Here is a 53,766-nt window from a genome sequence, read left to right on the forward strand (position 1 = left end):
GCTACGGTTTCGGCCTCGACTTCGCCCGCCACGCGATGGGCTGGACCTGCCTTGGCATCGACCCCTCGCCGATGGCCCGCGTCGGTGCCGCCGATCTTGGGCTCGACATCATCGACGGCTATTTCCCCGACGCCCTGCCCGATGCTGAACCCGACGCCAAACCTTGGGACGTCATCGCCGCGACCGAGGTGATCGAGCACGTCCAGCGGCCCGCAGCCTTGATCGCCGAACTGCGCGCCCGCCTGGCGCCGGATGGCATTCTCCTGCTCACCACGCCCGACGGCGCGGCGATCGACCGCGCAACGCCGGAAAGCGACCTCGCCCAGCTCCTCGCCCCGGCATCCACATGGTCTTCCAGACCGAGGCGAGTCTGCGCCGCCTGCTCGAATCCGCCGGCTTCGCCAATGTCCGCGTTGCCCACGAGGGCTCACTCTGGTCGCCTATGCCGGCGCCACCCGCGGCGCGTTGGCCGAGGATGACGCCGCCAGCGCCCGCGCTTCCGCACCTGGCTCGCCGAACGGGCCCGCGCCTCGATCCGGTCTCCGATCCCGGCCTCGGCTTCGCCGCCCGCGCCCTGTTCGAGGCGGCGATCGATCTCGACTGGCCGGCCGCTGCCGCCGCACGATCCGGCCTCTGGCCCGCCATCCGCGCCCGCTACGGCTTTGAGCCCGACGCGCTGCAGACCATCCCGGCGGACTGGATGACCATGCCCCTTGCCCGGCTGAACGAGGTCATGCCGCTAAATCTCGGCATGATCCTGCACGCCGAGGCCAGCCGCCTGCGCGCCGCCCCGCCACGCGGCCGCGCGCCAGCGCCGTCTTCGCCCTCGCCGGCGATGCCGCCGCCGCCCTGCACGAAGCCCTTGCCCGCCTCACCCTGAACGACGCGCTGGCCACCCAGCTCGCCTTCCGCGCCGCCGCCGAAGCCGCGCTCGAGGCCGCCCGCCTCGCCGCCCCCGAAACCCTCGGCCGCTTCGCACACCTCGCCACCCGCGAGGCGCCCGAGGCCGAACGGCGCGACGTGCTCTGGCGCGGCGTGATCGAGCTGGTGAATGCCGGCGCGGAGGACCTCGCTCACGCGCTGATGCAGGCGGAAGGCCTCGCCGAACCCGGCCCCGACCTGCCGCCCGTCACCCGGCGGGACGCGCTGATCGTGCTCGGCCAGCTCGCCCTCGGCCCGGCGGCGATCCGCGCCACGCCCTCGCGATCGCCGATCGCCTCGGCGCCGACGCCCCCTCAAGCCCCGGCACGCCCTCCTGCTTGGTGCCCTCGTCCGCCTGTCGAATGACGGCGAGGAGACCGCCCTCGTCCCGCTGCTTCACCGTGCCGCGCCGCTCTGCGCCGGCCGCACCGACGCGCTCGGCACCGACGCTTCCAATGCCCTCGCCGGCGCCATCGAGCGCCATGCCGACCCGGCTGAAATTCCGCTCCTGCTCCGCCCGCTGGGGATCGACCCGCGGCGCCGGATCGAGGCGGTGCTCACCGCCTTCACCCGCCTCGTCGCTGACGGCCGCCACGACGAGGCGGTAGCGATGGCCGATGCCGAGAACATCGTCAGCCACGCCGTTGCCCGCGAAGACGCGATCGGACGCGACACCCGCCGCGCCCTCGCCTTGCTTGATCTTGCGACCGGCGATCCTGCTGATATTCCATCCCGCCTGTCCGGCCTTGCGCTTGATGATGCCACGCGACGGGAAATGGTCATCGATGGGTTTTGCCGGCTGGTGAACAACGGCCGCTACGCCGACGCCGCCCGCTATGCCGAAGCGGCCGACCTGGAGGCGCTCGCCGTCACCGGCAAGTCGGCCGATCCCCGCGCATCGCAGCGGTCAGCGGCCTTGCCATTCTCGACCTCGTCATTGGCGATCCGGCCCACGCCCCCGCCCGCATCGCCTCGGTGGAGGTTTCACCCGAGCGACGCCGGCAGATCACGCTCGGTGCCTTCGTCACCTTGGTCAACCGCGCCCGCTACGACGAGGCCGTTACCCTCGCCGAATCCGCCCCGATCGTCGACTGGGCCGCGACAGACGATGCCGACGGGCACGACGCCGCGATCGCCCTGATCGCCCTCACCCTGGTCGCCGGCGATCCCGCCGTACTGCCCACCCTGCTCGACGGTCTGCCACATCTCGATCACGCCGCAAGCAGTGATGCTCTGGTTCAGGGCGCGCTCCGCCTGCTCCACCTCAACCGGCCCGACGAAGCCATCCGCCTGATCGCCCAGTGAACGAGACCGCCCTCGCCCCGCCTGCGCGGATCGAATTGCTCGCCGCCAGGGCGGGCTGCGCCGCCGCCACGGGCGACATTGTCAATTTTACTCTTCTTCTGGACCGGCTTGAATCCGAGGGCGCGTCGGCCGAGCGCATAGCCAGCCTTGCGCTGGTCAGCTTCACCCAGGCGGTGAGTGCAGGAGATTTCGCGGTGGCATCGCTGCTGCGCCGGCGCATCGAACCTGCCTTCGCCGGCTTTGCCCCGGCGGCAAACGCGACGCTGCGCGGCGCCGGCTTCGCCCTCGGCCTGCTCGAACTTCAGGAGCCCGCCCGCCCGCACCGCGCCGAACTTGCCTTCGCGGCCGTTCGCCGCGGTTTCACCGCCGATCTCGCGGGGGGCGACGCCGCGCCGCCGCTATTCTGGGAAGCGCTGCGCGGCGAGATGATCGCCTTGCACCGCACAGGCCGTGCTGCCGAAGCCACCGCTCTGGGCCGCGCCATGCTCTCGCGCTATGACGGCGCTCCCGACAGCCTCAGGACCGAACTGGCCCCGCCCGCGCCATGAACACCGCCCAGCTTCTCCGCGCCGCCTGGCGCATCCTTAGCGACGCCTGCAATCTTGCCACGATGAGCGTTGCCGCCGTGCTTGGCCGGCTGCGCAACCCGCACCAGGTCATCGTCCGCAAGCCGGACCAGGGCATCGCCCTCGGCCCGCGCGTCGTTCTTTTCCTGCACTGGGACCGCGGTGGACGGGTGCGCGAGGCGCTGTTCGACTATATCGGCCAGCTCGCCGCCTCCGGCCGCTCGGTCGTCTTCGTCACCAATGCCGGCGAACTCGACCCCATCGCCGAGGTCCGGCTGCTCGCCCTCTGCGCCGGCATTCTCGTCCGCCGCAACATCGGCTACGATTTCGGCGGCTGGCGCGACGCAATCGAAACGCTCGATCTCCCGCAGGCCGGAACTGAGGAGATCATCATCGCCAATGACAGCATTTTCGGTCCGGTCCGCCCGATCGATTCGATGCTGCTCCGGCTCGACTACGACGAAGCCGATGTCTGGGGCCTGACCGAGAGCTGGCAGCGCCGCTATCACCTGCAGTCCTATTTCGTTGCCTTCGGCCCGCGCGCGATCCGCAGCCCCGCCTTCCGCAGCTTCTGGTCCGGCGTGATTCCGGCGCCGTCGAAAGCCTATGTAATCGGCAAATACGAGGTCGGGCTGACCCAGGCGATGATCCGCGGCGGTCTGCGCGTCGCCGCACTCTGGTCCTACGAGGCGCTGACCCGGCAGATCACCCGCGACCAGCTCGCCCCCTATCTCGACATCGAGCCCGGCGGGCGCGCCGACCCGCACGACCTCACCCGGTGGCTGCACATCCTGCGTCTGCGCGACGCCATTGCCCGCCGCCGCCCGCTGAACCCCACCTCCGATCTCTGGCGCCACCTGCTTCTGTCGGGCTATCCGTTCATCAAACGCGAACTGCTGCGCGACAACCCCACGAAAGTCGAGGATATCGGTGACTGGGCCGACCTGCTGCGCGACGAACTTGGCGCCGACCCTGCCCCTATCCTCGCCGATCTGCGCATGATGCTGCGCGGCGCCGCGCCATGAACGGGTGCGCCAGATGCGATGTCATCGCGCCACACGCCGCGGCGGCGCGCCACGGCGGCGTCCCATGGTGAAAAAAATCTTCGGCGCGCGCATGTATGTCCGGCTCGCGGCCGTGCTGGCCTGGACAATGGCGCTGCTGCCGGTCCAGCTCGTGCTGATCCGCCGGCACGGCCGCGCCAAGCGGGCGCTGCCGCTGCGCTACTGGGGCGGCGTAGCACGCATCCTCGGCCTTCAGATCCAGGTCATCGGCCGGCTGGCCGAAACCGAGACTCGTCCTGTCCTATTCGTCTCCAACCACACCTCCTGGCTCGACATCGTCGCCCTCGGCGCGGTGCTGCCGGGCTGCTTCATCGCCAAGGCGGATGTCGGGCGCTGGCCGGGCATCAGCGCCGTCGCCCGTGCCGGGCGCACCATCTTCGTCAGCCGTGCGCGCACCGGCGCCGGGCGCGAGCGCGCCGAACTCGCCGAGCGCCTCGCCGCCGGCGACAGCCTGATCCTCTTTCCCGAGGGCACCACGTCGGACGGCGCGCGGGTGCTGCCCTTCCGCTCCAGCTTCCTCGCGCTGGCCGAAACCGACCCGCCGCCGCTGATCCAGCCCGTCACCATCGTCTACGACCGAATGGATTCGCTGCCTGTCTGCCGCCGCAACCGCCCCCGCATCGCCTGGTATGGCGACATGGACATCGCCTCGCACTATGCCGAACTTGGTCGGCACGACTGGCGCGCCACCATCGTGCTCGACGACCCGATCGAGATCGACGGCGGTCGCAAGGCACTGACCGCGAGCCTCGAACGGCAGATCGCCGCCCGCGCCGCCGCAATCCGCCAGGGTCGCTTTCCCGGCCCCTTCACGAAAGCATAACCGGAATCCGCTTGACAGTGCCGCCCCACGATCTGCGATAGTTATGATCATGGAATCGGGAGCAATCTCATTCTCACGCGCTTGACCCGCCCGGCGTCCCGGCACATCCACAGGGCAAACCCTTGCCCGGATGTACTGGAATGACCGAGACCGCCTCCCGCCGCACGCTGCACATCACCACTTGGGGCTGCCAGATGAACGTCTACGACAGTGGACGCATGGCGGACGTCCTCCGCCCGCTCGGCTACCAACAGGTCGCCACCCAGGACGCGGACATGGTGATCCTCAACACCTGCCACATCCGCGAGCGCGCCTCGGAAAAACTGTTCTCCGAGCTCGGCCGCCTGCGCGCGCTGAAGGAATCCCGCGGCGGCGCGATGATGATCGCCGTCGCCGGCTGCGTCGCCCAGGCCGAGGGCGCGGAAATCCTCGCCCGCGCCCCGCATGTGGATCTCGTGGTCGGCTCGCAGGCCTATCACCGCCTGCCCGAGCTGATCGCCGAGATCGAGCAGAAGCGCCGCGCCGTGATCGACACCGATTTCCCCGCGGCGCAGAAATTCGACCTGCTGCCCGAGGACCAGGCCAGCCAGGGCCCGATCGCCTTCCTCGCCATTCAGGAAGGCTGCGACAAGTTCTGCACCTTCTGCGTCGTCCCCTACACGCGCGGCGCCGAGGCCAGCCGCCCGGCCGCCGCCATCCTCGCCGAGGCCCGTCGCCTCGTCGCCGGCGGGGCGCGCGAAATCGCCTTGCTCGGCCAGAACGTCAACGCCTGGCATGGCGAAGCGCCGGACGGCAGCACCTGGCCCCTCGCCCGCCTGCTCGCCGAACTCGCCGACATCGACGGCCTTGCCCGGCTGCGCTACACCACCTCCCACCCGCGCGACATGGATGCCGCCCTGATCGCCGCCCATCGCGACAATCCGAAACTCATGCCCTTCCTGCACCTGCCGGTGCAGTCTGGCTCGGATGCGGTCCTCGCCCGCATGAACCGCCGCCACGGGGCGGACCTGTTCCGCCGCATCGCCGGCGAGCTGCGCGCGGCCCGGCCGGACATCGCGCTGTCGTCGGATTTCATCGTCGGCTTCCCCGGCGAGACCGACGCCGATTTTGCCGCGACCATGCGGCTCGTCCGCGAAACCGGCTTTGCCCTGGCTTACAGCTTCAAATATTCCCGCCGCCCCGGCACCCCCGCCGCCGACGCCGCCGACCAGATCGACGAGGCGGTGAAGGATGCCCGCCTGCAGGAACTCCAGGCCGTGCTGCGCGACCAGCAGCACGAATTCAACCGCGCCCAGGTCGGCCGCAGCTTCGAGGTCCTCTTCACCGGCTCCGGCCGCCATCCCGGCCAGTCCGCCGGCCGCTCGCCCTACCTGCAACCCGTCGTCGTCGACGATGCCGACATAGCGCCCGGGACTCTCCGCACGGTGAAAATCGTGCAGTCCAACCCCAATTCTCTCATGGCCAGTCTCACACAGGAGCAGATCGCCGCTTGAGCCAGATCGTCACATCCCAGCCGCCCAGGCTGTCCCGCACCCTCACCTTCAACGACAACGGGTTGCTCTCCATCCTGCTCGGCGATCACGACCGCAACCTCGCCCGCCTTGAAAAGCGCCTGCATGTCCGGCTCGCCTGCCGCGGCAACCGGGTGTCGATCTCGGGCGAGCCCGACCAGGTCGTCGCCGCCGAAACCGCCCTGTCGTCGCTCTACGACCGTCTCGCCCGCGGCGAACAGATCTCCGGCGCCGAGGTCGATGCCGCCGCCCGCCTGGTCGATCCCGCCGCCGAGCCCCGCCTGCCGCTGTCCGACCTGCCGGCGATCCGCACCCGCAAGGGCGTGGTCGGCCCGCGCAGCCCCGGCCAGGCCGCCTATATCGAGGAGCTCTCCCGCCACGAAATGGTCTTCGGCATCGGCCCCGCCGGCACCGGCAAGACCTATCTCGCCGTCGCCCAGGCCGTCGCCATGCTCACCTCCGGCCGGGTCGACCGCATCGTCCTCTCCCGCCCCGCGGTCGAGGCCGGCGAGCGCCTCGGCTTCCTGCCCGGCGACATGAAGGAAAAGGTCGACCCCTATCTCCGCCCGCTCTACGACGCGCTGCAGGACATGATGCCCGGCGAGGTCATGGCCCGCCGCATGGCCGCCGGCGAGATCGAGATCGCCCCGCTCGCCTTCATGCGCGGCCGCACCCTCGCCCATGCCTTCGTCATCCTCGACGAGGCGCAGAACACCACCCCGGCGCAGATGAAGATGTTCCTCACCCGCATGGGCGAGGGCACCCGCATGGTCATCACCGGCGACCTCTCGCAGATCGACCTGCCGCCCGGCAGCCGCTCGGGCCTGGCCGACGCGCTGGAGACGCTGGAAGGCGTATCGGGCATCGGCGTCACCCGCTTCAATGCCGGCGACGTGGTGCGCCACCCGCTGGTCGCCCGCATCGTCGAGGCCTACGACCATCGCTCGGAGGCGCAGCGCGAGCGCGCGCGGGATCTGTGAACGAGCCTCCAAGTAGCCTCCCCCGCGGCGCCGCGCTGCGGGGGCTCATCCACATTTCTGAGCCCCGCTGGCGCCGCTTCGTGCCGGACGCCGAGCGCGTGGTCGCCCGCGCGCTCGAAGCCGCCGGCGCCGCCTGCCCCGTCATCCTGGCCGACAACCGCACGGTGAAGGCGCTGAACGCGCGCGACCGCGGCCGCAACAAGCCCACCAACGTCCTCACCTACGAGATGCCGCCGGAGATCATCCTCGCCCTCGGCGTCGTCCTGCGCGAGGCCCGCGCCGCTCGCCGCCGCCCCGCGCACCACCTCGCCCATCTCGTTGTCCACGGCGCGCTCCACCTCGCCGGCGAGGACCACCACGAAGCCGGCGAGGCCCGCCGCATGGAACGCCTCGAAACCCGCCTGCTGCACCGCCTCCGCGTGCCCAACCCGTGGAAATACGCGTCATGACCGCGCGCAGGGCTGGTGTGGCGGCTGCGCGCCAAAATATGACCGCGCGCAGGGCTGGCGTGGCGGCTGCGCGCCGAAGCGAAAAAATTCATCGGCGAAGCCGGAGGATGCGCCGATGAGCGGCAGCTGGTTCTCCCGCCTGCTCAGCAAGATGCGCGAGCAGCCCGACCTGCGCCGGCAGATCGGCGAGCTGATGGAGGAAGCCGCCGAGGAAGCCGGCGGCGATGAGGGCGGCACCGGGCTCGACCGCCAGGAACGCGCACTGATCGCCAACGTGCTCCGCCTGCGCGGCATCACCGCCGACGACGTGATGATCCCCCGCGCCGACATCGTCGCCATGCGCGCCGACGTCACGCTGGACCAGGCGATCGACCAGATCCGCCGCGAGGGCCATTCCCGCATGCCCGTCTTCGGCGAGCATCTCGACGACATTCTCGGCATGGTCCACATCAAGGACGTGGTCGGCTACACCGGCCGTCCCGAATCCTTCTCGCTCCGCGCCATCCTCCGCCGCCCGCTGATGGTCGCGCCCCAGATCCCGGTGCTCGACCTGCTGCTGCAGATGCGCCAGCGCCGCACCCATCTCGCCCTCGTCATCGACGAATATGGCGGCGTTGACGGCCTCGTCACCATCGAGGACCTCGTCGAGACCATCGTCGGCGACATCGACGACGAGCACGACGAGATCGAGGGCCCGCTGATGATCGACCGTGACGACGGCGCGGTCGATCTCAACGCCCGCCTCCCGGTCGAGGATTTCACCGCCCGGTTCGGCGACTTCCTGACCGACGAGGAAAAGGAAGCCGATCTCGACACGGTGGGCGGCCTCGTCTTCACCCTCGCCGGCCGCGTGCCCACCCGCGGCGAGATCATCTCCCACCCCGCCGGCATCGAGTTCCTGGTCCTCGACGCCGATGCCCGCCGCATCCGCCGCCTGCGCGCCCGCCGCATCGCCCCCGAATCTTCCTGATCCCAGCCCGCCGGATGTGCGCATCCGTGCCGTCCCGGCAAGGGTCTTTTGCAGCCCCCGCGCCTACCGCGCCGCCGCGCGCGGGCGCACATCGGGGGCAGACCACCACGCAAGGACCAAGACCATGACTCGCAAGATCCTGCTTTCGCTCATCCTCGCCCTCGCCGCACCGGCGGCCCATGCGGCGGCGACGCACGACGTCCCCTGGTTCGCCGGCCACGCCGCCGCCCGCCAGGCCGCGCTCGCCGCCTGCGCCGCCAATCCAGGCGATCTCGCGGCCAGCCCCGACTGCGTCAACGCCACCGCCGCCGCCCGCGCCGCCCTCGCCCGCGAGCTCTGACCCGGCGCCTCAAGCCACGCGCGGCACGCGGATCACGGCAATGCTGCGCTGCAACAAAAACAACTCACAAATCCCGCTGCCGTGCTAGAAAAATCTCAGGACGTTTCCTCCCTAAACTTGGCGGTGCTTAGGCACCGCCTTTTTCTTTTTCGAGGTGCAGCGCCCCGATCCACCCGGCAATCACCGTCTCGACCCGCCCCTCGATCCCGAGATACCCGTGCGGGCCGAGCGAACCGCAAGGCCAGTCTCCCGCCGTCCCGCCCGCGACCATTCGTACCGTCACCGACGATGCCCCATCCAGCGCCCGCGCGATCGCCGGCGGCTGTCCAGGCGGCGCGACCGGGCAGCGGTCGTCCCGGTTGGCGACGATCAGCACCGGCGGCCGCACCGCGGCCGGATCGGCGTCGAACACCGTCATCCGGCTGAGCCGGCCCGGCACCGACGCCGTCTCGCCCGTGTTCGCGGTCATGAGGCACATTTGGCTGTGTGTGGCTTGGGCAAGTGGTTGAATTGGTTGGATTGAATGATCGTGGAGTGGGCGGAATCTGCGCCAACACATAGACACACGACTCTCGGCCTTGTGTCTTTTATAACCTGACGAGATACGCTATTCGATAGGCATGTATCTGCGTGTCACCCAGCGCCGGAACCGCGACGGCTCCACGGTCCGCTACTATGGGCTCGCGGAGAACGTCTGGAACACCGACAGCAAGCGGTCGGAGACCCAGGTGATCCACAGTTTCGGCCGTGCGGATCAACTCGATCGCGCCGCTCTCGAGCGGCTGGTGCGCAGCATCAACCGTGTGCTGGGCGATGACGAGCAGGTCGGTGATGGCGCGCCGGCAGGCACCGCGCCGCCCGATATCGAGATCGACGCCGCCTTCGAGTTCGGCATTCCGCTGACAGCGCGGCATCTGTGGGAGGAACTCGGCATCGGCCCGGCGGTCAGGGATTGCCTGAGCAAGGCGGAGCTCACCGCTCCGCATGAGGCGGCGTTGTTCGCGATGGCGGCGAACCGGCTCGATGATCCAGGCTCGAAGCGTGCCTGCGCGGAGCGGTGGCTCACCGACACTGCCTGGCTGCCGGAGGCGACTGATTTGACGGTCGACCACCTCTACCGCGCCCTCGATGTTCTGGCGGTCTGGGCCGACGCGATCGAGCGGGCGGTGTTCCTGCGGGCCGCCGACCTGTTCCGCCTCGATGTCGATCTGATCTTCTATGACACCACGACGGCCTATTTCGAGATCGACGAGGCCGACGAGACCGAGCAAGTCTGGGCCGGGCGGCTGTTCGCCCCGCTGCGCCGGCGCGGCCACAGCAAGGAAGGACGCGACAATCAGCCGCAGGTGATCATCGCCATGGCGGTGACACGGGACGGCATGCCGGTTCGCTCCTGGGTGCTGCCGGGCGACACCGCCGATGTCGCGACGGTGGCGAGGATCAAGGAGGATCTGCGCGCCTGGAACCTTGGGCGCTGCCTGTTCGTCGGCGACGCTGGCATGTATTCGGCGGACAATCTGATGGCGCTGAGCAAGGGGCTCGGCCACTACATCCTGGCGGTGCCGATGCGCCGGCTGCGCGATGTGGATGAGGCGGTTCTGACCCGACCGGGGCGCTATCGGAAGGTTGCCGACAATCTTCAGGCCAAGGAGGTCGTGGTCGGCGACGGTGAGCGGCGCAAGCGTTACGTTCTTTGCCTGAACCCTGAGGAAGCCGAGCGGCAGCGCCAGCATCGCGACGAGGTTCTGGCCGGCCTGCGCGCCGAACTGGCGTTGCTCGCCGCACGTGATGCCGAGCATCCCAAGGCCGCCTGCGCACTGCTCACCTCGCGCCGCTACGGCCGCTACCTGAGAGCCGGACCGAAAAAGATAGTTGAGCGATTTCAGTAAGTTGTGATTCAGTTCGTTTGCGAAGACGGACGGAGACACGATGACCTGGACTGAAATCGCTCGGCGACGATATTGCCGGGCCGGATTGCGCTACGCAAGCGACCTCACCGACGCTGAATGGGCCATGATCGAGCCGTTCATGCCCGCTCCGCAGCATCGAGGCCGACCCCGAAGGGTGGCGCTTCGAAGGATTGTGGAGGCCATCTTCTACATGCTGGCAACCGGCTGTCAGTGGCGCCAGATCCCGAAGGAATTCGCTCCGTTCACCACCGTGCAGGGGTATTTCTACCGCTTCTGTCGTGACGGCACGTTCGATCGCATCAATCACGTCCTAGTCATGCAGGCGCGGGAAATGGCCGGACGCGAGGCTTCGCCCACAGCCGGTGTGATCGACAGTCAGTCGGTCAAGACCACCGAAGCCGGCGGGCCGCGCGGGTTCGATGCCGGAAAGAAGATCAAGGGCCGCAAGCGCCACATCATCACAGATACAATCGGCCACCTCGTCGGTGCCGTCGTTCATCATGCCGGTATTCAGGACCGCGACGGGGCGCCCGACGTGCTCAAATCCGTCAAATCCCTGTATCCCTGGTTGCGGCACATATTCGCTGACGGCGGTTATGCCGGTCCTAAACTCAATGGACGCCTCGCCAAAATCGGCAAATGGACCATACAGATCGTAAAGCGCTCCGACGCCGCGAGCGGGTTTGAACTCCTGCCGCGGCGCTGGGTGGTAGAAAGAACCTTCGCCTGGCTCGGCAGATGCCGACGTCTCGCAAGGGATTTCGAGGCCACCGTTACCAGCGCCACCGCATGGCTCTTCCTCGCCCATATCCGCCTGCTCACACGAAAAATCGCCCGTCACCGATAGTCGCACTACCATTCAGATTCGGGCTCTGAGCACGGATGCGGCCGGCAGGCCGCATCTGGATTCCGGAAAGATCGCCCATGCCGCCCGCTTCGACGGCAAGTTCGTCGTGATCACCAACGACGACACGCTGTCCACCGAGGACGTCGCCCTCGGCTACAAAGGCGGGACCATCATCGAAGCCTGCTTCCGGCGGATGAAGCAGACCGGGCTCGAGGTCCGGCCGATGTATCACTGGAGCCCGCGCCGGATCGAGGCGCATGTCCGGCTCTGCGTCCTTGCCCTGCAGATACAGCGCTCGGCGGAGTTGCGCTGCGGCCTTCCCTGGGCGCGGATCGCCCACATCCTGGCCGGCCTCAAGGCGGTCCGCTATCAGATCGCCGGCCGGACTATTGTTCAGCGCACGAAAATCAGCCCCGAAGCTGCCGAGATCCTGAAAAATCTTGGAATATCAAAGCCAAAGAAGCTGCTCACAGTCATCGAGCCGCCGCAGGCCAAGGCCGCCTCATAGATACACGCTCCGATTCCGCATCGAAAATCCATCGGAAAATAGACAGACTTTCCTCACGTCTGCCTCATGACCGCGAACCCGGGTCTCGGTGAGCACCACCCCGGCGAGGCTCCCCGCCGCCGCACGAGCCGCACCAGCCCGGCGACAATCGCGGCGAAGCCCGGCCCATGCCGGTGGCCGCGCAGGTCCCGCCCGGCAGTATCACCAGCGTCGCGCGCGGATGCGCCGGGCGCAGCACCAGCACACGCTCCGGCCCGAGCGCCGTGTCCAGCCGCACCACCCGCGCCCGCGCCGCCGCCAGCGGCAGCCAGGCCAGCGCCAGCGCGGCAAGCGGGGCGCGCATCCGCCCGCGCTCAGGCCGCGCCGGGCTGCGCCCCGTCATACCCCTCGACCACCACCACATCGGCGACCGACGCCCCGTCGCGCAGCGCCTTCGCCCTCGCGTATTCGGGCGAGTGATAGCAGGCCAGCGCCGCCGCGTGGTCGGGGAATTCCAGCACCACGATCCGCGACCGCATCCCGCCCTCGACCGCCTGCGCCGCCCCGCCGCGCACCAGGAACCGCGCGCCATATTTCGCGAACGCCACCGCGTTCTCCCGCACATAGGCCGCATAGGCCTCGGCGTCGCTGACATCGACGCTCGCGATCCAGTATCCCTTCGCCATTCTTCCGCTCCATCCGACTCCGGCCCGGCCACCCGCGCAACGCGCCAACCCTCGCACACCGAAGCCGTTACGCAAAAATTAAGCGCAGGGTGATACCCTGGGCGCATGTCGAACCACACCGCCAGCCCGTTCCTGTTCCTCGAAGGCGGGATCGGCGATTTCCTGCAATGCCTGCCGGTTCTCCTCCAACCGGCGGCAAGGGGGGCGCGCCTCATCGTCGCCACCCACCAGCGCGGCGCCGAAGCGCTGTTCTCGGGCCTCGGCATCGAGGTCGAGACCATCTTCCATTTCAACGATGAAGCGTCCCGCCGCCGCATCATCGAGCATCTCGACGTGCTCGGTCCGCACATGATCTGCCCGCGCGCGCACTATTTCGCCGCCAATCCCTTTCCCCCCGCGCCGGCGCGCTTAGACGGCACGCGCCGCACCATCGGCATCCATCTCGGCGGCTCGGCCTATGCCGTCGCCCTGCAGCGCCAGTGGGGCATCCCGCCGAAAACCCTGCCGCCCGCGATCCTCGACGCGCTTCTCCCGCTCGACGCCGATCTGCTTCTCTTCGGCACCGCGGCGGAAATCGAGAGTTACGGCCTTGCGCCACGCGACAATCTCACCGCCGTCTGCTGCGCCGAGATCAGCGACTCCCTCGCCCATGTCGCACAATGCGACCTGATGATCGGCAGCGACAGCGCCTTCAAGACCGCATCCGCCATGCTCTCGATCCCCACCTTCGTCTGGCTCGGCGACTATGCCGACCCGCCGCGCGATACGATGTTCATCGACCCCTATGTGGCCGCCGGCATCATGCAGGTTTTCCGCTATACCGATCTCGCGCACCCGGCCCAGCGCGGCGCCGGCATCGCCGCCACCTACCGCTTCATCGCCACCACCCCCTCGCACCCGCGCGCGAGCGCCGCCTGACGACACCGCCGCCCTTGCCCACCCCCCGGCCGCCGTGGTCCTTTGGGGCACAGCCAGCGCCGTCCCCCTCCCCAGCCCCGGCAGCCGCTTCCACGCGATCCTCGCGACGCTGTACGACCGCGTGGCCGCGGAGGGTCACCGACGCAGCATCGCCGGCCCCTTGGTGATCCTGATCTGGACGCGCCTGCGCCACCTCGCCGACCGTCTCGCCGCGGCGCTGGACGGCCCGCAGCGCCCCGCGCGCGCGCCATCCCGCACCCGCCCGCCATCCGTCCCCGTCGCACCCGCATCCGCTGCCGCGCCGCCTCGGCTGGCTCGGCACCCTCATCCCCGCCGCCGCCGGCCAGATCCGCCACTTGCTGAACGACCCCGAAATCCTCGCCCTGGCCGCCGCCTCACCGGCCGCCGGGCGCGCCCTGCGCCCGCTCTGCCACATCCTCGGCCTGCGCCCGCCGCCGGCGCTGCGCCGCCCCAAACGCCCCGATCCCGCGCCTGATCCCGCGCCCGATCCCGTACCGGCACGAGCCGCCGTGCCGTCACCATACGCCGCACAACCCGTTCCCGCCTCCGGTCCCGATGCCGCCGCGCGGCTCGCGCATCCGCCCCCCGCCCGCCGGAACCGCCGAAACGGCGCCTGACGCGCGCCGCACCATCGCGCCCTTTTCGTTACGATTTCGAAATAAAACAATCACGACAAGCGCGCGGCCAGATAATCCGTCACCGCCTCCCAGATTGACGCAAGCAAAATATCTGTTGGACCTTAAATCAGGCAGATCATGATGCCAACCCCAAAAGCCTCCGCCAATCACCACGACCTCATCCCCTCGCCTTGTCCAGATTCATTCAAAAATTTGATTTTACGAATTTCCCATTATTTTTCATGAGTATTTTCATGATCGCGGCAGCCCTCTCGGCAAAATCTGCCCAAAGCGGGTTTCATTACCAGATTTGAATCACTACTCTTTACCACCCGCAAACACGTGGCGGACCCGGATTGATTGTTCGAGAGCGAGAGGAAGAGGAGGGAAACATGACATTTTCAACAACGCGGCGCGGCGCGCTCACCCTGTTCGGCGCCGGCATGACCGCCGCAACCCTCGGCGGCGAGGCCGAGGCGGCAACCGTGCTCGAGGGCATCCGCCGCCGCGGCTTCATCCGCATCGCCATCGCCAACGAGGTGCCTTACGGCTTCATGAACGCCGACGGCCAGGCCCACGGCATCGCCCCCGACGTCGCGAAACACGTCCTCGGTGAAATCGGCATCCACCGCCAGCAATGGGTCGTCACCCCCTTCGGCTCGCTGATCCCCGGCCTCAAGGCCCGCCGGTTCGACATGGTCGCCGCCAGCCAGAACGTCCTGCCGGCGCGCTGCACCCAGGTCGCCTTCTCGGCGATCAATTCGAGCTATGGCGAGGGCCTGCTGGTCAAGGCCGGCAATCCGCACGGCATTCACGGCTATGACTGGTTCCTCAAGCACCGCGACAAGAAACTGGCACTTGTCAGCGGCGCCGACGAACTCCGCTTCGCCCATGCCGTCGGCATCCATGACAGCCAGATCGTCAATCTCAGCGCCAATGCCGACGCGCTCTCCGCCGTGGCCGATGGCCGCGTCGCCGCCTACGCCGCGACCGGCCTCACCGTCGCCCGCCTCGCCCGCCACAGCAAGGCCGTCGAGCCCGCCGCCCCCTTCACCCAGCCGATGGTCGACGGCCACTCGGTCCGCAGCTACGGCGCCTTCAGCTTCCGCAAGAACGAGACCTCCCTCCTTACCGCCTTCGACAAGGCGCTCGACGCCTACAAGAAAACCGACGCCTGGGCCCACACGCTGATGAAATACGGCCTGACGAAGCAGGACGTCGAAGCCGCCCGCCAGATGACCACGGCGGATCGCTGCAAGGCGTGACGACCGGCGCGGCGGAGCGGACCTGATGCACTGGACCGGCTTCATCGCCCCGCTCGCGCGCGGCGCGTGGATCACGGCCGAGATCACGGCGTATTCGACGGTGCTGGGCGCGGCCCTGTCCTTCGTCGCCGGTCTCGGCCGCGTCTCGCGCAGCCGCGCCGTCCGCGTCACCGCCGCCGTCTATATCGAGATCTTCCGCGGCACCTCGCTGCTGGTGCAGATGTTCTGGCTCTACTACGCGTTGCCCCTGCTCGGCCCCTCGCTGCCGCCGATGGCCAGCGGCGTGCTCGCCCTCTCGCTGAATATCGGCGCCTATGGCGCCGAGGTCGTGCGCGGCGCGATCAACGCCGTCCCGCGCGAGCAGTGGGAAGCCTCGACCGCGCTCAACTTCACCCGCCGCCAGGCGCTCTGGCGGATCATCATGCCCCAGGCCCTCGCCGAGATGATGCCGCCCTTCGGCAATCTCGCGATCCAGAACCTGAAGGACACCTCGCTGGTCTCGCTGATCACCATCAGCGACCTCACCTTCCATGCCGACGCGCTGCGCAACCTCACCCTCGCCAGCACGCCGATCTACACGCTGACCCTGCTGATGTATTTCGGCATGGCGCTGGTGCTGACGGCGCTGAGCCGCCTGATCGAGCGCTGGAGCCGCCGCCATCTCGCCCCGTCACGGGGGGCGCACGCATGATCTACGGCATCCACTGGGATCTCCACAGCCCGCTCGCCTTCGCGATCTCGATCCTGCCGATCCTGCTGATCGGCATGAAGATTACGGTGGAGGCGACCATCCTCGGCTTCCTGGTCGCCCTGCTGCTCGGCCTCGTCCTCGCCCTGCTGCGGCGGGTGCCGCTGCGGATCATCGCCTGGCCCACCGCGGTGGCCATCGAATTCCTCCGCGACACGCCGCTGCTCGTGCAGCTCTTTTTCCTCTATTACGTGCTGCCGAAATACGGCGTTACCCTGCCCGCCCTGTTCACCGGCGTGCTCGCCCTCGGCGTGCAGTACAGCGCCTACACGTCCGAGGTCTACCGCGCCGGGCTCGAAGCGGTCGATCGCGGCCAGATCGAGGCGGCGACGGCGCTGAACCTCTCCCGCGCGCGGCTCTACCGCACCATCATCCTGCCGCAGGCGATCCCGCGCATCATCCCGGCACTCGGCAACTACCTCGTCTCGATGATCAAGGACACGCCAGTACTCTCGACCGTGACGGTGATGGAAATGCTCAACCTCGCCCAGATCATCGGCGACCGCACCTATCGCTACCTCATCCCGCTGACCATCGTCGGCGCCCTGTTCCTGCTGCTGACGGTGATCGCCAGCACCGCCGTCAACCGGCTCGACCGGGTGCTGCCCAAGGAAGGAGTTCCATTGCGATGAGCCCGCCCGCCGAACCCGGCACGGCCCCGGACGAGATCATCCGTTTCGAGAAGGTGACGAAGCGATTCGGCCCTCTGACCGTGCTCGACGATTTCGACTTCCACGTCGCCCCCGGCGAGAAGGTGACGCTGATCGGCCCATCCGGCTCCGGCAAGTCCACCGTGCTGCGCATCCTGATGACGCTGGAGCCGTTCCAGCAAGGTCGGGTCGAGCTTGACGGGATTTCCTATCATGAACCCGGCGGCAAGGGGCCGTTCAAGGCCTCGCCACGGCATCTGCGCGAGATCCGCACCCGGGTCGGCATGGTGTTCCAAGGCTTCAACCTGTTCCCGCACATGACGGTGCTGCGCAACATCATCGAGGCGCCAGTCGCCGTGCTGAAAATCCCGAAGGAGGAAGCGATCGAACGGGCGACCGGCCTGCTCGACCTCGTCGGCCTCGCCGACAAGAAGGACGCCTATCCACGCCAGCTCTCCGGCGGCCAGAAACAGCGCGTCGCGATCGCCCGCGCCCTCGCCATGCGCCCGCGGGTGATCCTGTTCGACGAACCGACCTCGGCGCTCGATCCGCAGCTCGTCGGCGAGGTGCTGAACGTCATCCGCGACCTCGCGCATGAGCACGACCTGACCATGCTGATGGTCACCCACGAAATGCGCTTCGCCCGCGAAATCTCCGACCGCGTCTGTTTCTTCGACCAGGGCCGCATCGCCGAGCAGGGCGCGCCGGAGGAAATTTTCGGCGAACCGCGGGAAGAGCGCACCCGGGAATTCCTGCAATCCGTGCTCGGGTAATCCTTCTCTGGCGTTCCCCGCATACCGGCCCCTCGGCGACGGCATCCAGAAAAGAGCCACGCGGAGGGAACAGGTATGGCCCCAACTCCATGCGCGCTATATCGAATGGATGTCGCTGCGTTTCCGATCCGCCCGATCGTTCCACGAACCATCATCTGGCCCTGCGTCTGAAATGATCCGTGCGGCGGACCGCGGACGTTGAAACCCATATCCGCCATTGCCGAAGGAACCGAGGACCGATGACCACCGATACCCCCCGCAAGCCAGGCCGTCTGTTCTTCGCGAATCCCGGCCCGACCAACATTCCCGATCCCGTGCTGCGGGCCATGGACCGGCCGACGACCGATTTCATGAGCGCCGATTTCATCGAGATCTATGACCGCGCGGTGGCAGGGCTGAAACGGTTGCTGTTCACGACCGGCGAGGTGTTCATCTACACCTCCAGCGGTCACGGCGCCTGGGAGGCAACGCTACAGAACCTGTTCTCCCCGGGCGATCGGATTCTGATGCCGGAGGCCGGGTATTTCTCCCGTGTGTGGGGAGCCATGGCGCGCACGCTCGGCCTTGAGGTCGAGATGCCGGAAGCCGACTGGCGGCGCGGCCCCGATATTGGCGCCATCGCCGACCGACTCGCTGCCGATTCGGCGCACGAAATTAAGGCAATCTGTATCGTCCATAACGAAACCTCGACCGGCGTGGCGCTGCCGCTACACGAGATCCGCGCCGCGCTGGACGCGGCGAGCCATCCGGCGCTGCTTCTTGTCGACACCATCTCCTCCTTCGGCTCGTTCGAATTCCGCTTGGCCGACTGGGGAATCGACGCTGTGGTGGGCGGCAGCCAGAAGGGGCTGATGCTGCCAGCGGGCCTCGCCTTCACCGCGGTGAGCGACAAGGCGCTTGCCGCCCATGCCGGGGCACGGCTGACGCGGTTCTATTTCGACTGGACCAGGATGATGGCGCGCCGGCACCGCAGCTTCACCGGGACCGTGCCCATCGCCCCAATTTGCGGACTTCTGGAATCCGTCCGGCTCATCGAGGCTGAAGGGATCGAGGCGGTGTGGCGCCGCCATCGTCGCCTCGCGGAAGCGACGCGGCGAGCGGTTTCGGTCTGGAGCGGCAACCAGGGTGTGGCCTTCTTCTGCACCGAACAGGCAAGGCGGTCGGATTCTGTAACGGCGATCCACATGCCCGAGGGCCACGACGCCGAGGCCGTGCGCAGGATCGCCTATGACCGGTTCAACGTTTCGCTTGGCGCTGGCCTCGATCCGCTTGGCGGCAAGGTGTTCCGCATCGGCCATATGGGCGATCTGAATGAACCCATGCTTCTGGGCACGCTCGGCGTGGTCGAGATGGCGCTACGCCTCGCCCGCGTGCCGCATGCCCGCGGCGGCGTCGACGCGGCGATCGACTATCTCGGCGGGAGCTGAACAATCAACGCTTCCCACTGGATCAGCGGCGCCGCATGTTGAGTCTGGCAGCCGGGCAGGGTAATCAGACGGTACCGTGCCGGGTTAGCACAGCGGTAGTGCAGCGGTTTTGTAAACCGAAGGTCGGGGGTTCAAATCCCTCACCCGGCACCAGCCTGCCACAGAGTTTGATTGCCAGCGCTTTCGGCGACGGGTACGGCGGATGCACGATCTGTTGGCATCAAATTTCATACCGTCGCAATCGGCGTCACCGGCGAGCCGACCGCACCTGGCAGCCGCAGAGGTGGCGCGGTCAGCAGGAACCTCGAGCGCCTGTTCGAGCGCAGCCAATCCGCGAGAGGTGTCAGATGCCATAGCTCGCCGAGATGAATGCCGTTCTTGAACAGACAATGTTCATGGATCGGCAAAACCGAACAGCATTCATCGGCTCCAGGCTGCGCCGGGAAGGCTTCGACGGCGTAATTATCGGCAATCAGGACGGCGAGGCCACTTGCCGTGATCCAGTTCAGCAACCGGGCATCACGGCCATTCAGAACCGCACAGGCTCCATGAAGGATCGACCCATCCGGCTTGCGGTCCATCTCGAGGAGATGCTGGGCGAAGCCTGTATGCAGGCAGACCATGTCTCCGGTTTCGACTTCGACACGATCGGCCTCGATCACCCGCATGAGTTCATCGTAGCCGACCAGTGTGCGGGCATCGCCGTAATGCGCCCGCAAGTCGATCATAACGCCGCGCCCCTGCACCCCACGACTGGCCATGCGCTCGATTCCGAGCGCCCCGGCATTCGATGTGCTTTGCCGCCTCATCGTGGGCTGAATGCCAGCATCCCTGCCATCCTCAGGTCCGATAATGTGCTCCCCGGCGCGAAAGCCGTTGTAGAAAACCTTCTCCAGAATCCCGTCTCCATCGACGTCGAAGAGGCCGCCGACATGAGACAGGGCATCCCACTGCGTCGAGTATTGCAGATGGATGATCGCCAGATCGTCATTGAACACATCGGTTCGCATACGTTCCGGACCCGTCAGCGTGCAATTGAAATTCGGCCGATCTCCCCGCAAGGTTGGCCGCAGAACCGGCGGGTGGCGCCGTTCGTTGAGCAGGCTACCCCCCGGATAATCGAGCGGTAGGCTGAGGCAGAAAACAAGCCCCTCATGCGCCTCCGCAAGCCCCTGCCTTACCTTTTCCGCCGTAATGAGGTTGAGACGGCCATTCTGGTCATCCGGCCCGAAATCTCCCCAGTTCGACCCCTCGGGACGATGACGCCAGCGCGGGTTGGGCATTTCGTTTCCTTTCCATTCTTGCGTTTGCATCATGTTGTTGAACACTACCAAGCGCGTGTCGGGACAATCGTCAAACTGCGAGCCTGCCGAATTGCGTCTACGCAACCCGCCTTGCAATTATGCTATCATATGATATTTCGATATTTATGGAAAAATCGGAACAAAGCCGGGCTGGCCGCGATATCGCCTGGATGGTGACCGCCCTCTCCGCCCTTGCACATGAACATCGGCTTGCCACCTATCGTCTGTTGGTTGAAGCAGGACCGGGCGGGCTAGCCGCAGGCGAAATCGCCGAGCGCCTCGATCTTATGCCGTCCTCCCTGACATTTCATGTCCAGGCCCTGGCCCGAGCTGACCTGATCACGCAACGGCGCGTAAGCCGCAACGTGATCTACGCAGCCGATTTTTCCGCCATGAACGACCTTGTGTCTTATCTCGCGAAAAACTGCTGTGGTCGGGGTTCCACCATCTATCCTGCATTGTGCGATCCCAGCCCCATGGCGGCGCGACAAGGCCCATGACGGGCCGATGAACAGCCCATGGCTCATTCCCGCTTGGGGATCGGCCACAAATCTCAACCTGCCCGTAGACCGACAAGGATCAGTATTGTGAGTGTTACGATTTATCATAATCCCGCCTGCGGCACGTCACGCAACGTCCTCGGCTTCATCCGCAATGCGGGAATCGAGCCGAACGTGATCGAATACCTGCAAACGCCGCCAAGCCGCGAAGAATTGCGTGACTTGATCGCGCGCATGGGTGTCTCCGTGCGCGCCGTGCTGCGCGAAAAGGGTACGCCCTATGCTGAACTCGGCCTCGATGACGATACGCTGACTGACGAGGCACTGCTGGATGCGATGATGGCGCATCCGATCCTGATCAACCGGCCGATCGTGGTGACCGACCGCGGCGTGCGTCTCTGCCGCCCGTCGGAAACCGTGCTCGATATTCTGCCCGCCCCCCAACGGGGCGCCTTCGCCAAGGAAGGCGACCGGCACCAGCCTTGACCCTCCCGTCCTTCAGCCGGAAGCAACATCATGCTCGCCTTCGCGATCTTCATCGCCACACTCGTGCTCGTCATCTGGCAACCCCGCGGTCTCGGCATCGGCTGGAGCGCCATGGCTGGCGCAGCGGTCGATCTCGCGCTCGGCATCGTCCACTGGCGGAACATCCCTACCGTCTGGCACATCGTCTGGAACGCGACCTTCACCTTTGTCGCGCTGATCGTGATTTCATTGCTTCTCGACGAGGCTGGATTCTTTCGCTGGGCGGCGCTGCATGTCGCCCGCTGGGGACGGGGACGCGGGCGATTGCTCCTGCCTCTGGTCGTGCTGCTCGGTTTCGTGATCTCGGCGATCTTTGCCAATGACGGCGCCGCCCTGCTGCTGACGCCGATCGTCATGGCGGTTCTCGCCAGCCTCGAATTCCCTCCCGCGGCGGCGCTCGCCTTCATCATCGCAACCGGCTTCGTCGCCGATACGACAAGCCTGCCGCTCGTCATATCCAACCTCGTCAACATCGTCAGTGCCAATTTCTTCGGAATTGGCTTTACCCGCTACGCATTGGTGATGGTCCCGGTCGATCTCGTCGCCCTCGCGACGACCCTCGCTGTGCTGATGCTGCGCTACGGCGCCGCCGCGAACCGGCGCTATGATCTTGCCGAGCTCGAAACCCCGGCGCACGCGATCCACGACCACGTTGTTTTCCGCGCCGCGTGGCCGGTGTTGGTTGTGTTGCTTGCGGCCTATTTCATCACCGCCCCGCTCGGCGTCCCTGTCTCCTACGTCACGATCGCCGGCGCGCTCGCGCTGCTCGCACTCGCCGCGCGCTGGCCCGTCGGCGGACGCCGCGTGATCGACATCAGGCGCGTATTGCATGGCGCGCCCTGGCAGGTCGTGATTTTCAGTCTTGGCATGTATATGGTCGTCTACGGGCTGCGTAATGCCGGGCTGACCGGCCATCTCGCCGCTTTGCTACGGATCTTCGCCGCGAACGGAATCTGGGCCGCCTCGCTCGGCACCGGCATTCTCGCAGCCTTGCTCTCCTCGGTAATGAACAATATGCCGAGCGTGCTGGTGGGCGCGCTGGCCATCGCGCATGTCCATGCCCCCGCCGCGATTCGCGACGCGATGATCTATGCCAATGTCATCGGTTGCGATCTCGGCCCCAAGCTCACTCCGATCGGCAGCCTTGCGACACTGCTCTGGCTGCACGTCCTTGCCGGCAAGGGGGTGCGGATCGGCTGGGGAGACTACATGCGCGTCGGCATCCTGATTACCCCGCCGGTTCTGCTGGCGACATTGGCAGCCTTGGCATTCTGGCTACCGATGGCCTTTTCTACCGGGCACGGTTAGAACATCATCCGATCAGGTGGAGTCATCTGATCGGGTAAAGATGCTATAATTATCAATATCATAGAGCACTGCATCTGGAAGACTTGCCAAACTATCCCGCCATTGACGCGGCAGCTTCGGGTTGCCCGGCGGCGGGGCGGGTTTCGTCTTTCTGCGCAAGGACAAGACGGGCCCGCAACCCGGGCTGATTGTCTTCCAGCAACAAGGTGCCGCCGTGCAACTGAGCGATCGCCGAGACGAGTGCGAGGCCCAGCCCCGATCCCGGCGTGGAGCGTGCCGATTCCGCGCGATAAAAACGCTCCGTGGCACGGGATAGATCAGCCTCGGGAATGCCAGGCCCGTGATCGGCGACAATGATTTCAACACGTCCACCGCCGGCGTGAGCGGAAATCGTTACCTTGTCTGCCTGGCTGGAAAACTTGATCGCGTTGTCGAGCAAATTGGCGACTGCTTGCTGCAGCATGTCACGATCGCCGAAAAGCGGGATTGATTTCGGCCAGTTTCGAAGAATCGAGATGCCGCGTTCATCCGCCAGAGCGTCAAAGAATTCGGCGAGATCCTCAAGAACAGGAGCAAGATCGATGTCCCTGAACGCGGATCGTCTGGCGCCCGCCTCGATTTCGGCAATGCGCAACAATGCCTGAAAGACGTTGACGATCCCGTCGAGATCGAGCGTTGCCCGCTCGACCGCGTTTCTCAGTTCCTCACTGGTCCGGGCATGCGATGCTGCGTCCTCAAGGCGCGTGCGCGCCCGGGTAATCGGCGTACGAAGGTCGTGCGCAATTGCATTGGAAACCTCGCGCACGCCGTCCATCAGCTTCGCGATCCGGTCGAGCATGTCGTTGATCGTTTCCGCGAGTTCGTCGAACTCGTCGCCGTTTCCCGAGCGGCGCACCCGCCGGGTAAGATCCCCACGTGCAATCGCACGGGTGATGCCGGATATGTCCGCAAGCGAGCGCTTGAACAGGCCGCGAATAACGATGGCGCCGAGAACCCCCAGAAACGCCATGGCCGCCAGCGCCCAGAGAAGACCGTCCCGCAAAATCCGGCGCAACTGCGCCCGCGTGCTGACATCCCGGCCGACAAGCAGCTGAAAGCCGCCTGGAAGTTCGTAATATCGAATCAATGCCGTCGATTTTCGTCCGCCCCGTTCAAGCGGCACCTGATACCAGACATGCGCGGTAGTGATGCCCTGCGGCCACCGGCTCATGTTGCCGGCAATCCGATTGCCAAGGGGATCCACCAGCAGATAGATGGCGTGATCGTTTATGTCCTCGCTGATCCGGCTATCCAATGTAATGACCAGAGCCGTCAGGCCACCGGCCTCGAAATGTGTGGCAAGGCTGCGGGCATCCACACGAATAGCCTCATGCGTCTGCCGCCCCAGCAAACCGATCGTCGAATAATAGAGTGAGCCCGCCAGCACGATGGCTGATATGCCGAAGACGAGAGCATAAAATACAGCAAAACGGACTCCCGCCGACCGCAGGAGTCGGTTCTGCACGACCCGCGGGCGAGGCGGATCCTGCCCCTCTGCCGTATCGGATAGAGACCTTCCCACAGACGGGCCTCAGGGTTCCTCGACGCGAAGCATGTAGCCGGCGTTACGCACCGTGTGGAGCAACGGCAGATCGAACGGTTTGTCGATCTTCTGGCGCAGCCGGGAAATATGCACGTCGATCACGTTGGTCTGCGGATCGAAGTGATAATCCCAAACGCCCTCGAGAAGCATGGTTCGCGTGACGACCTGGCCGGCATGGCGCATCAGGTATTCGAGCAGGCGGAACTCACGCGGCTGAAGATCTATCTTCTGGCCAGCTCGTTTCACGCCACGGGACAGCAGATCCATTTCGAGATCTCCCACCGTCAGACGGGTCGACGGTCCCTCGCCTTTGCCGCGCCGCGCCATTGCCTCGACACGCGCCAGCAATTCCGCAAACGCGAATGGCTTGGTGAGATAATCGTCGCCCCCCGCCTTGAGACCCTTCACGCGGTCGTCCACCTCACCCAGCGCCGACAGAAACAGGACGGGCGTTGCATTGTCCTGCGCGCGAAGCGTTTCGAGCAGACGTAGTCCGTCGATCCCTCCAGGGAGCATTCGGTCCAGAATAATGGCATCAAAATTCTCGGACGCAGCCATGAACAAGCCGTCACGGCCATTATCAGCATGCTCAACAGTATGCCCGGCCTCTCGGAGACCTTTTACCACAAAACCGCCAACGTCCTTATCATCTTCAACAACCAATATTCTCATCTATGATCCCCGAGTTTAGTAGGCCTGAAACCGCCCGTTACAAATTGTATCCACATCTTGCGATCCTTCTGCTCCCGAAAAGCGACACCTGTGGATTTGGGCGTTGCGACGCCAAGATACCGTTACATGCATTTGACACGTAAAATGGTCATCCCCTTGATGGCAAGGATATTGGAGCGATTGTGGCGCCCTGCAAACAGCGAAGATCGACCTACCAGAACAGGCAAATTTTCCTGTATTTGTCCCGCCAATTTTATCTCGGAGTGAATAAAAACAAATTATGATTCATGACCCTACCAAAGAAACACCACCAAAATCATATCAAAAAAACAAATAATTAATATATTATTTTTCAATATTTAAATTATAATAATAATTATTATTAAATGATTTAAAATTCATTCGATCGTTTAGATAAAAATCTAGCGGACTCAAGAAATAAGTAGTGAGCGCTTGAGGCGCCCTGTCACTATGACAGCAATCTTGGAAACCAACCGACATGGCAATTCCTGTTTTCGTCCAGCATGGTCTTATCGCCATACGATTAGAAAGCATAATCGCCTAGATCCGCTTTCTGAAGCGTTTCACCAACGTTACGGCTTATGCATATTTATAGGCAACGCCTCGGGTGAGGCCGCAACCGACCATGTTGATTCGATACATATTATATTTTACAAAAATTTTATATTTATCAATATGTTAAATAAAATATGGGTAACATTTTTACAAATGTGCATATCGAGCGTATTTCTGATCGGAAGCTACCGATAGCAAAACAAACAACCATTGGTTGTTTTTTCATCGAAATACGTGCCCTTGCGTCACGTCAAAAGGCTCCCTTTCGCTTTTGCCGAAAACTTGTCACACTTGATTCAAGATGATTTTATATGGATCGTGTGCGGCGTTGAATGATGACGGCGTATTGTTGCTGGGCCCCTCGGGGTCTGGCAAATCCGACTTGCTGCTGAGACTTCTTAATCGGGGATTTCTGCTCGTTGCCGACGATCAGGTTCACATAGACGGTGAATTTGCATCGGCGCCACCCACCCTTGCGGGTATGATAGAATTATGGGGCGTAGGGATCTTCAAGGTGCCCGCAATCAGAACGGCCCGCCTACGTTTGGCTGTGCGGCTCGGGACCGGACAAGAGCGGTTGCCATATCCCAAAAACAACACCGAGCTTAACATTCCAGAAATTTTCATCGATCCGCATCTGGATTCGGCGCCTATCAAGGTTCAATGGGCGCTCGACGCTCTCGTTGGGCGTCGTGAACAGATTTGTGGATGCTTTGTATCATGAGAGATCAACCCAACCGGTTGATCATTGTAACCGGACTGTCCGGCGCAGGCCGTAATTCAGGGTTACGAGCGCTGGAAGATATCGGCTATGAGGCGGTAGACAATCCGCCTCTGGCAATGGTGGAAACCCTCGCGCGCGGAGACAGGCCTCTCGCTGTTGGGATCGACAGCCGCACGAGAGATTTTTCCGTCGAGGATGTTCTATCCACGATCAATCGCCTGCGCTCGAACGACTCTATCCACCCGGAATTGCTGTTCCTCACCGCCAGCCCTGAAGCCTTACAACGCCGGTTCAGTGAAACCAGAAGACGCCATCCTCTGGCGCTGACCGGCAGGGTGACGGAAGGAATCGACGCAGAACAGGCTCTGACACTGCCTCTTCGGAACCAAGCTGACTGGGTCATAGATACATCACAATTATCATTGACCGGTCTGCGTCAGATCATCGAGCAGAGGTTTGGCCTTGGCGGGCCGGGGATGACCATCACCCTGGTGTCATTTGGCTTTCCCTCCGGGCTGCCTCAGGAAGCCGACCTTGTGATTGACGTACGATTCCTCAGGAATCCGCATTACATACCCGACCTGCGGGAAAAGACCGGGCTTGACCCCGCCGTGAGAACCTATATCTCCGAAGATCCTGATTTCCCCGAGTTCTACGAGCGGGTCGGCGGCCTGATTGAATTCCTGTTGCCGCGTTTTGTTCGCGAGGGCAAGAAATACGTTATGATTGCAATTGGTTGTACGGGCGGAAAGCATCGCTCCGTTTCGTTTGTCGAGATGCTTGGAACAAGGCTGAGCGACCGGGGATGGGGCGTGCTCATCGAGCATCGAAATCTGGATATCAGAGCCGTTCATGCCCGCCGCCAGAACGCCAGTGGCAATGTTGCCATCCCGCCGATTCCCGGAGTTGAACAATGATCGGCATGGTTTTGGTGAGTCACGGCAATCTTGGAGTCGCGTTGCGGGACGCCCTGGAACATGTCGTTGGCCCTCAGCGCAATATCGCGACAGTTTCGGTTGAGGCCGATGCTGATATAGAGACGCAACGGAAGGAAATTGCAGAACGGGTTTCTGAGGTCGATGCCGGCGACGGTGTCGTCGTGCTGACGGATATGTTTGGCGGCACGCCATGCAACCTTGCCATGAGTATGCTTGAGCGTGATGACGTCGAAGTCATCGCTGGCGTAAATCTTCCGATGCTCGTAAAGCTTGCAAAAATACGCGGCTCATACAATCTGTCTGACGCAGTTCACTGTGCTGAAGAAGCCGGCCGGAAATATATTGCCTGCGGATCAGACATTCTCCACCCATCTACTCCGAAACGCGCCTGCGGATGAATACAGATCAACTGCCTATCCGGCTGACTCAAACTGTCACCATACCCAATACCCGCGGGCTTCATGCCCGAGCGGCTGCGAAACTCGTGACTCTCGCAGAAAAATTCAGTGCCGCACTGGAAGTGTCGCGGGATGGACAAACCGTATCCGCGCAGTCGATCATGGGATTGATGATGCTGGGCGCCGGGCTTGGTTCAACCGTCGAGATTGCGGCGGAAGGGTGGGACGCGAAAGAAGCCCTCGCTGCGGTTGTTGAGTTGATCGAAGCGGGCTTTTACGAGAACGGCTGAGGAGAAATAGAGGACTGCACGATCCTCCGGGACCGGATACAGTGCACCTTATCATTGAAAAATCTGAGCATTTTTATCCGATCCGGTAAATTCATCTGATCGGATGATACTCTGATATTTCGTACCAATAGAAACAGGCTTTGGAGTTTGCCCAAAGCCTGTTTACGTGTTGCTGAATATGTAATTCAGTTTTTGCGATTACCCATGAACTGCAAGAGAAACAGGAACAGGTTGATAAAATTCAAATATAGCTGAAGTGCATCATATACACTGCGTTTCGCCGCTACGCCTTCACCGAAGCGATAACCGTACTGGATGTAATCTGCCTTGATTCTCTGCGTATCGTACGCGGCAAGGCCAGTGAATATAAGAACGCCGATCGCACTGATCGCGAACTGCACAACTGGCGAATGCAGGAAAATATTGACGATCATGGCGACCAGCAATCCAATGACCCCCATTACCAGAAAACTACCAAATTTGGTCAGATCATTACGTGTCGTGTAGCCGTAAAGGCTCATGCTGCCAAAGGTCACCGCTGTAACGAAGAACGTCGTCAGGATTGACTGGCCGGTATAGACAAGAAAGATGTTGGTCAAACTCGCACCCATCACGGCGCAGAATGCCCAAAACAATCCCTGGGCCTGCACGGTGCTGAGCTTGTTCACGCCAAACGACATTATGAGCATGAACCCAAGCGGCGCGAAAATGCTGATATAGGCCAGAACGCCAGGCTGTCGCACCATTGCACCGCCAGGTGCCGCGACAAGGGGGTAAAAGGCGTTGACAAGGCCGGTATTTGCGATTGCGTAGGAGACGATCGCCGTGAGCAGAAGGCCAGACGCCATCCAATTATAGACCCGCAGCATATACGCCCGCAGACCTTCGTCCAGAACGCCTGTACCTGCCGCAACCGATGCGCTGCGATAGGAACGCATGTCAGGACCCATAGCCATGATTGCTTGCTACTCCTCGTCAGGCGGCGGAATGCCGTCTTTAATCTTATTTTGGCCATTCGCGCCCGCCGATCAAGCATAATCGGCGGGCGGAGGATGAGATCGGTGTAACGATTTGGCGTTCGTCGGTCCGTCAGCTCAGCGTCGCAGGCCGAGACGGCCAATCAGAGCTTCGTAACGCTTGACATCCTGGCGTTTGACGTAATCCAGAAGGCGACGGCGACGACCGACAAGCATCAGAAGACCGCGGCGCGAGTGGAAATCCTTCGCATGCGTCTTCAGGTGCTCGGTAAGATTGACGATCCGCTCGGTCAAAAGCGCAACCTGCACTTCCGGGCTGCCAGTGTCGCTGGGCTTTTTTGCGTATTCGCCAATCAGTTCCTGCCGGCGATCCGGTGTAATCGACATCGGGTATACTCCTGTTTCTAAAGTTAAAGCACACGTTCGGGCTTGAGCAGGCCATCACTCAGCCTGCCCAGAGCCACAAAACGGCCGCCCGTCATCAGCCGTGCCAACCCACCATTGGGATCACATGACGAATGAATCCGCCCCATGAACTGGACAAGGCTCAAAGCCTGGCCATTTCCAAGGGCAGCAGCCTCCGCTTCACTCAGGGCCAGAGCCGGGATGTCGTCCAGCGCGGTCCCGACAGGAAGCAGGAAACTCGAATCAGCACCGGGGCTATCGCCGGAATCGGTAATCTTGTCCAGCGTAATCGCACCCGCCTCATCGAACGGGCCAACGGAAAGGCGGCGCAGCGCGGCGATGTGTCCAACGGTGTTCGCCGCCAGCGCCACGTCGCGCGCGAGCGATCGCATGTAGACGCCTTTTCCCGATTCGACCTCGAAGATGGCATGATCGGCATCGGGGCGCTCGATCAGTTCAAACCGCGACACCTGCGCCGGACGAGGCGGCAGTTCCGGCGCCAACCCGGCACGCGCCAGATCATACGCTCGTTCACCACCAATCTTGATGGCGGAGAAAGCGGGCGGCACCTGCATGATATTGCCCCGGAATTTCTCCAGCACTCCTTCGATTGCAGCGGTTTCAGGACGAAAGGTCGATGTGGCGACAACCGACCCATCCGCATCGTCGGTATCACGGGCTTCACCGAAACGAAGGGTAAAACGATAGCGCTTGGTGCCATCCATGACGTAGGGCACCATCTTCGTGGCGCGCCCAAGGGCTATCGGCAGAATCCCTGTTGCCAGCGGATCGAGTGTGCCGCCATGACCGACTTTCGCGGCCTGCAATGCTCTTTTGATACGAGCCACAGCGTGAGCACTGGTAATCCCTTGTGGCTTGTCCAGTACGATCCAGCCGTCGATGATGCGTCCGCGTTTTTGCCGCGGCTGATGAGGCGCCATATTATCCTGCAATGTCTCTGGGGTGCTGCGCCTGATAGCGAAGCCGGCATGCCATGGCAAACGAAACAGGCTTTGAACGTAGGAAATCAGGCCTGATTGAGGTCGATCAGAGCCTGCCGGATCTTCCGCCCCCGCAAGACCTTGTCCTCGATGTACGCGGCATCGCCCCAACGAACGGCCCGCGCCATGGCCTGCGCGTCTTCCGTGAAGCGCGCGAGCATTTCCAGCAAAGCCTCCCGATTGTTCAGGAAGACGTCTCGCCACATGGTCGGGTCTGACGCTGCGATACGCGTGAAATCCCGGAAACCGGAAGCCGCGAACTGCAGAACTTCCTTTCTGGTCTCGTCCGCCAGATCATCGGCCGTCCCGCAAATCGTGAAGGCGATCAGGTGGGGCAGATGGCTTACGATGGCCACGACACGATCGTGATGAGCGGCATCCATCACGCTGACCATTGCGCCGGCACGCTCCCAAAACAACCTGATGCGGCTGACCGCGTCCTGGTCGGTTCCGGTCGCAGGGGTGAGCAGGCACCATCGACCCTTGAACAGATCGGCGAACCCGGCATCGGGGCCGGAAAATTCTGTGCCTGCCATGGGGTGGGCCGGCACGAAATGAACACCGTCCGGAAGATGCGGTCCGATATCACGGATGACCGACTGCTTGGTCGATCCGACATCGCTGACAATCGCTCCTGGAGCAAGATGAGGACCCACGATCTCCGCCAAGGCGGCATAGGCACCGACTGGTGCGCAAAATATCACGCAGTCGGCCCCCTGCACGGCGCGCGCCGGGTCGATCTCGCATTCATCGGCGATGCCGAGTTCAGCAACCCGATCGAGAGTTGCCTGCGTGCGCGCATGGGCAACGACGGTCCGGGCGATACCCCCACGCTCGCGGGCGACCCGCGCAATCGATGATCCGATCAGCCCGAATCCCAGCAATACGAGGCGGTTGAACAGCGGCTCAGGCATGCCGTTGGCCGAATTCGTCGAGCGCGTCGGCGACGGCGGCGCATTCATCATCGGTCCCGATCGTGATTCTGAGGCATTGGGGCAATCCATAAGCCGCCACTTGCCGGACAATGATGCCTCGGCTGCGCAGGTGCATGTCTGCGGCGACCGCACGATCGGACGTTTCAAGATCGGCAAGCACGAAATTCGCGCTGCTGGGCCACACGCGGAACCCCGCCCGCTCGATACGCGCCGACAGTTCAGCCCGCGCGCGCGTGTTGTGGGACCGGCTGCGTTCAACCCACCCTTGCTCGGCCAGCGCGGCAACTCCCGCAGCCGAAGCAGGACCGCTGACGTTGAAGGGCATCCTTGTCCGGTTGAGTACGTCGACGATGGCAGGCGATGCATACGCCCATCCGAGTCTCAGGCCACCCAGACCAAACATCTTGGAAAATGTCCGGGTCATCACCGTGTTTTCGCTCGCGTCGACAAGGCCGTTACCAGGATCATAGTCGCTGTCTTCGACATATTCCGCATAGGCCGCATCCAGCACCAGCAGGACATGCGATGGCAACGCACGACGCAGGCGCGCAATGTCGGCGGATGGCACGAGCGTGCCAGTGGGGTTATTCGGGTTGGCCAGAAACACAAGCCGGGTGGCCGGTGTCACTTCGGCAAGCAGGGCATCGACATCGGCCGTAAGGTCGCGCTCCGGCGCCTTGCGTACCTCCATCCCCGCGAGCCGCGCCGCGATCTCGTAAATCAGAAATCCATGGCGGCTCATGATCAGTTCAGTGCCGGGCCCGCCATAGGACTGGATGAGCAGGGAAATCAGATCGTCAGACCCGTTGCCGCATACAATTCTCGATGGATCGAGATCAAAAAACCGGCCAATCGCATGCCGTAATTCGACGGCGCCTCCATCAGGGTATCTGTGGAGTTTCGGCGCGACGCTCTGAAAAGCGGACATCGCCCCGGGAGGAGGTCCAAAGGCCCCTTCATTGGACGAAAGCTTGATGACCCGGCTGACCCCACGCAAGTGAGATTCACCGCCCACATAGGGCGGCACCGAAAATACGGCGGGCCGAGCGGCGGGCGATCCGGTCATCGCATCATGCCCGGCGCGCCGGCAGGCTTCGCATAGGAACCAAGCGCAACCGGCGGTGCAGGAAACGCCGAAATGGCCGCGAGCCGCGGATCATCCCGCGAGATATAACCATCTACATCCGCCAGCGCGTAGGCCGCCTCCCGCCTGGCGATCCGGCGGATCAGCAACGAACCGACATCGAGACCTGCATCACGCAGGATCCCGAGAATGCGTGCCGTGCTGGTATCGGGAACAATCTCGATCCCGATCAAGCTTCTATCGTCGCCGCTCGCATCCGGGACGAACGACGACACGACATAAGCTTCCGACTGGGGCACTCCCTCACCGCGCCGCGCCCAGAATGGCAGCTTCGCGACGATCGACAGGCGCGGCAATCCGCCATGCATCAGGCCCACCCACCATGCCGCCTGATCATCATCCTCATCGGATGGTATGGGCAGCACGGCCGCATGGGCGATTTCACCGGTGATATCTGTGAGTGCCTGAGAGGGCGTGCGATGCCGGCGCATGGAGGTCAGCGGCCCGAAATGTTCGCGAGCCAGGGCCACCAATTCGGCCTGCCCACCGTCGGCAACGGCAACAACAAGCCCACCCTCGATCATCAAGGCACCGGAAAAGAGCTCTCGCCAGATCCTGACGATCGTGTGGGGTGGCAGCCCCCCCTGATGCCGCGCGAGCAGCCGGCGCAGGATCGCGGCCTCGCGACCGGGACGGATCATCACGCCGCGCTTGCCGCCTTGCGAGCGCACGCGTTCGATGATCTCGGCGCGCTGCATCAGCATATCGTGGATACGGTCGTCCAGAGAATCGATTTCGGCGCGGAGCCGGGAAAGCGTCTCCGGGGCGGTATCCTGAGGAGGTGATGCAGGCGGAATTTCAGACATGGCGTTCCAATAAGCTCAATTCGGTTCTATCTGATACAGGAGGCTCGCCACACGGCAAGCCCCATCCTTGCCGCATGCTTGGGTTGAGCGCATATCCTGCGAGCCATGGACCACTCACCCTTTCCCGATATTCCCCATCAGAAGGTATCGTTTCCCGATGGCCTAGCTCTGGATTGCGGCGTGACGCTCCAGCGGCTGGAAGTCGCATACAGAACATATGGCACACTCAGTGCACAAAAAGACAACGCGGTTCTGATCTGCCATGCCCTGACCGGTGACCAGTATGTGGCTGAACAGCACCCGCTCACCGGCAAACCAGGCTGGTGGAATGCCCTGGTGGGGCCGGGCAAGCCGATCGACACACAGCGTTTTTTCGTGGTCTGTGCGAATGTTCTGGGTGGATGCATGGGCTCGACAGGCCCCCGCAGCCCCAAGAGCCATGCAAGTGACGACGCCTGGTCGGTCGACTTTCCCGCGATCACCGTTCAGGACATGGTGAGAGCCCAGAAAAAGCTGATCGACTGGCTGGGAATCGAACGACTTTTCGCCGTTGTCGGCGGCTCGATGGGCGGCATGCAGGTCCTGGCCTGGGCGTCGTTGTATCCCGACCAGGTCTTCGCTGCCGTTCCGATCGCGACTGCGCCGTACCACTCCGCGCAGAACATCGCCTTCCATGAGGTTGGCCGGCAGGCGATCTATACCGATCCAGACTTTCATGATGGCCACTACCGCGCGCACGGCGTGATCCCGGCGCGCGGGCTCGCTGTCGCCCGCATGACGGCGCACATCACCTATCTCTCCGAAGCAGCGCTGACTCGAAAGTTCGGCCGGCGCCTGCAGCGCCAGACCCCCCTCGCCTCGCCGCTATTCGGAGAGCGTTTCGCTGTCGAGAGCTACCTGGAGCATCAGGGATCCAGTTTTGTGCGCCGGTTCGATGCGAATTCCTACATCGTGATCACCCGGGCCATGGACTATTTCGATCTCGCTGCTGACCATGGCGGGTCGCTGGCCGCGGCGTTTCGCCATACGAAATCGCGTTTCCTGCTGGTCTCGTTCAGTTCCGACTGGTTGTTTCCGACCGCCGAAAGCCGGACGATGGCGCGTGCGCTCAACCAGGTTGCCGCAAATGTCAGCTTTGTCGAAATCCTGAGCGACAAGGGGCACGATGCCTTCCTGCTCGATGAGCCTGATTTCCATCGCACTGTGGCTGGCTTCATCGCCGGCGCAGCCGAGGCCGCGGGGGTGCAATGAACCAGGCAACACCGGTGCGGTTCGTCGCGAAGAATCTGCGTGTCGATCTTGAGCTGATCGCCGGGATGATCCCCCCGGGCTCGCGCGTGCTGGATATCGGCTGCGGCGACGGCGCATTGATCGACCTTCTCGCCCGGACCCGGCGGTGCGATGCCCGCGGCATCGAGATCGATATGGCCGAGGTCACCCGCGCCGTTGCCCATGGCCTGCCCGTGATGCAGGGGGATGCGGATACCGACCTGATCCATTACCCCGACGACGCGTTCGATTATGTCGTGCTGTCGCGCACGCTCCAGGCCGTCGAACAGCCACGCGAAGTGCTGCGCCAGATGCTGCGCGTCGGCAGCAGAGCCATCGTCAGCTTTCCGAATTTTGGCCACTGGAGCCTGCGCTGGCAGCTATTCTCGACAGGCCGCATGCCGATGACCACGACGTGGAACCGGATGTGGTACGAAACCCCAAACATCCACCCTTGCACAATCCGGGATTTCTTCGATCTCTGCGCGAAGGACCACTATCAGGTCGAGCAATGGCTTGCGGCCGACGAGGCGGGTCGACGCGCTCCCTGGCGGCGCTTTCCACTCCTGGCCAATCTTTTCGGAGAACAGGGGTTGTTCGTGCTGAAGCGCGAACCCACCGTGGAAATCTGAAACCGGTATCGCGCCCCCGCTCATGGATGCAGTGATCGTCAAGACCCTGACCAAGTGCTTCGGCACTGTTCGCGCCGTCGACAGCGTCAGCTTCAGCCTCCCGGCCGGGACGACTTGCGGCCTGCTGGGAGGCAACGGCGCCGGCAAGACAACCACGATTTCGATGCTGCTTGGTATTCTGGCGCCGGACGCAGGCTCGATCGAAATACTCGGACACGACATGGCGCGGGACAGGTTCGCGGCACTCGCCCGGATGAACTATTCCTCACCCTATGTCGCGCTGCCCATGCGGCTGACCGTCGGAGAAAATCTCCGCGTCTACGGCCATCTCTATAATGTGCCGCGGCTTGAGAACAGAATTCGCGAACTGGCGCGGGATTTCGACCTCGAGGCGCTCCTCCCGCGCAAGGCGGGAGCGCTTTCTGCGGGACAAAAAACCCGGGTCGCGCTGGCCAAGGCCCTGATCAACCGCCCGTCACTGCTGCTGCTCGACGAGCCGACAGCCAGTCTCGATCCGGATACAGCGGATTACGTTCGCGGCGTTCTCGAGCGATATCGCGACGAAACCGGCGCGGCCATTCTGCTTGCATCGCACAACATGGCCGAAGTCGAGCGACTCTGCTCGCAGGTGCTGATGATGAAGGGAGGACGAATCGTCGACCGTGGTCCGCCGACAGATCTGATCGCGCGCTATGGCCGCGACGATCTGGAACAGGTGTTTCTGGCCATCGCGCGCAATCCGGAGCCGCTTGCATCGTGATGGCTCCGCTTCGCCGCATATGGGGGCTGATCTATCGGCATTTCTGCCTCTATCGGCGGTCCTGGCCGCGGGTTCTCGAACTTGCCTACTGGCCGACCCTGGAATTGCTGATCTGGGGATTTACGGCTGCATTCGTCATGAAGGGTCATGCCGACGTGACGATTCGCACCGCCAGTGCGCTGATCGGCGGCGTCCTGCTCTGGGAAGTCGCCTTGCGCGCCCAGATGGGGGTGACGATTTCGTTTCTGGAGGAAATCTGGTCGCGCAATCTCGGCCATGTCTTCGTCAGCCCGCTACGGCCGCACGAAATGATCATGGCACTTCTCGGCGTGTCGGTCCTGCGCACGGTCGCGGGGCTGACGCCCGCCGCCGGTATCGCCTTTTTTCTTTACGAATTCAATATCTTCGCGTTCGGACCTGTCCTCATCCTGTTTATCATCAATCTCTTCCTGATGGGGTGGTGGCTGGCGCTCGGCGTGATTTCCCTCCTGTTCCGCTACGGGGCATCGGCCGAGGCGCTCGCCTGGACCCTGGCATTCGGACTCACCCCGGTCGCCTGCGTGTTTTACCCGGTCTCGGTTCTGCCGCCGTGGCTCCGGCCGGTTGCTGAAGCCCTTCCGGCTGCGCATATCTTCGCCGGCATGCGCACCGCGCTTTATCGGCACGAAACGGATATCGGCCAGCTTGCGATTGCCGCCGGCCTCAACCTGTTCTGGATGTGCTGCGCCGGGTTGATATTCGCGCTGCAGTTCAGGGCGGCCCGCCGTAGCGGCGCTCTGGTCACGATCGGCGAATGATTCTTCGTCCCCCCTCACGCAACCCACGGAAACCGACATGACCCCGACGACGTTCTGGCTGATCCGGCATGCGACCGTCACGCCCGCGGCGCTCGCATTGCTCTATGGCCAGATGGATGTCCCGATCTGCGAGTTGCGCCGCGTGCGGGATGCGCCGCGCTACGCGGCACTCGCCCAGGTCCTGCCCCGCCCGGCGCAATGGGTCGTCACGCCGCTGTCGCGCACGAGCCTGACTGCGGAAGCAATCATGAGCGCGGGGTATGGGCCAGTGACCCCTCGCGTGGAAGCCTCCCTCATCGAGCAGGATTTCGGAACATGGCAAGGCATGCGGATGGACAAATTCGCTGAACGAGGCACGCAGCACCCGTTCTGGCCCGTGGGGGGCGACGAACAGCCGCCCGAGGGGGAGAGTTTCGCCCAGCTACGCCAAAGGGTGGGCGCCGGTCTCGAGCGGTTGCGCGCCGATCATGAAGGACAGCATGTCGTCGCGGTGTCTCATGGTGGCGCCATCCGCGCGGCAATCGCCCATGCACTGGACCTTACGGCGCACCAGGCCCTGAGCCTCGCCATCGAGAATTTGTCGGTCACGCGGCTCGAGCGCCACGGAAGCGCGTGGAGGGTCGTAACGGTCAATGAACAAATTTCCATTTGAACGCCAGCCCGATCCGGGCCACATCCGGACAACAGATGTCCAGAGCGGAGACGAGCAATGACGGAACGCAAGACGACGGCATGGCGCCAGGTGCGAAAGGCGCTCTATGCCGGGGTTACGGCACTGTCGATCACGGTTCCCCTTGCGTCCTGCGCTTCGGGTGCCGGCTCGCCGAACGCCGCTCAGGAACTCGTCGACCGGTCAACCCTCACGGTCGAGACCATGCTCGGATCGGGGACCGCTTCGGCCGGGCAGGCCACCCAGATGCTCCGAAATGCCAAGGCGGTGGTGGTCTGTCCGCGTATCTTCAAGGCAGGCTTCTTCATTGGCGGGGAAGGCGGAAGCTGCGTGCTGGTTTCACGCGCGGCCGGTGGTTCATGGTCTGATCCGGCTTTCTACACGATGGGGAGCGGCAGCTTCGGTCTTCAGATCGGCGCGCAGGATGCCGAGGTCATCATGATGCTGATGAACGACACCGCGCTGAACGCGTTCCTTAGCAGCCAGTTCAAGGTTGGTGCCGATGCCGGCGTTTCGGTGGCCACGATCGGCGCAGGGATCGGTGGCTCGACCGGAACGGCACTTGGCGCCGATATCGTCACATTTGCCAAGGCGCGCGGGCTTTACGGTGGCATTTCTCTGTCAGGCTCTGTTTTCTCGAATGATGAGGCACTCGACCAGCAATATTACGGACAGGCCATCGCCCCGCGCCAGATCGTGGTCAACATGGCGGTCAACAATGCCGGCGCCAATCCGCTGCGGGCAATGCTCTCCAGATACGGTGGCTAAAGCCCTTATCCAAAAGGATTATTCCTGCGCGGGGATGACATCACAACGGATGATCTTGGGGACGCATGGCGGATCTTGGCACGCAACCCCGCGAATTTTTAGGGCTGGCCACCGCCGCATGCCGTTTGATTGTCGCACCAGGCACCAATGTTGGCGTTCCGATCCTTTTCTGGCTTCCGCGTCCGGGCTAGACTGCACCCATGTCGCAATCCGGTGTTGAACCGTTCTGGCGTCGGAAACGCCTTGGAGAGATGACCCAATCGGAATGGGAATCCCTCTGCGATGGTTGCGGCCGGTGTTGCCTGCACAAGTTGAGAGACGAGGAAACGAATGAACTCGCCTTCACGGATGTTTCTTGTCATCAGCTTGACCTGAGGACGGGACGGTGTCTCGACTATAAAAATCGCCTGCGAAAGGTTCCCGACTGCACAGCGTTGACGCCCGAGCTCGTTGAGACGATCGACTGGCTGCCGCCCTCTTGCGCTTACCGCCTCGTTGCCGAGGGGCGCGATCTCCCGGATTGGCATCCACTGCGCACGGGCGATCCGGAAAGCACATGTCGGGCCGGCGCATCGGTGGCCGGACGGGTGCGAACAGAAAGATCCGTTGAAAATCTGGAGGATCATATCGTTGAGTGGCCGGTTCTCTGGCCGCGAGCCGGTCATCACGACAAATAGGATTTCCTGATGCCCCTCGTGCCGTTCAGCATCACTCCGGTAGAAGAGGCTGAGCCCGTCGTCGTCGCCGGCATGCAGACCACGATCATCTGGCGGAAAAACGAACGGGCGAGGCGGGTTGCATTGCGTATCGATCCGCAAGCAGGCCGGATCGTCATCACGTTGCCGCCGCGCGGATCGCGGCAGGCCGGGCTGGCTCTGCTGCGGGGACACGAATCATGGGTTGCAGAACGACTGGCCTCCCTGCCGCCCGCACTCGTGATCGCGGACGGAAATGAAATCCCGGTTTTCGGTCAACCGCACAGGATCGTGCACGATGTACGAGCCCGCGGCGGGGCCGTGATCGAGACCCCGGTGATACGGGTTTCCGGCCACCCGGATTTCCTCGCCCGACGCGTGCGCGACATGTTGCGCGATCTGGCCTTTCGCGAATTCTCGGCAATGGCGCGGAGAATGGCGGCACAGTTCCATGCCCGCCCCGGTGAGGTCCGGATCAAGGATACCAGGACCCGGTGGGGTAGTTGCACCGCCGATGGAACGATGATGTTCTCCTGGCGTCTGATCATGGCTCCACGCTTCGTTCAGCACTATGTTGTCGCACACGAAACAGCTCATTTGCGTCATATGAACCATGGACCGGATTTCTGGACGCTGGTCGAGACCCTGACACCACACCGCGCAGAGGCGGCAGGCTGGCTGCGTCGCGAAGGCCCCGGACTCCTGCGGATTTCCTGACCGCCACACATCTCAAACCCTATGAACAAGGCCAATCCATGAAAGCAGTCGCCTTTACGCATTCTCTGCCGATCACCGCGGATGACGCGCTGATCGATATCGAGGCGCCCGATCCCGTGCTGCGCGCCCATGATGTCCTGGTCGAGATCCGCGCCGTATCGGTGAATCCGGTCGATACGAAAATCAGACGCCGCAACGAACCACTCGGCGAGCCGCGCATCCTCGGCTTTGACGCCGCCGGCATCGTGCGGGCCGTAGGCCCCGGCGTGACCCGGTTCGGCATTGGTGACGAGGTGTTTTATGCTGGTTCCGTCGATCGTCAGGGGTCGAACGCGCAGTTCCAGGCGGTTGATGAGCGCCTTGTTGCCCGCAAACCCCGGTCTCTGAGCTTTGCCGAGGCGGCAGCTCTGCCACTGACCACTCTGACCGCGTGGGAAATGCTTTTCGACCGTTTCTCCATCCCGAGAGATCGGGTCCATCACGATACATTGCTGATCGTTGGCGGCGCCGGCGGCGTCGGCTCGATGGCGATCCAGCTGGCGCGCCAGCTTACCGGTCTCGTCGTGGTCGCAACGGCATCGCGACCGGAAACGATCAACTGGTGCGCCTCGCTCGGCGCTCATCACGTCATCGACCACCATCATCCCCTGGCTGCCCAGCTCGAGATGGTCGAAGTCAGTGCGCCGAGTTACATTTTCTGCACAAATCATGTCGAAAAGCACTGGCGCGAACTGTGCCATGTGCTGGCTCCCGAAGGGCGGATCGGCCTCATCGAGTCGACGGGGCCGCTCGACATGCACGAGATATTCAACAAATCGGCCTCGGTGCATACCGAATACATGTTTGCCCGCTCGCTTCACCAGACAGCGCAGATGATCGAGCAGCATCATATCCTCCAGTCGGTAAGCCGCCTGATCGATCAGGAGGTTCTTCGTACCACGATGACCGAGAATTACGGGCCGATCACGGCAGCCAACCTGCGACGCGCGCATGCGGCCATGGAAAGCGGAACCACGCGCGGCAAGATCGTTCTCGAGGGATTTTGAGTGGAGGTCATTCTCGCCAGCACATCGGCCACGCGGCAATCGATGCTGCGATCCGCCGGCGTGATGGCAACTGCGGTTGCGTCTGATATCGACGAGGCGCCGATCAAGCAGTCCTTCCGGGACGCCGGCCAGTCGGCCGCCGCGGCGGCCATGGCGCTGGCGCGGGAAAAGGCGCTGGCCGTATCGGCCCGACACCCCGATCAGCTGGTGATCGGGGCCGATCAGATATTGGATTGCGAGGGTCGCTGGTTTGACAAACCAGCCGACGCATCAGCTGCAGCCGAACACTTGCGGAAGCTTTCAGGCCGCGTGCACCAGTTGGAAACCGCCATCGTCTGCGCGGCGGGGGGCGCATGTATCTGGGCGCATTCGGAGGCTCCCAGACTGAAAATGCGCCCCTTATCCGACGCATTCATCGCCGCTCATATCCGGTCGGAAGGCGATCGGATATTATACTCGGTTGGTGCTTACAGGCTGGAGGGGCCGGGCATTCAACTGTTCGAGCGGATCGATGGCGATTTCTTCGCCATACTCGGCCTCCCGCTCCTCCACCTGCTCAGTTTCTTGCGTCAGTTCGGAGTGCTGCCTTCCTGATCGGGCGTGGGCGCCTGTTCGGCGTCCACATTTTCAGCCGGCGCTGGAACGGAGAGCTGGGCTTCTTGCGAACGATGAACAATGTCTTCGAGGCGGGAGATCCGAGCTGCGAGGGTATCCGCATCGGCTCTCGCCCGAGCAGCAAGCTCCATCACCGCATCGAATTCGTCACGCCTGACCAGATCGAGACGCCGGATTGCCTCATCCACCCGGGTGCGGACCATTGCGGAAATTTCGTCGCGCAAGCCGCTGGCAGCAGACAGGGCGCCGCCAGCGAGGCCCGCCAGATCATCAAAAAATCGCGGTCTCTCGGTCATGCCTTTTCTCCTGCAAGTGGTGATGACGGATCATCGTATCCCCACTATAACCACGTCCATGATACTGGTCACGGGCGGGGCAGGGTTCATCGGCTCCAATCTCCATGCCGAATTGTACGGAAGCGGTCGGGAAACCGTCATTGTCGATCGGCTGCGTGCAAATGGAAAATGGCGCAACCTCAGGGCGCACCCTCCCTCGGCGATTGTTGATCCGGACGATCTGGAACATTTTCTCGCCAGCGATCCGCCAATAGACGCCATTGTCCATCTGGGGGCGATCAGTGAGACAACGGCATCGGACGGTGACCTCGTCTGGCGCTCGAACGTCATGCTCAGCCAGATGCTCTGGCGTTGGTGTGCCGCGAAAGAACGGCCGTTCATCTATGCATCCTCGGCATCGACCTATGGCGATGGCGCGTTCGGTTTTGATGATGATAACGACATCGATGCGCTCCGCAGGTTGCGCCCGCTCAACCTGTACGGGTGGTCAAAGCATGCATTCGATCTATGGGTTGCGGGCCAATGTGCGGCCGGCCGGCCTCGCCCCCCCCAATGGGCGGGATTGAAATTCTTCAATGTTTACGGCCCGAACGAGTACCACAAGGGCCGCATGATCTCGGTGATCAAGGTCAAGTATGACGAAGTCGCCGTAGGCGGACCTGCGCGCCTGTTCCGGTCCGACAGAGACGAGATCGCCGATGGCGAACAAGCCCGCGACTTCATCTGGGTCGATGATGTTGTCGCGGCGATCATGTTCCTGCTTGCTCACCCGGAGGTCAGCGGTCTGTTCAATCTGGGCACTGGAAAAGCGCGGAGCTACGCCGATCTGGCGCGCGCCGTGTGCGCCGCCTGCGGCGTTGCGGAGCGGATAGAATTTGTGCCAATGCCTCAAAATCTGGTCGGCCAGTATCAATCGTTCACCGAAGCGCGGATGGACCGCCTCCGCGCCGCAGGGTTCGACACGACGTTCACCACGCTCGAACAGGGCATTGAAACCTACATAAAGCGCTTTCTCGGCCGGCCGGACCCGTACCGATGAAAAATGTTTATATCTGGCCGCATTTCGATCCGATCCTGGTACGGTTCGGTCCGTTCGCCGTGCACTATTATGCTTTGGCCTACATCACGGCTTTGGTGCTTGGCTGGAGGCTGATGCGCCGGCTGGTCAGGGAAGCGCCCGTCGCCGCAACCCATGAACAGGTCGACGACTTCCTGTCCTGGGCAACGCTCGGGGTGGTTCTGGGGGGGCGGCTGGGCTACATCCTGTTCTATCAGCCCATTTATTTTCTTGACCACCTCAACCGCACCTACGCCGTGTGGGATGGCGGCATGAGCTTTCACGGCGGAATGCTGGGTGTCGCGGTTGCGATCCTGATCTACTGCAAGCGGAACGGCCTCGATCCGTGGCAGTTTGGCGACCGGGTAGCCGTGCCGGTGCCCATCGGGCTCTTCCTCGGCCGGATTGCGAATTTCGTGAATGGCGAGCTCTGGGGCCGCCCTGCCCCGTCATGGTTTCCATTTCGCATGATTTATCCGGAGTCGGGGTCGGACGTTCCTCGGTATCCTTCCGAGTTGATCGAAGCCACGCTCGAAGGGCTGGTCCTGTTCCTTGTGCTGTTCTTCGCCTCCCGCAACGAGCGTATCCGCAACCAGCCTGGATATCTCGGCGGCATGTTCGTGATGGGCTACGGCATCGCACGAACGGTTGCCGAAGGCTTCCGCCAGCCAGACTGGTTCCTTGGATATTTGATGTTCGGGCTGACCATGGGCCAGTTGCTCTCCATCCCGATGATCGTGATCGGTGCGACCATGATCTGGCGGGCGAAATATGTTACTCGCCCGCAGGTGGCTTCAGCCGGGGCATGATCGCGCGGCTGGACGCTTTCATGGCGCGGGCCAACGCCGCCTACTACGCAAAATGTGATCCGTTCAAGGATTTTACCACAGCGCCGGAAGTCAGCCAGGTTTTTGGCGAACTGATCGGCCTCTGGTCGGCTATCGCTTGGGAAAAGCTCGGTCGCCCAGGCGTCTTTTCTCTGGTTGAAGCCGGACCAGGGAATGGGCACCTGATGACGGACGCGCTGCGCGCCGCCGGCCGCGCCATGCCGGATTTCATCCAAGCCGCGGAAATACACCTGATCGAGACGTCGCCGCGATTGATCCCCCTGTTACGGCAAAAACTCCCGCAGGCTGAAATACACGCGGATCTGTCGACGATCCCCGATCGGCCAATCCTGCTTGTCGCGAACGAATTCCTCGATGCGCTGCCGATACGCCAATTCATCAGGCGCGGAGCAAGCTGGCATGAACGTTATGTGGCGGATGGAAATTTTATCGAGGTGCCCACCGATGTCGCTCTACCCGGCGCGCCAGACGGCGCGATCATCGAGCGCAATGAGGGCGGAGAAGCGTTTGTGCGCGACCTTGGCAAACGTATCGCAACTCGCGGCGGCGCGGCGCTGCTGATCGATTATGGCCATGATAGCGGCGGCGCCGGCGCAACCCTTCAGGCGATTGAAAATGGTAGACCTGCGGATCCGCTCGCGAATCCTGGCCGCAGCGATCTTACAGCACATGTCGATTTTGCTCGTATGGCCTTGATAGGTCATCAAGCGGGCGTCGATATCCAGGGCCCCCAGCCTCAGGGCGCCTTTCTCGCGACGATGGGCATTCATGAACGCACCGCCCAGCTCGGGCGTCACGCTCAACCCGACGACGCAATACGGCTGCTTGCGGCCACACAGCGGCTCACCGCACCGGAAGCAATGGGTAGCCTTTTCCGTGTAATGGCCCTGGCTCCACGAGGATTTGAACGACTTCCGGGATTTTTGTCATGATACCTTTCACCACTGCGGGGCTCGCCTCCCCCCATGGCTTTTTCTCAAGACGGGGTGGCGTCTCCGAGGGAGCGTATGGAAGCCTGAATTGCGGGCAATATGGCAAGGACGATCCCCTGAACGTTGCCGAGAACCGTTCCCGCGCCATGCGCGCCATCGGGGGAATACCCAACCAGCTTGTCGGGCTGAAACAGGTGCATGGCGCGCGGGTTATCCTGAATCCTGTGCCCGGAGCCGCGATGATTGAAGCGGATGCGATGGTCACCGACCAGCCGGCGATCGGCCTCGGCATCATTACCGCAGATTGCGCGCCGGTTCTGTTCAGCTCGCACGATGGCAAAATCGTGGGCGCCGCCCATGCTGGATGGCGCGGCGCGGTTGCTGGTATTCTTGAACAGACCACGGAGCTGATGCGCCGGATCGGCGCCGAGGGAATAAGCGCAGCAATCGGCCCGTGCATTCACAAAGAGAGTTACGAGGTGGGGGCAGACATGCGGCAGGCCGTGCTGGCCCGCGCAGCCGAAGATGCACGCTTTTTTTCGAATGGCAGACCTGGGCATTGGCACTTCGATCTCCCCGGCTACTGCGCCGCGCGTCTTGCGGCAATCGGTATCCAGACAACGATCCTGCCGCATGACACGCTGGCCGATGAGACGGGCTATTTCTCCCATCGTCGCCGGACCCTCCGCAGTGAAGGCCCCGGCGGGCATCAGATATCGATCATCATGAGGCGTGCATGAAACGCCTGGTCTGGGTGGCCTTCACACTCTTGCTGGCTGGATGCGGAACCTTGCCCCAGCCCCTGCTCGGCAAGCCGGGGATTGAGGGCGCGCACCTCGCCGTGCCGCCGCCCCCGGTTCTGGTCATCACCCCTTCCCCTGCCGCATTGCTCGGAGGCAGCGCGTCGAAGGCCTACGCTCACGATCTGGCCCGCGCGCTGGATGACCAGAATGTTCCGGCCATGGTCCGCATCCCGCAAAGCTACGATTGGGAACTTCTGGCGACAGCGACCACTTCCGCGGGGCTGACAACTCCAGACTTCAGAATCATCGGCCCCAATCACAAAACATACGGCCATCTGGCAGGCCAGCCCGTGAATGCCGCCCAGTGGGCAGAGGGCAATCCGGAAACCATCGCCCATACCGCCGCGTCGGCCGCCCCACGCCTCGCCAGGCAACTCGCCGCGATCAATGCCGCTGTGCAACAGAGCAATCCGGCCTCTCTTGAAAATCGTCCTCCCCAGGTGCTGCTCCTCGGCGTTACCGGTGCTCCTGGCGATGGCGACCACGCCCTGAAACTTGACCTCTCACGAGATCTGCCAAGACAGGGCATCGTCCTGGTTGAAGATAAATCGGACGCTGATTTTCTGGTCAGCGGTAACGTGAAGATAAGCCATATCCATAAATCGGTTCATAATGCCGAAAATAATCTGGTTGAGCTCGATTGGACGGTCAAAGACCAGCGTGGCACCTTCGTCGGCAAAGTATCTCAGTTACATGACCTGAAAAGCAGCGAAATGGTTCCGTATTGGGGTGATGTTGCTGCCGCAGCAGCCCAGCAGGCAGCTCTGGGACTCAGACAGGTTATCCGGAACGCGACGTTGCGGCATGACGTTGCGGCGAAGACTGGCAATAAACTTCGGAAAGATCCCATAGCGGCGCAACGGCCCTGACATTGAAGGTCAGTTCTGTCGCGCCGCGAACATCCAGCAGAGCACCCCCGTCTGTCCATCTGAAGCAGTCGGACCCAATATTTTCAGGTTCGTAAAACCCGGATTCGAAGCATTCAGCGGACATATCGACCACCGCTGAGTCCAGCATGACGTTGCCGATGGCAATCCCGAGTTTGCGCCAGTCCTCCGAGGCGGGATTCAGTTCAGCCGGGCGTGATGTTGATGACCGCAACTCGACCCTATGAGTTCCATGCGGCAGCCGATACACGCTGATTGCCGCTGTATCGCCCATTGGTACGAGAGCCTTGCCGTTCACGCAGACCCCAAAATTTCCAGGTATCTGCCGAAAACCGCGCGCGACGAGCCGATATTGCACAACGGTCCTGATGCGCGCGAGATGGGGGCCTTGATCGAGGATGGGCGCGCAAACCCGTTCCGGATCGCGGGCGAGGTGGTCGAAGCCGGCAAAGAGCATGACGTGACTGTCACAATCAAAAAACTGGTTTCGATTTCCACAATCAAGGTAGGTTTCGGTCGGTAGCATTTCCGCCAAAACCACATCATGGGTCTCGAGTTCGATATGGTGATATGTTACACTCGGCACGGATACCTGTCGTATCGAGAGTCCATTAATCAATTTTTTGATTTCAATGAGATATCCCTCAATCCAAATCGCATGATCCGGCGAGAGGTAAAGATCCCGGCATGGTTGACCTGAACCAAAGGCATCCTTCTCGATCAGCACGGGCAGAACCAACTCCGGCGATCGGTGCCGACGACAATCCACTCGTCGCTGGCCGTGCCAGACAATCTTGCGGCTGTCGCCATTCCGGGTGATGACATGATCCCCCTCGGACAGCGTTTCCACCAGCCGCAAGCCATCCGGCGTCAGAAGCCGGGTGCCGTGCTGATTCCGGGCTCAATTCGCCCGGGATTCCGAGATTAACTCGCCCGGGATTCCGGGAATTATTCGCCCACCTATTCCGAGATTAATTCGCCCACCTGTTCCGACTTTTATTCGCCCAGGCGGGCGGGGTTGGCCGGGTTGGCTTGAGGTCTCTGCTGGCTGGTTCAGGTTCCCTCCCTTTGGCTGATCGAGGGAGCGGATGAATGCCAGTGGAGCGGATTGCGATGCGCGATGTGCGCGAGATTGTCAGATTGAGGATGGCGGGGCTTTCGACCCGCCAGGTGGGGATCCGGGTCGGGGTTGCGGCATCGACGGTGCGCTTGACGCTGCGGCGACTGGAGGCGGCCGGGCTCGATGGGCCAGGGGCTCTGGCGCTGTCCGAAGCGGCATTGGAAAGGCGCTTGTTCGACGGCGCGGTGGGCAAGCGGCCGGGGCATCGACGTGTGGATGAGCCGGACTGGGGGCGTATCCGCCGCGAGTTGCAGCGCAAGCACGTGACGCTGTCGATCCTGTGGGACGAGTATATTGCCGAGCACCCGGATGGGTATCGCTACAGCCGGTTCTGCGAGCTCTACCGGAGCTGGGAAGCCCGGCTACCGGTGACGATGCGCCAGACCCACGCATCGGGCGAGAAGCTGTTCGTCGATTATGCCGGCGACACGGTGCCGGTGGTGATCGACCGGCTCACCGGCGAGACGCGTGCGGCCCAGATCTTCGTCGCCGTTCTCGGCGCATCGAGCTTCACCTATGCTGAGGCGACCTGGACCCAGACCCTGCCGGACTGGATCGAGGCGCATAATCGCACTCTGGCAGCAATTGGCGGCGTGCCGGCGCTGCTGGTGCCCGACAACGCCAGGGTCGCGATCATCCGCGCCTGCCTCTACGATCCACAGGTCAACCGGACCTACACCGATATGGCGCGCCATTACGGCACGGCCATTCTCCCGGCGCGGCCGCGGCGGCCGCGTGACAAGGCGAAGGTCGAGGTGGCGGTTTTGCTGGCGGAGCGGTGGCTGCTGGGCAAGCTGCGCAACCGGGCATTTTACGGCCTCGCCGAACTGAATGCCGCGATCGCTGAATTCTGCCGCTGGCTGAACGAGGAGCGGGTCGTCCGTCGCCTGGGGGCGACAAGACGGCATCTGCTGGAAACACTCGATCGTCCCGCGCTGAAGGAACTGCCGGCCGAACCCTATGTGCTGGCGCAATGGCGGCGCCGGCGGGTCGGCATCGATTATCACGTCGAGATCGAGAAGCATTTTTACTCCGTCCCCTACCGGCACGCCCGCGCCGAGGTCGAGGCCCGGTTCACCGTGCGCACGGTCGAGATCTTTCTCCGTGGCGAACGGATCGCCGTGCACGCACGCAGGCCGGGTAACGGCAAACACACGACGATCGCCGAGCACATGCCCTCGAGCCACCGGCGTTATGGCGACTGGACCATCGCACGGATCCATCAGGAAGCCGCACGGCTTGGTCCCTCGGTCGCGACACTCTGCACCCTGATCCTCGAACGCCGGCCTCATCCGGAGCAGGGGTTCCGCGCCTGCATCGGCATCCTTCGCCTGGCCCGCAGTGTTGGCGCCGACCGGCTCGATGCCGCGGCCGAGCGCGCGCTCACCATCGGCACCCTGACCTACGGCTCGGTCAAATCCATCCTCGATAACCGGCTGGAGCGAGCCGCCGGCACCGCCAGTCCCGATCCCACCCCGATCCGCCACCCCAACATCCGGGGCGGCGGATATTTCCACTGATGACAAGGAGAAGCCTCATGCTGAACCATCCGACCCTCGATCAGATCCACCAGCTCGGTCTTGCAGGCATGGCCCGCGCGTTCACCGAGCTGCACGCCAATCCCGAAACCCCCAGCCTCAGTCACGCCGAATGGCTCGGTCTTCTGCTCGACCGCGAGATCACCGTCCGACGTGACAAGCGGTTGAGCACAAGGCTGCGCCATGCCAGGCTGCGCCATGACGCTGCAATCGAGGATGTCGATTACCGGAGTGCCCGCGGCCTCGATCGGGCTCTGTTCCAGAAGCTGATCCAGGGTGAGTGGATCGACGCGCACGACAATCTCGTCCTGAGCGGGCCGACAGGGGTCGGAAAATCGTGGCTGGCCTGTGCCCTCGGTCACAAGGCATGTCGCGATGACAGGACCGTGCTCTATCAGCGCGCCCCCAAACTCTTCGCAGAACTCGCGGTCGCCCGCGCCGAAGGGCGTCACGGCCGGATGATCCGCACCCTCGGTGCCGTCAATCTACTGATCCTCGACGACTTCGGCCTTGCTCCACTCGACGCCGGCGCCCGTCACGACCTGCTCGAGATCGTCGAGGATCGCTACGGCCGCCGCGCCACCATCATCACCAGCCAGATCCCCCCGGCGCATTGGCATGAGCTGATCGGCGATCCGACCTACGCCGACGCCATTCTCGACCGTCTGCTCCACAATGCCCACCGCATCGAACTCACCGGCGAAAGCCTGCGCAAGATCCGCAAGCAAACCCCAAAAACCGCTTGACCCAACGAGAACAGGAGAGCAACGAAATCAACAGCCACAGAGACCGCTACCCGGGCGAATAAATCTCGGAATCCCCGGGCGAATAAACGTCGGAATCGTGGGCGAATTAAAATCGGAATCCATGGGCGAATTCTCCGGAATCCGCAGTGCCGTGCCGGAAGCACGGGACAACGACCTCTACTGTTTTAGGATTTGTGCCGCTGACAGCCTCGACCACCAGTGAACCAGGCGAAGTGGAAAATGTAATCTGGAATGGCGTTTGACCGTCGTTTAAGGTCAGAACGTTTCCCGTTAGAGCCGGACCGAAAAAGATAGTTGAGCGATTTCAGTAAGTTGTGATTCAGTTCGTTTGCGAAGACGGACGGAGACACGATGACCTGGACTGAAATCGCTCGGCGACGATATTGCCGGGCCGGATTGCGCTACGCAAGCGACCTCACCGACGCTGAATGGGCCATGATCGAGCCGTTCATGCCCGCTCCGCAGCATCGAGGCCGACCCCGAAGGGTGGCGCTTCGAAGGATTGTGGAGGCCATCTTCTACATGCTGGCAACCGGCTGTCAGTGGCGCCAGATCCCGAAGGAATTCGCTCCGTTCACCACCGTGCAGGGGTATTTCTACCGCTTCTGTCGTGACGGCACGTTCGATCGCATCAATCACGTCCTAGTCATGCAGGCGCGGGAAATGGCCGGACGCGAGGCTTCACCCACAGCCGGTGTGATCGACAGTCAGTCGGTCAAGACCACCGAAGCCGGCGGGCCGCGCGGGTTCGATGCCGGAAAGAAGATCAAGGGCCGCAAGCGCCACATCATCACAGATACAATCGGCCACCTCGTCGGTGCCGTCGTTCATCATGCCGGTATTCAGGACCGCGACGGGGCGCCCGACGTGCTCAAATCCGTCAAATCCCTGTATCCCTGGTTGCGGCACATATTCGCTGACGGCGGTTATGCCGGTCCTAAACTCAATGGACGCCTCGCCAAAATCGGCAAATGGACCATACAGATCGTAAAGCGCTCCGACGCCGCGAGCGGGTTTGAACTCCTGCCGCGGCGCTGGGTGGTAGAAAGAACCTTCGCCTGGCTCGGCAGATGCCGACGTCTCGCAAGGGATTTCGAGGCCACCGTTACCAGCGCCACCGCATGGCTCTTCCTCGCCCATATCCGCCTGCTCACACGAAAAATCGCCCGTCACCGATAGTCGCACTACCATTCAGATTCGGGCTCTTAGAGAGTCGCTGACCTGCTGGGACTGTCCGTAGCCCGCTATATCGATTGTGTCGCCAGCAGAAAACCCTGAAATAGTACCAGAAAACGGGTGCGCACGATTTAAAACAATATTTGAATCTGAACCTGTAAAATCTATTATTGTTCCAGAGGATACGCTGTTTGCGAAGGTAACACTTCCACCAGACAGATCAATAATCCCAGAACCTGAAACAATAGTATTAAAATATAAATTTTCTCCAGAATATATATTTATATTTCCATCATTCACAAATGGTGATGTAATAGTCGAATTACCCAAAAATTGCCAATCCGCACCCGCAGCAATTGAGATAGTATTGAATTGTGTAAATTCTGTTGAAGGATTGGAAAATATACCTGCAACGGTACCACCGAACACAAGATCGGCCGCATATCCGCCATAGACAAGGCCATCGAAACTAGCGCCAGGCAGAATTGTCAATGTATCATTCGGCGCCGCTACATTACCTGCCGCAAAAGATATTGCCGCCCCCGAACTGGCACTGACCATGCCCCCCTGGACGATATCGACATAGCTCCGTCTAGTCTGCACCAGAATGCCAGTCCCGCCGTCAATCGTCCCCAGATTCGTCAGTTCGGAGAAAGTATTGAGTTCGACACCAACAGCGCCCCCTTCTATCACGGCTCCGGCCAGATTTATTGCACTGGCCGCCCCAATCTGCAGTGCCGTTCCACCGTTTCCAGCAACGATCGTACCAGCATTCAGAAGCGAAGCGCCTATCACATCGCCACTCAAATTGACGGCGATCGAGCTTGAACTGGTTATTGTTGCGAGGTTATTATTCTGGATGTCAAAAGCATGCCCGGTTGTGCATTCTATTGCCCCAAGAGCGCCCGATATCAGTCCTGAATTAATGATCTGACCGCCGTCTTCAAGAGAGATACCTTGACCGGTCGGCGCCTGTAGACTGCCCGTGACGTCAATCGTCCACACGGCAGACGCAACAAGCGCGTTTCCCGATGCAACAGCAAAATTTCCCGTTACCGTTACCGGATCGGTATACTGGGTCGGCGAGAGCAAGATCTCTGTGGCCTGGCTTCCGCTAATCGTGTCAGACATCGTTGCTCCTCACGGTTCAGCCGAACGGATGATTTCTCCTTAAGGTTGTATATACGTTAAACTTTAAGTTGAGTCTATATAAATTTTATACTTTGTTAATTTTATTCTCCCGGAGGGCGGCGTCAGGCACTTGGGCATCCGGGTTAAAATATCCATAGATGATACGCGCCGTGGCCCGATTGATTCCCGCTACCGCCTCGAGATCTTTCAGCCCCGCCTGGCGCACCCCTCTTGCCGATCCGAAATGATTGAGCAACGCGCGTTTGCGGGCGGCACCAATGCCTGGAATGCCGTCAAGTTCGCTGGTCGTGATCTTGCGGCTCCTCCCGGCCCTATGGGTCGTGATTGCGTAACGATGCGCCTCGTCTCTCAGCCTCTGCAGAAAATACAGCACGGGATCGCGCGGCGGCAGTTGAAACGGAGCACGGTCCGGCAAGTGAAACCACTCGCGCCCGGCATCCCTGTCCGGCCCCTTGGCAATCGCCACAAGCGAAATGTCGTCAATACCCAGTTCGTCCAAAACTGCCCGCGCGGACGAAAGCTGCCCCTGGCCGCCATCGATGACAACCAGGTCAGGCCAGGCCCCTTCCTCTCGCCGAGGGTCCTCTGCCTGCGCACGCGCGAAACGGCGGGTCAGAACTTCCCGCATCATGGCGAAATCATCGCCTGGCGTAATGGGCCCCTTGATGGAGAAACGCCGATAGGCAGGCTTCACGAACCCTTCGGGCCCGGCAACGACCATCACGCCATAGGCATTTGTGCCCATGATGTGCGAATTGTCGTAGATCTCGATGCGTTGCGGCGAAGCCTCAAGCCCGAACAACGAAGCCGTGGCGGACAGGAGCTTTTCCTGACCGGCAGATTCGGCAAGCTTTCGTTCCAGCGCCTCGCGGGCGTTGGTGGCCGCGTGTTCGACAACTTGCCGCTTTTCCCCGCGCTGGGGGACAGCCATATCGACTTTATGCCCAGCCTTGAGGCTGAGAGCGTCCCTCAGCAGCCCAGCCTGGGCGACAGCGGTATTGAGCAGGATGAGAGGGGGCGGAACCTTGTCGTCATAGAACTGGCTGACAAACGCCCCGATGACATCACCCGCGGCGGCTCCCTGGGCATGCGCGGGAAAGAAACTTCGATTTCCGTAATTTCTTCCGCCACGGATGAAAAAGACCTGCACACATGACTGGCCCGCCGCCTGATGGATCGCAATGACATCGGCATCCACGACTGTCTCGGGGTTGATCACATCTCCCCCGCTTATGTGTGCGAGTCCGCGAATTCGGTCCCGGATCGCAGCGGCCCGCTCATATTCCATGGAGTCAGATGCGGCCTGCATTTCGGCGGCAAGATCGCGCTGAACCGTACCGGCGCGGCCAGAGAGAAAATCGCTCGCCTGGCGCACCAGCATACCGTAGGCTTGCGCATCTATGCGCCCGACACAGGGAGCAGAGCATCGTTTGATCTGATAGAGCAGGCAGGGCCGGGACCGGTTGATGAAAACGGAGTCTGCGCATGTACGAAGCAGAAACACCCGCTGCAGCGCCTGGATCGTCTGGTTCACAGACCACGCGGAGGCGAACGGCCCCCAATATCGCCCCTTTCGTGTCTGAGCGCCGCGATGCTTGGTAAGCTGGGGGAAATCCCCGTCCTCGGTAATCATCAACCACGGATAGGATTTGTCGTCGCGGAGAAGAATGTTGAACTTCGGCCGCAGTTTCTTGATGAGATTTGCTTCGAGAAGCAGAGCCTCTGCCTCGGTGTGCGTCGTGATGATCTCAATGCTCGCGGTCTCGGAAACCATGCGCCGCAGCCGTTCGGGCAACCGAGCGACCTGGGTATAGGTGGTGACGCGTTTTTTCAGGCTGCGCGCCTTGCCCACATAAAG

At 62.7% G+C, this 53,766-nt stretch carries 62 protein-coding genes, 1 tRNA gene and 1 pseudogene (1 of these 64 only partly in view); 46 read left to right on the forward strand and 18 right to left on the reverse strand.

Annotated features, from left to right (window positions below):
• The coding region (locus tag ACIDOCELLA78_RS000000108025; RefSeq protein WP_249676182.1) for a bifunctional 2-polyprenyl-6-hydroxyphenol methylase/3-demethylubiquinol 3-O-methyltransferase UbiG at window positions 1-479 on the forward strand (479 nt) is incomplete at its 5' end.
• Window positions 480-654: 175 nt separating this feature from the next.
• On the opposite strand, the gene ACIDOCELLA78_RS000000108030 is transcribed toward ACIDOCELLA78_RS000000108025, so the two are convergent.
• Both ACIDOCELLA78_RS000000108030 and ACIDOCELLA78_RS000000108035 read right to left on the reverse strand, forming a co-directional pair.
• A complete protein-coding gene (locus ACIDOCELLA78_RS000000108030) occupies window positions 655-1,077 on the reverse strand; it encodes a hypothetical protein (RefSeq protein WP_249676185.1) in 423 nt (140 codons plus the stop codon).
• Between the two features lie 52 nt (window positions 1,078-1,129).
• Window positions 1,130-1,561, reverse strand: coding sequence for a hypothetical protein (locus ACIDOCELLA78_RS000000108035; RefSeq protein ID WP_249676187.1), 432 nt, complete (start codon window positions 1,559-1,561; stop codon window positions 1,130-1,132).
• 335 nt (window positions 1,562-1,896) lie between these two features.
• Between ACIDOCELLA78_RS000000108035 and ACIDOCELLA78_RS000000108040 the strand changes: the two genes are divergently transcribed.
• The 9 genes from ACIDOCELLA78_RS000000108040 to ACIDOCELLA78_RS000000108080 all read left to right on the forward strand — a co-directional run bounded on the left by ACIDOCELLA78_RS000000108040 (window position 1,897) and on the right by ACIDOCELLA78_RS000000108080 (window position 8,929).
• The gene (locus ACIDOCELLA78_RS000000108040; protein ID WP_249676192.1) at window positions 1,897-2,226 is read left to right on the forward strand and encodes a hypothetical protein; all 330 of its coding nucleotides are present in this window, start codon (window positions 1,897-1,899) and stop codon (window positions 2,224-2,226) included.
• Complete coding sequence (locus tag ACIDOCELLA78_RS000000108045) at window positions 2,223-2,774, forward strand: hypothetical protein (RefSeq protein ID WP_249676194.1); 552 nt, start codon at window positions 2,223-2,225, stop codon at window positions 2,772-2,774. The genes ACIDOCELLA78_RS000000108040 and ACIDOCELLA78_RS000000108045 overlap by 4 nt, the downstream gene beginning before the upstream one ends.
• Window positions 2,771-3,817, forward strand: coding sequence for a rhamnan synthesis F family protein (locus ACIDOCELLA78_RS000000108050; RefSeq protein ID WP_249676199.1), 1,047 nt, complete (start codon window positions 2,771-2,773; stop codon window positions 3,815-3,817). The genes ACIDOCELLA78_RS000000108045 and ACIDOCELLA78_RS000000108050 overlap by 4 nt, the downstream gene beginning before the upstream one ends.
• 64 nt (window positions 3,818-3,881) lie before the next feature.
• Window positions 3,882-4,679 (forward strand): 1-acyl-sn-glycerol-3-phosphate acyltransferase, encoded by a 798-nt coding sequence (locus tag ACIDOCELLA78_RS000000108055; RefSeq protein ID WP_201729140.1) that lies wholly within the window; start codon window positions 3,882-3,884, stop codon window positions 4,677-4,679.
• A gap of 140 nt (window positions 4,680-4,819) precedes the next feature.
• The gene (miaB, locus tag ACIDOCELLA78_RS000000108060) at window positions 4,820-6,172 is read left to right on the forward strand and encodes a tRNA (N6-isopentenyl adenosine(37)-C2)-methylthiotransferase MiaB (RefSeq protein WP_201729141.1); all 1,353 of its coding nucleotides are present in this window, start codon (window positions 4,820-4,822) and stop codon (window positions 6,170-6,172) included.
• A complete protein-coding gene (locus ACIDOCELLA78_RS000000108065; protein WP_201729142.1) occupies window positions 6,169-7,170 on the forward strand; it encodes a PhoH family protein in 1,002 nt (333 codons plus the stop codon). The genes miaB and ACIDOCELLA78_RS000000108065 overlap by 4 nt, the downstream gene beginning before the upstream one ends.
• On the forward strand, window positions 7,167-7,619 hold the full coding sequence (gene ybeY, locus ACIDOCELLA78_RS000000108070) for an rRNA maturation RNase YbeY (RefSeq protein WP_201729143.1): 453 nt from the start codon (window positions 7,167-7,169) through the stop codon (window positions 7,617-7,619). Before ACIDOCELLA78_RS000000108065 ends, ybeY begins: the two co-directional genes overlap by 4 nt.
• A 115-nt stretch (window positions 7,620-7,734) precedes the next feature.
• Window positions 7,735-8,589 (forward strand): hemolysin family protein, encoded by an 855-nt coding sequence (locus ACIDOCELLA78_RS000000108075; RefSeq protein WP_201729144.1) that lies wholly within the window; start codon window positions 7,735-7,737, stop codon window positions 8,587-8,589.
• Between the two features lie 124 nt (window positions 8,590-8,713).
• Window positions 8,714-8,929, forward strand: a complete 216-nt coding sequence (locus ACIDOCELLA78_RS000000108080; protein WP_201729145.1) for an EexN family lipoprotein — start codon at window positions 8,714-8,716, stop codon at window positions 8,927-8,929.
• 127 nt (window positions 8,930-9,056) lie between these two features.
• Here ACIDOCELLA78_RS000000108080 and ACIDOCELLA78_RS000000108085 read toward each other — a convergent pair whose 3' ends face one another.
• Window positions 9,057-9,398: a hypothetical protein gene (locus ACIDOCELLA78_RS000000108085; RefSeq protein ID WP_249676202.1), complete on the reverse strand. Its 342-nt coding sequence runs from the start codon at window positions 9,396-9,398 to the stop codon at window positions 9,057-9,059.
• Window positions 9,399-9,549: 151 nt separating this feature from the next.
• Between ACIDOCELLA78_RS000000108085 and ACIDOCELLA78_RS000000108090 the strand changes: the two genes are divergently transcribed.
• From ACIDOCELLA78_RS000000108090 to ACIDOCELLA78_RS000000108100, 3 genes are all read left to right on the forward strand, one after another.
• Entirely contained in the window at window positions 9,550-10,818 is a 1,269-nt protein-coding gene (locus tag ACIDOCELLA78_RS000000108090; RefSeq protein WP_249676205.1) for an IS1634 family transposase, read from the forward strand.
• Between the two features lie 40 nt (window positions 10,819-10,858).
• Window positions 10,859-11,686 (forward strand): IS5 family transposase, encoded by an 828-nt coding sequence (locus ACIDOCELLA78_RS000000108095; RefSeq protein WP_201727504.1) that lies wholly within the window; start codon window positions 10,859-10,861, stop codon window positions 11,684-11,686.
• A gap of 106 nt (window positions 11,687-11,792) precedes the next feature.
• Window positions 11,793-12,194 (forward strand): hypothetical protein, encoded by a 402-nt coding sequence (locus ACIDOCELLA78_RS000000108100; protein ID WP_249676208.1) that lies wholly within the window; start codon window positions 11,793-11,795, stop codon window positions 12,192-12,194.
• A gap of 64 nt (window positions 12,195-12,258) precedes the next feature.
• Here the strand turns inward: ACIDOCELLA78_RS000000108100 and ACIDOCELLA78_RS000000108105 are convergent, their stop codons facing one another.
• Together ACIDOCELLA78_RS000000108105 and ACIDOCELLA78_RS000000108110 are read right to left on the reverse strand one after the other, a co-directional pair.
• Window positions 12,259-12,537: a hypothetical protein gene (locus ACIDOCELLA78_RS000000108105; RefSeq protein WP_249676210.1), complete on the reverse strand. Its 279-nt coding sequence runs from the start codon at window positions 12,535-12,537 to the stop codon at window positions 12,259-12,261.
• Between the two features lie 10 nt (window positions 12,538-12,547).
• The gene (locus ACIDOCELLA78_RS000000108110) at window positions 12,548-12,859 is read right to left on the reverse strand and encodes a DUF1330 domain-containing protein (RefSeq protein ID WP_201729146.1); all 312 of its coding nucleotides are present in this window, start codon (window positions 12,857-12,859) and stop codon (window positions 12,548-12,550) included.
• A 105-nt stretch (window positions 12,860-12,964) separates the two neighbouring features.
• On the opposite strand from ACIDOCELLA78_RS000000108110, the gene ACIDOCELLA78_RS000000108115 reads away from it, so the two are divergent.
• The 8 genes from ACIDOCELLA78_RS000000108115 to ACIDOCELLA78_RS000000108150 all read left to right on the forward strand — a co-directional run bounded on the left by ACIDOCELLA78_RS000000108115 (window position 12,965) and on the right by ACIDOCELLA78_RS000000108150 (window position 19,431).
• On the forward strand, window positions 12,965-13,777 hold the full coding sequence (locus ACIDOCELLA78_RS000000108115) for a hypothetical protein (protein ID WP_201729147.1): 813 nt from the start codon (window positions 12,965-12,967) through the stop codon (window positions 13,775-13,777).
• Window positions 13,778-14,133: 356 nt separating this feature from the next.
• A complete protein-coding gene (locus ACIDOCELLA78_RS000000108120; RefSeq protein ID WP_249676213.1) occupies window positions 14,134-14,415 on the forward strand; it encodes a hypothetical protein in 282 nt (93 codons plus the stop codon).
• A 392-nt stretch (window positions 14,416-14,807) separates the two neighbouring features.
• Entirely contained in the window at window positions 14,808-15,680 is an 873-nt protein-coding gene (ehuB, locus tag ACIDOCELLA78_RS000000108125; protein ID WP_201729148.1) for an ectoine/hydroxyectoine ABC transporter substrate-binding protein EhuB, read from the forward strand.
• A gap of 25 nt (window positions 15,681-15,705) precedes the next feature.
• The gene (ehuC, locus tag ACIDOCELLA78_RS000000108130) at window positions 15,706-16,371 is read left to right on the forward strand and encodes an ectoine/hydroxyectoine ABC transporter permease subunit EhuC (RefSeq protein ID WP_201729149.1); all 666 of its coding nucleotides are present in this window, start codon (window positions 15,706-15,708) and stop codon (window positions 16,369-16,371) included.
• Window positions 16,368-17,060, forward strand: coding sequence for an ectoine/hydroxyectoine ABC transporter permease subunit EhuD (gene ehuD, locus ACIDOCELLA78_RS000000108135; RefSeq protein WP_201729150.1), 693 nt, complete (start codon window positions 16,368-16,370; stop codon window positions 17,058-17,060). Before ehuC ends, ehuD begins: the two co-directional genes overlap by 4 nt.
• Window positions 17,057-17,851: an ectoine/hydroxyectoine ABC transporter ATP-binding protein EhuA gene (gene ehuA / locus ACIDOCELLA78_RS000000108140; RefSeq protein WP_283770852.1), complete on the forward strand. Its 795-nt coding sequence runs from the start codon at window positions 17,057-17,059 to the stop codon at window positions 17,849-17,851. The genes ehuD and ehuA overlap by 4 nt, the downstream gene beginning before the upstream one ends.
• 239 nt (window positions 17,852-18,090) lie before the next feature.
• Window positions 18,091-19,278 (forward strand): alanine--glyoxylate aminotransferase family protein, encoded by a 1,188-nt coding sequence (locus tag ACIDOCELLA78_RS000000108145; RefSeq protein WP_201729151.1) that lies wholly within the window; start codon window positions 18,091-18,093, stop codon window positions 19,276-19,278.
• 78 nt (window positions 19,279-19,356) lie between these two features.
• Window positions 19,357-19,431: transfer RNA gene (locus tag ACIDOCELLA78_RS000000108150), tRNA-Thr, on the forward strand.
• 74 nt (window positions 19,432-19,505) lie between these two features.
• On the opposite strand, the gene ACIDOCELLA78_RS000000108155 is transcribed toward ACIDOCELLA78_RS000000108150, so the two are convergent.
• Window positions 19,506-20,606, reverse strand: a complete 1,101-nt coding sequence (locus ACIDOCELLA78_RS000000108155) for a cyclase family protein (protein WP_249676215.1) — start codon at window positions 20,604-20,606, stop codon at window positions 19,506-19,508.
• 146 nt (window positions 20,607-20,752) lie between these two features.
• Here ACIDOCELLA78_RS000000108155 and ACIDOCELLA78_RS000000108160 point away from each other — a divergent pair, with 146 nt between their 5' ends.
• From ACIDOCELLA78_RS000000108160 to ACIDOCELLA78_RS000000108170, 3 genes are all read left to right on the forward strand, one after another.
• Entirely contained in the window at window positions 20,753-21,082 is a 330-nt protein-coding gene (locus ACIDOCELLA78_RS000000108160) for a helix-turn-helix transcriptional regulator (protein ID WP_201729190.1), read from the forward strand.
• Between the two features lie 87 nt (window positions 21,083-21,169).
• Window positions 21,170-21,568 carry an arsenate reductase (glutaredoxin) gene (gene arsC, locus ACIDOCELLA78_RS000000108165; protein ID WP_201729152.1) on the forward strand — a complete coding sequence of 133 codons (399 nt, stop codon included), beginning with the start codon at window positions 21,170-21,172 and terminating at the stop codon, window positions 21,566-21,568.
• A 30-nt stretch (window positions 21,569-21,598) separates the two neighbouring features.
• Window positions 21,599-22,915 (forward strand): arsenic transporter, encoded by a 1,317-nt coding sequence (locus tag ACIDOCELLA78_RS000000108170; protein WP_283770853.1) that lies wholly within the window; start codon window positions 21,599-21,601, stop codon window positions 22,913-22,915.
• 91 nt (window positions 22,916-23,006) lie between these two features.
• Here ACIDOCELLA78_RS000000108170 and ACIDOCELLA78_RS000000108175 read toward each other — a convergent pair whose 3' ends face one another.
• Window positions 23,007-24,341, reverse strand: coding sequence for a HAMP domain-containing sensor histidine kinase (locus ACIDOCELLA78_RS000000108175; protein ID WP_249676219.1), 1,335 nt, complete (start codon window positions 24,339-24,341; stop codon window positions 23,007-23,009).
• Window positions 24,342-24,485: 144 nt separating this feature from the next.
• Window positions 24,486-25,169: a response regulator transcription factor gene (locus tag ACIDOCELLA78_RS000000108180; RefSeq protein WP_201729153.1), complete on the reverse strand. Its 684-nt coding sequence runs from the start codon at window positions 25,167-25,169 to the stop codon at window positions 24,486-24,488.
• Window positions 25,170-26,046: 877 nt separating this feature from the next.
• Between ACIDOCELLA78_RS000000108180 and ACIDOCELLA78_RS000000108185 the strand changes: the two genes are divergently transcribed.
• Genes ACIDOCELLA78_RS000000108185 through ACIDOCELLA78_RS000000108200 form a run of 4 tightly spaced genes read left to right on the forward strand, consistent with a single transcriptional unit; the run spans window position 26,047 to window position 28,095 of the window.
• On the forward strand, window positions 26,047-26,469 hold the full coding sequence (locus ACIDOCELLA78_RS000000108185) for an HPr kinase/phosphorylase (RefSeq protein ID WP_201729154.1): 423 nt from the start codon (window positions 26,047-26,049) through the stop codon (window positions 26,467-26,469).
• Window positions 26,466-27,386 carry an RNase adapter RapZ gene (gene rapZ, locus ACIDOCELLA78_RS000000108190; protein ID WP_201729155.1) on the forward strand — a complete coding sequence of 307 codons (921 nt, stop codon included), beginning with the start codon at window positions 26,466-26,468 and terminating at the stop codon, window positions 27,384-27,386. Before ACIDOCELLA78_RS000000108185 ends, rapZ begins: the two co-directional genes overlap by 4 nt.
• Window positions 27,383-27,805, forward strand: coding sequence for a PTS sugar transporter subunit IIA (locus ACIDOCELLA78_RS000000108195; RefSeq protein ID WP_201729156.1), 423 nt, complete (start codon window positions 27,383-27,385; stop codon window positions 27,803-27,805). The genes rapZ and ACIDOCELLA78_RS000000108195 overlap by 4 nt, the downstream gene beginning before the upstream one ends.
• A complete protein-coding gene (locus tag ACIDOCELLA78_RS000000108200; RefSeq protein WP_201729157.1) occupies window positions 27,802-28,095 on the forward strand; it encodes an HPr family phosphocarrier protein in 294 nt (97 codons plus the stop codon). Before ACIDOCELLA78_RS000000108195 ends, ACIDOCELLA78_RS000000108200 begins: the two co-directional genes overlap by 4 nt.
• A 185-nt stretch (window positions 28,096-28,280) precedes the next feature.
• Here ACIDOCELLA78_RS000000108200 and ACIDOCELLA78_RS000000108205 read toward each other — a convergent pair whose 3' ends face one another.
• From ACIDOCELLA78_RS000000108205 to ACIDOCELLA78_RS000000108230, 6 genes are all read right to left on the reverse strand, one after another.
• On the reverse strand, window positions 28,281-29,051 hold the full coding sequence (locus ACIDOCELLA78_RS000000108205) for a Bax inhibitor-1/YccA family protein (protein ID WP_201729158.1): 771 nt from the start codon (window positions 29,049-29,051) through the stop codon (window positions 28,281-28,283).
• Between the two features lie 138 nt (window positions 29,052-29,189).
• Window positions 29,190-29,459, reverse strand: coding sequence for a 30S ribosomal protein S15 (gene rpsO / locus ACIDOCELLA78_RS000000108210; RefSeq protein WP_201729159.1), 270 nt, complete (start codon window positions 29,457-29,459; stop codon window positions 29,190-29,192).
• A 23-nt stretch (window positions 29,460-29,482) separates the two neighbouring features.
• Entirely contained in the window at window positions 29,483-30,418 is a 936-nt protein-coding gene (truB, locus tag ACIDOCELLA78_RS000000108215; protein ID WP_201729160.1) for a tRNA pseudouridine(55) synthase TruB, read from the reverse strand.
• A gap of 86 nt (window positions 30,419-30,504) precedes the next feature.
• Entirely contained in the window at window positions 30,505-31,392 is an 888-nt protein-coding gene (locus ACIDOCELLA78_RS000000108220; RefSeq protein WP_201729193.1) for a prephenate/arogenate dehydrogenase family protein, read from the reverse strand.
• Complete coding sequence (hisC, locus tag ACIDOCELLA78_RS000000108225) at window positions 31,385-32,479, reverse strand: histidinol-phosphate transaminase (protein WP_201729161.1); 1,095 nt, start codon at window positions 32,477-32,479, stop codon at window positions 31,385-31,387. The genes ACIDOCELLA78_RS000000108220 and hisC overlap by 8 nt, the downstream gene beginning before the upstream one ends.
• Complete coding sequence (locus ACIDOCELLA78_RS000000108230; protein WP_201729162.1) at window positions 32,476-33,363, reverse strand: chorismate mutase; 888 nt, start codon at window positions 33,361-33,363, stop codon at window positions 32,476-32,478. Before ACIDOCELLA78_RS000000108230 ends, hisC begins: the two co-directional genes overlap by 4 nt.
• 105 nt (window positions 33,364-33,468) lie before the next feature.
• Here ACIDOCELLA78_RS000000108230 and ACIDOCELLA78_RS000000108235 point away from each other — a divergent pair, with 105 nt between their 5' ends.
• The 10 genes from ACIDOCELLA78_RS000000108235 (at window position 33,469) to ACIDOCELLA78_RS000000108280 (ending at window position 41,311) form a co-directional block, all read left to right on the forward strand.
• Complete coding sequence (locus ACIDOCELLA78_RS000000108235; RefSeq protein WP_201729163.1) at window positions 33,469-34,614, forward strand: homoserine O-acetyltransferase; 1,146 nt, start codon at window positions 33,469-33,471, stop codon at window positions 34,612-34,614.
• Window positions 34,611-35,264: a methionine biosynthesis protein MetW gene (gene metW / locus ACIDOCELLA78_RS000000108240; RefSeq protein ID WP_201729164.1), complete on the forward strand. Its 654-nt coding sequence runs from the start codon at window positions 34,611-34,613 to the stop codon at window positions 35,262-35,264. The genes ACIDOCELLA78_RS000000108235 and metW overlap by 4 nt, the downstream gene beginning before the upstream one ends.
• A 22-nt stretch (window positions 35,265-35,286) precedes the next feature.
• Window positions 35,287-36,024 carry an ABC transporter ATP-binding protein gene (locus ACIDOCELLA78_RS000000108245; RefSeq protein ID WP_201729165.1) on the forward strand — a complete coding sequence of 246 codons (738 nt, stop codon included), beginning with the start codon at window positions 35,287-35,289 and terminating at the stop codon, window positions 36,022-36,024.
• Window positions 36,024-36,821 (forward strand): ABC transporter permease, encoded by a 798-nt coding sequence (locus ACIDOCELLA78_RS000000108250; protein WP_249676231.1) that lies wholly within the window; start codon window positions 36,024-36,026, stop codon window positions 36,819-36,821. Before ACIDOCELLA78_RS000000108245 ends, ACIDOCELLA78_RS000000108250 begins: the two co-directional genes overlap by 1 nt.
• Before the next feature lie 37 nt (window positions 36,822-36,858).
• The gene (locus tag ACIDOCELLA78_RS000000108255) at window positions 36,859-37,473 is read left to right on the forward strand and encodes a histidine phosphatase family protein (protein WP_201729167.1); all 615 of its coding nucleotides are present in this window, start codon (window positions 36,859-36,861) and stop codon (window positions 37,471-37,473) included.
• A gap of 57 nt (window positions 37,474-37,530) precedes the next feature.
• Window positions 37,531-38,259 (forward strand): lipid-binding SYLF domain-containing protein, encoded by a 729-nt coding sequence (locus ACIDOCELLA78_RS000000108260; protein WP_201729168.1) that lies wholly within the window; start codon window positions 37,531-37,533, stop codon window positions 38,257-38,259.
• 200 nt (window positions 38,260-38,459) lie between these two features.
• Window positions 38,460-38,936 (forward strand): YcgN family cysteine cluster protein, encoded by a 477-nt coding sequence (locus ACIDOCELLA78_RS000000108265; protein ID WP_201729169.1) that lies wholly within the window; start codon window positions 38,460-38,462, stop codon window positions 38,934-38,936.
• A 9-nt stretch (window positions 38,937-38,945) separates the two neighbouring features.
• Window positions 38,946-39,671 (forward strand): M48 family metallopeptidase, encoded by a 726-nt coding sequence (locus tag ACIDOCELLA78_RS000000108270; protein ID WP_201729170.1) that lies wholly within the window; start codon window positions 38,946-38,948, stop codon window positions 39,669-39,671.
• A gap of 38 nt (window positions 39,672-39,709) precedes the next feature.
• Window positions 39,710-40,717, forward strand: coding sequence for a zinc-binding alcohol dehydrogenase family protein (locus tag ACIDOCELLA78_RS000000108275; RefSeq protein ID WP_201729171.1), 1,008 nt, complete (start codon window positions 39,710-39,712; stop codon window positions 40,715-40,717).
• The gene (locus tag ACIDOCELLA78_RS000000108280) at window positions 40,718-41,311 is read left to right on the forward strand and encodes a Maf family nucleotide pyrophosphatase (protein ID WP_201729172.1); all 594 of its coding nucleotides are present in this window, start codon (window positions 40,718-40,720) and stop codon (window positions 41,309-41,311) included.
• On the opposite strand, the gene ACIDOCELLA78_RS000000108285 is transcribed toward ACIDOCELLA78_RS000000108280, so the two are convergent.
• Window positions 41,287-41,628: an accessory factor UbiK family protein gene (locus ACIDOCELLA78_RS000000108285; protein WP_201729173.1), complete on the reverse strand. Its 342-nt coding sequence runs from the start codon at window positions 41,626-41,628 to the stop codon at window positions 41,287-41,289. The genes ACIDOCELLA78_RS000000108280 and ACIDOCELLA78_RS000000108285 overlap by 25 nt on opposite strands.
• Window positions 41,629-41,686: 58 nt before the next feature.
• On the opposite strand from ACIDOCELLA78_RS000000108285, the gene rfaD reads away from it, so the two are divergent.
• From rfaD to ACIDOCELLA78_RS000000108310, 5 genes are read left to right on the forward strand one after another with little or no spacing between them, the layout of a single operon-like run.
• Window positions 41,687-42,667 (forward strand): ADP-glyceromanno-heptose 6-epimerase, encoded by a 981-nt coding sequence (rfaD, locus tag ACIDOCELLA78_RS000000108290; RefSeq protein ID WP_201729194.1) that lies wholly within the window; start codon window positions 41,687-41,689, stop codon window positions 42,665-42,667.
• A complete protein-coding gene (lgt, locus tag ACIDOCELLA78_RS000000108295) occupies window positions 42,664-43,494 on the forward strand; it encodes a prolipoprotein diacylglyceryl transferase (protein ID WP_201729174.1) in 831 nt (276 codons plus the stop codon). Before rfaD ends, lgt begins: the two co-directional genes overlap by 4 nt.
• Entirely contained in the window at window positions 43,491-44,465 is a 975-nt protein-coding gene (locus ACIDOCELLA78_RS000000108300) for a class I SAM-dependent methyltransferase (protein ID WP_201729175.1), read from the forward strand. Before lgt ends, ACIDOCELLA78_RS000000108300 begins: the two co-directional genes overlap by 4 nt.
• On the forward strand, window positions 44,462-45,205 hold the full coding sequence (pgeF, locus tag ACIDOCELLA78_RS000000108305) for a peptidoglycan editing factor PgeF (RefSeq protein ID WP_201729176.1): 744 nt from the start codon (window positions 44,462-44,464) through the stop codon (window positions 45,203-45,205). Before ACIDOCELLA78_RS000000108300 ends, pgeF begins: the two co-directional genes overlap by 4 nt.
• Entirely contained in the window at window positions 45,202-46,137 is a 936-nt protein-coding gene (locus ACIDOCELLA78_RS000000108310) for a hypothetical protein (protein WP_201729177.1), read from the forward strand. Before pgeF ends, ACIDOCELLA78_RS000000108310 begins: the two co-directional genes overlap by 4 nt.
• Here ACIDOCELLA78_RS000000108310 and ACIDOCELLA78_RS000000108315 read toward each other — a convergent pair.
• Window positions 46,049-47,032: pseudogene (locus ACIDOCELLA78_RS000000108315) on the reverse strand (Hint domain-containing protein); the annotation flags it as partial. The gene ACIDOCELLA78_RS000000108310 and the pseudogene ACIDOCELLA78_RS000000108315 overlap by 89 nt on opposite strands.
• A 236-nt stretch (window positions 47,033-47,268) precedes the next feature.
• Here ACIDOCELLA78_RS000000108315 and istA point away from each other — a divergent pair.
• The 3 genes from istA (at window position 47,269) to ACIDOCELLA78_RS000000108330 (ending at window position 50,759) form a co-directional block, all read left to right on the forward strand.
• Complete coding sequence (gene istA / locus ACIDOCELLA78_RS000000108320; RefSeq protein ID WP_201727680.1) at window positions 47,269-48,795, forward strand: IS21 family transposase; 1,527 nt, start codon at window positions 47,269-47,271, stop codon at window positions 48,793-48,795.
• 17 nt (window positions 48,796-48,812) lie between these two features.
• Window positions 48,813-49,559, forward strand: a complete 747-nt coding sequence (gene istB / locus ACIDOCELLA78_RS000000108325) for an IS21-like element helper ATPase IstB (protein ID WP_201727488.1) — start codon at window positions 48,813-48,815, stop codon at window positions 49,557-49,559.
• 372 nt (window positions 49,560-49,931) lie between these two features.
• The gene (locus ACIDOCELLA78_RS000000108330; protein ID WP_201727504.1) at window positions 49,932-50,759 is read left to right on the forward strand and encodes an IS5 family transposase; all 828 of its coding nucleotides are present in this window, start codon (window positions 49,932-49,934) and stop codon (window positions 50,757-50,759) included.
• Between the two features lie 12 nt (window positions 50,760-50,771).
• Here ACIDOCELLA78_RS000000108330 and ACIDOCELLA78_RS000000108335 read toward each other — a convergent pair whose 3' ends face one another.
• Both ACIDOCELLA78_RS000000108335 and uvrC read right to left on the reverse strand, forming a co-directional pair.
• A complete protein-coding gene (locus ACIDOCELLA78_RS000000108335) occupies window positions 50,772-51,887 on the reverse strand; it encodes a hypothetical protein (protein ID WP_201729178.1) in 1,116 nt (371 codons plus the stop codon).
• An 85-nt stretch (window positions 51,888-51,972) separates the two neighbouring features.
• A protein-coding gene (gene uvrC, locus ACIDOCELLA78_RS000000108340; RefSeq protein WP_201729179.1) for an excinuclease ABC subunit UvrC crosses the window boundary here: on the reverse strand, window positions 51,973-53,766 show its 3' portion. It continues 111 nt past the right edge of the window; 1,794 of the gene's 1,905 nt are visible here — the last part of the coding sequence; its start codon lies beyond the right edge, outside the window; it ends in the stop codon at window positions 51,973-51,975.

This window comes from Acidocella sp. C78 (genome assembly GCF_907164655.1).

Excerpts from the sequence above, each read along its gene's own strand:
- rpsO (WP_201729159.1), bottom strand. The coding sequence starts at position 29,459 with ATGTCGATTACACCGGATCGCCGGCAGGAACTGATTGGCGAATACGCA.
- ACIDOCELLA78_RS000000108335 (WP_201729178.1), bottom strand. The coding sequence starts at position 51,887 with ATGTCTGACACGATTAGCGGAAGCCAGGCCACAGAGATCTTGCTCTCG.
- ACIDOCELLA78_RS000000108275 (WP_201729171.1), top strand. The coding sequence starts at position 39,710 with ATGAAAGCAGTCGCCTTTACGCATTCTCTGCCGATCACCGCGGATGAC.
- istB (WP_201727488.1), top strand. The coding sequence starts at position 48,813 with ATGCTGAACCATCCGACCCTCGATCAGATCCACCAGCTCGGTCTTGCA.
- ehuC (WP_201729149.1), top strand. The coding sequence starts at position 15,706 with ATGCACTGGACCGGCTTCATCGCCCCGCTCGCGCGCGGCGCGTGGATC.
- ACIDOCELLA78_RS000000108050 (WP_249676199.1), top strand. The coding sequence starts at position 2,771 with ATGAACACCGCCCAGCTTCTCCGCGCCGCCTGGCGCATCCTTAGCGAC.
- ACIDOCELLA78_RS000000108300 (WP_201729175.1), top strand. The coding sequence starts at position 43,491 with ATGATCGCGCGGCTGGACGCTTTCATGGCGCGGGCCAACGCCGCCTAC.
- hisC (WP_201729161.1), bottom strand. The coding sequence starts at position 32,479 with ATGACCGGATCGCCCGCCGCTCGGCCCGCCGTATTTTCGGTGCCGCCC.
- ACIDOCELLA78_RS000000108055 (WP_201729140.1), top strand. The coding sequence starts at position 3,882 with ATGGTGAAAAAAATCTTCGGCGCGCGCATGTATGTCCGGCTCGCGGCC.
- ACIDOCELLA78_RS000000108250 (WP_249676231.1), top strand. The coding sequence starts at position 36,024 with ATGGCTCCGCTTCGCCGCATATGGGGGCTGATCTATCGGCATTTCTGC.
- ACIDOCELLA78_RS000000108270 (WP_201729170.1), top strand. The coding sequence starts at position 38,946 with ATGCCCCTCGTGCCGTTCAGCATCACTCCGGTAGAAGAGGCTGAGCCC.
- ACIDOCELLA78_RS000000108105 (WP_249676210.1), bottom strand. The coding sequence starts at position 12,537 with ATGCGCGCCCCGCTTGCCGCGCTGGCGCTGGCCTGGCTGCCGCTGGCG.
- ehuD (WP_201729150.1), top strand. The coding sequence starts at position 16,368 with ATGATCTACGGCATCCACTGGGATCTCCACAGCCCGCTCGCCTTCGCG.
- ACIDOCELLA78_RS000000108260 (WP_201729168.1), top strand. The coding sequence starts at position 37,531 with ATGACGGAACGCAAGACGACGGCATGGCGCCAGGTGCGAAAGGCGCTC.
- ehuB (WP_201729148.1), top strand. The coding sequence starts at position 14,808 with ATGACATTTTCAACAACGCGGCGCGGCGCGCTCACCCTGTTCGGCGCC.
- ACIDOCELLA78_RS000000108330 (WP_201727504.1), top strand. The coding sequence starts at position 49,932 with ATGACCTGGACTGAAATCGCTCGGCGACGATATTGCCGGGCCGGATTG.
- ACIDOCELLA78_RS000000108080 (WP_201729145.1), top strand. The coding sequence starts at position 8,714 with ATGACTCGCAAGATCCTGCTTTCGCTCATCCTCGCCCTCGCCGCACCG.
- ACIDOCELLA78_RS000000108205 (WP_201729158.1), bottom strand. The coding sequence starts at position 29,051 with ATGGCTATGGGTCCTGACATGCGTTCCTATCGCAGCGCATCGGTTGCG.
- metW (WP_201729164.1), top strand. The coding sequence starts at position 34,611 with ATGAACCAGGCAACACCGGTGCGGTTCGTCGCGAAGAATCTGCGTGTC.
- ACIDOCELLA78_RS000000108095 (WP_201727504.1), top strand. The coding sequence starts at position 10,859 with ATGACCTGGACTGAAATCGCTCGGCGACGATATTGCCGGGCCGGATTG.
- ACIDOCELLA78_RS000000108115 (WP_201729147.1), top strand. The coding sequence starts at position 12,965 with ATGTCGAACCACACCGCCAGCCCGTTCCTGTTCCTCGAAGGCGGGATC.
- ACIDOCELLA78_RS000000108170 (WP_283770853.1), top strand. The coding sequence starts at position 21,599 with ATGCTCGCCTTCGCGATCTTCATCGCCACACTCGTGCTCGTCATCTGG.
- ACIDOCELLA78_RS000000108255 (WP_201729167.1), top strand. The coding sequence starts at position 36,859 with ATGACCCCGACGACGTTCTGGCTGATCCGGCATGCGACCGTCACGCCC.
- ACIDOCELLA78_RS000000108230 (WP_201729162.1), bottom strand. The coding sequence starts at position 33,363 with ATGTCTGAAATTCCGCCTGCATCACCTCCTCAGGATACCGCCCCGGAG.
- rapZ (WP_201729155.1), top strand. The coding sequence starts at position 26,466 with ATGAGAGATCAACCCAACCGGTTGATCATTGTAACCGGACTGTCCGGC.
- ACIDOCELLA78_RS000000108160 (WP_201729190.1), top strand. The coding sequence starts at position 20,753 with ATGGTGACCGCCCTCTCCGCCCTTGCACATGAACATCGGCTTGCCACC.
- ACIDOCELLA78_RS000000108185 (WP_201729154.1), top strand. The coding sequence starts at position 26,047 with ATGATTTTATATGGATCGTGTGCGGCGTTGAATGATGACGGCGTATTG.
- ACIDOCELLA78_RS000000108145 (WP_201729151.1), top strand. The coding sequence starts at position 18,091 with ATGACCACCGATACCCCCCGCAAGCCAGGCCGTCTGTTCTTCGCGAAT.
- ACIDOCELLA78_RS000000108200 (WP_201729157.1), top strand. The coding sequence starts at position 27,802 with ATGAATACAGATCAACTGCCTATCCGGCTGACTCAAACTGTCACCATA.
- ACIDOCELLA78_RS000000108310 (WP_201729177.1), top strand. The coding sequence starts at position 45,202 with ATGAAACGCCTGGTCTGGGTGGCCTTCACACTCTTGCTGGCTGGATGC.
- ACIDOCELLA78_RS000000108085 (WP_249676202.1), bottom strand. The coding sequence starts at position 9,398 with ATGACCGCGAACACGGGCGAGACGGCGTCGGTGCCGGGCCGGCTCAGC.
- ACIDOCELLA78_RS000000108220 (WP_201729193.1), bottom strand. The coding sequence starts at position 31,392 with ATGCCTGAGCCGCTGTTCAACCGCCTCGTATTGCTGGGATTCGGGCTG.
- ACIDOCELLA78_RS000000108285 (WP_201729173.1), bottom strand. The coding sequence starts at position 41,628 with ATGACCGAGAGACCGCGATTTTTTGATGATCTGGCGGGCCTCGCTGGC.
- ACIDOCELLA78_RS000000108075 (WP_201729144.1), top strand. The coding sequence starts at position 7,735 with ATGAGCGGCAGCTGGTTCTCCCGCCTGCTCAGCAAGATGCGCGAGCAG.
- pgeF (WP_201729176.1), top strand. The coding sequence starts at position 44,462 with ATGATACCTTTCACCACTGCGGGGCTCGCCTCCCCCCATGGCTTTTTC.
- istA (WP_201727680.1), top strand. The coding sequence starts at position 47,269 with ATGCGCGATGTGCGCGAGATTGTCAGATTGAGGATGGCGGGGCTTTCG.
- ACIDOCELLA78_RS000000108265 (WP_201729169.1), top strand. The coding sequence starts at position 38,460 with ATGTCGCAATCCGGTGTTGAACCGTTCTGGCGTCGGAAACGCCTTGGA.
- ACIDOCELLA78_RS000000108245 (WP_201729165.1), top strand. The coding sequence starts at position 35,287 with ATGGATGCAGTGATCGTCAAGACCCTGACCAAGTGCTTCGGCACTGTT.
- ehuA (WP_283770852.1), top strand. The coding sequence starts at position 17,057 with ATGAGCCCGCCCGCCGAACCCGGCACGGCCCCGGACGAGATCATCCGT.
- miaB (WP_201729141.1), top strand. The coding sequence starts at position 4,820 with ATGACCGAGACCGCCTCCCGCCGCACGCTGCACATCACCACTTGGGGC.
- truB (WP_201729160.1), bottom strand. The coding sequence starts at position 30,418 with ATGGCGCCTCATCAGCCGCGGCAAAAACGCGGACGCATCATCGACGGC.
- ACIDOCELLA78_RS000000108090 (WP_249676205.1), top strand. The coding sequence starts at position 9,550 with ATGTATCTGCGTGTCACCCAGCGCCGGAACCGCGACGGCTCCACGGTC.
- ACIDOCELLA78_RS000000108180 (WP_201729153.1), bottom strand. The coding sequence starts at position 25,169 with ATGAGAATATTGGTTGTTGAAGATGATAAGGACGTTGGCGGTTTTGTG.
- ACIDOCELLA78_RS000000108110 (WP_201729146.1), bottom strand. The coding sequence starts at position 12,859 with ATGGCGAAGGGATACTGGATCGCGAGCGTCGATGTCAGCGACGCCGAG.
- ACIDOCELLA78_RS000000108195 (WP_201729156.1), top strand. The coding sequence starts at position 27,383 with ATGATCGGCATGGTTTTGGTGAGTCACGGCAATCTTGGAGTCGCGTTG.
- lgt (WP_201729174.1), top strand. The coding sequence starts at position 42,664 with ATGAAAAATGTTTATATCTGGCCGCATTTCGATCCGATCCTGGTACGG.
- ACIDOCELLA78_RS000000108235 (WP_201729163.1), top strand. The coding sequence starts at position 33,469 with ATGGACCACTCACCCTTTCCCGATATTCCCCATCAGAAGGTATCGTTT.
- rfaD (WP_201729194.1), top strand. The coding sequence starts at position 41,687 with ATGATACTGGTCACGGGCGGGGCAGGGTTCATCGGCTCCAATCTCCAT.